The 44965-nt window shown below is 45.3% G+C and carries 55 protein-coding genes and 2 tRNA genes; 11 read left to right on the top strand and 46 right to left on the bottom strand.

The features are described 5' to 3' along the window. Both QXL29_07700 and QXL29_07695 read right to left on the bottom strand, forming a co-directional pair. A partial coding sequence (locus QXL29_07700; protein ID MEM2284476.1) for a hypothetical protein occupies positions 1-422 on the bottom strand: 422 nt, incomplete at its 3' end. A gap of 182 nt (positions 423-604) precedes the next feature. Continuing rightward, the gene (locus QXL29_07695) at positions 605-3553 is read right to left on the bottom strand and encodes an ABC transporter substrate-binding protein (GenBank protein ID MEM2284475.1); all 2949 of its coding nucleotides are present in this window, start codon (positions 3551-3553) and stop codon (positions 605-607) included. 79 nt (positions 3554-3632) lie between these two features. Between QXL29_07695 and QXL29_07690 the strand changes: the two genes are divergently transcribed. After that, positions 3633-4151, top strand: coding sequence for a hypothetical protein (locus QXL29_07690; protein MEM2284474.1), 519 nt, complete (start codon positions 3633-3635; stop codon positions 4149-4151). A 6-nt stretch (positions 4152-4157) separates the two neighbouring features. On the opposite strand, the gene QXL29_07685 is transcribed toward QXL29_07690, so the two are convergent. The 17 genes from QXL29_07685 to QXL29_07605 all read right to left on the bottom strand — a co-directional run bounded on the left by QXL29_07685 (position 4158) and on the right by QXL29_07605 (position 17244). Next, positions 4158-5126 (bottom strand): ABC transporter ATP-binding protein, encoded by a 969-nt coding sequence (locus tag QXL29_07685; protein MEM2284473.1) that lies wholly within the window; start codon positions 5124-5126, stop codon positions 4158-4160. A 295-nt stretch (positions 5127-5421) separates the two neighbouring features. Next, positions 5422-5991 carry a TATA-box-binding protein gene (locus tag QXL29_07680; protein MEM2284472.1) on the bottom strand — a complete coding sequence of 190 codons (570 nt, stop codon included), beginning with the start codon at positions 5989-5991 and terminating at the stop codon, positions 5422-5424. A gap of 82 nt (positions 5992-6073) precedes the next feature. Further along, positions 6074-6835, bottom strand: a complete 762-nt coding sequence (locus tag QXL29_07675) for a metallophosphoesterase (GenBank protein ID MEM2284471.1) — start codon at positions 6833-6835, stop codon at positions 6074-6076. Positions 6836-7015: 180 nt separating this feature from the next. Beyond that, complete coding sequence (locus tag QXL29_07670) at positions 7016-7732, bottom strand: hypothetical protein (GenBank protein ID MEM2284470.1); 717 nt, start codon at positions 7730-7732, stop codon at positions 7016-7018. A gap of 10 nt (positions 7733-7742) precedes the next feature. Further along, positions 7743-8642: a hypothetical protein gene (locus QXL29_07665; protein ID MEM2284469.1), complete on the bottom strand. Its 900-nt coding sequence runs from the start codon at positions 8640-8642 to the stop codon at positions 7743-7745. Beyond that, the gene (locus QXL29_07660; protein MEM2284468.1) at positions 8609-9424 is read right to left on the bottom strand and encodes an S-methyl-5'-thioadenosine phosphorylase; all 816 of its coding nucleotides are present in this window, start codon (positions 9422-9424) and stop codon (positions 8609-8611) included. Before QXL29_07660 ends, QXL29_07665 begins: the two co-directional genes overlap by 34 nt. A gap of 85 nt (positions 9425-9509) precedes the next feature. Further along, positions 9510-10064, bottom strand: a complete 555-nt coding sequence (locus tag QXL29_07655) for a hypothetical protein (protein MEM2284467.1) — start codon at positions 10062-10064, stop codon at positions 9510-9512. Between the two features lie 30 nt (positions 10065-10094). Further along, positions 10095-10182 (bottom strand) — tRNA-Leu (locus tag QXL29_07650). Between the two features lie 270 nt (positions 10183-10452). Next, positions 10453-11337 (bottom strand): transporter, encoded by an 885-nt coding sequence (locus tag QXL29_07645; GenBank protein ID MEM2284466.1) that lies wholly within the window; start codon positions 11335-11337, stop codon positions 10453-10455. 17 nt (positions 11338-11354) lie between these two features. Further along, complete coding sequence (locus tag QXL29_07640) at positions 11355-12125, bottom strand: sulfite exporter TauE/SafE family protein (GenBank protein ID MEM2284465.1); 771 nt, start codon at positions 12123-12125, stop codon at positions 11355-11357. Positions 12126-12138: 13 nt separating this feature from the next. After that, entirely contained in the window at positions 12139-13347 is a 1209-nt protein-coding gene (locus QXL29_07635; protein MEM2284464.1) for an aminotransferase class I/II-fold pyridoxal phosphate-dependent enzyme, read from the bottom strand. Positions 13348-13398: 51 nt separating this feature from the next. Then, on the bottom strand, positions 13399-13995 hold the full coding sequence (locus tag QXL29_07630) for a DUF99 family protein (protein MEM2284463.1): 597 nt from the start codon (positions 13993-13995) through the stop codon (positions 13399-13401). Positions 13996-14020: 25 nt separating this feature from the next. Further along, positions 14021-15154 (bottom strand): orc1/cdc6 family replication initiation protein, encoded by a 1134-nt coding sequence (locus QXL29_07625; GenBank protein ID MEM2284462.1) that lies wholly within the window; start codon positions 15152-15154, stop codon positions 14021-14023. Positions 15155-15282: 128 nt separating this feature from the next. Further along, a complete protein-coding gene (locus tag QXL29_07620) occupies positions 15283-16425 on the bottom strand; it encodes a cation:proton antiporter (protein ID MEM2284461.1) in 1143 nt (380 codons plus the stop codon). Positions 16426-16457: 32 nt separating this feature from the next. Next, positions 16458-16748 (bottom strand): DUF211 domain-containing protein, encoded by a 291-nt coding sequence (locus tag QXL29_07615; GenBank protein MEM2284460.1) that lies wholly within the window; start codon positions 16746-16748, stop codon positions 16458-16460. 76 nt (positions 16749-16824) lie between these two features. Further along, on the bottom strand, positions 16825-17013 hold the full coding sequence (locus tag QXL29_07610) for a 50S ribosomal protein L37e (GenBank protein ID MEM2284459.1): 189 nt from the start codon (positions 17011-17013) through the stop codon (positions 16825-16827). A gap of 12 nt (positions 17014-17025) precedes the next feature. Then, entirely contained in the window at positions 17026-17244 is a 219-nt protein-coding gene (locus QXL29_07605; GenBank protein MEM2284458.1) for an LSm family protein, read from the bottom strand. 87 nt (positions 17245-17331) lie between these two features. On the opposite strand from QXL29_07605, the gene QXL29_07600 reads away from it, so the two are divergent. The 3 genes from QXL29_07600 (at position 17332) to QXL29_07590 (ending at position 19694) form a co-directional block, all read left to right on the top strand. Then, positions 17332-17850, top strand: a complete 519-nt coding sequence (locus QXL29_07600) for a PUA domain-containing protein (GenBank protein ID MEM2284457.1) — start codon at positions 17332-17334, stop codon at positions 17848-17850. Positions 17851-17976: 126 nt separating this feature from the next. After that, positions 17977-19539, top strand: a complete 1563-nt coding sequence (locus QXL29_07595) for a radical SAM protein (GenBank protein MEM2284456.1) — start codon at positions 17977-17979, stop codon at positions 19537-19539. 78 nt (positions 19540-19617) lie between these two features. Beyond that, a tRNA-Ala gene (locus QXL29_07590) sits at positions 19618-19694 on the top strand. A 197-nt stretch (positions 19695-19891) separates the two neighbouring features. Here the strand turns inward: QXL29_07590 and QXL29_07585 are convergent. The 3 genes from QXL29_07585 to QXL29_07575 all read right to left on the bottom strand — a co-directional run bounded on the left by QXL29_07585 (position 19892) and on the right by QXL29_07575 (position 23046). After that, positions 19892-20392 (bottom strand): flavin reductase family protein, encoded by a 501-nt coding sequence (locus tag QXL29_07585; GenBank protein ID MEM2284455.1) that lies wholly within the window; start codon positions 20390-20392, stop codon positions 19892-19894. 105 nt (positions 20393-20497) lie between these two features. Beyond that, on the bottom strand, positions 20498-22441 hold the full coding sequence (locus QXL29_07580; GenBank protein ID MEM2284454.1) for a beta-CASP ribonuclease aCPSF1: 1944 nt from the start codon (positions 22439-22441) through the stop codon (positions 20498-20500). Positions 22442-22452: 11 nt separating this feature from the next. Next, the gene (locus QXL29_07575; protein ID MEM2284453.1) at positions 22453-23046 is read right to left on the bottom strand and encodes a proteasome subunit beta; all 594 of its coding nucleotides are present in this window, start codon (positions 23044-23046) and stop codon (positions 22453-22455) included. A gap of 109 nt (positions 23047-23155) precedes the next feature. On the opposite strand from QXL29_07575, the gene QXL29_07570 reads away from it, so the two are divergent. After that, the gene (locus tag QXL29_07570) at positions 23156-24214 is read left to right on the top strand and encodes an NAD(P)-dependent glycerol-1-phosphate dehydrogenase (protein MEM2284452.1); all 1059 of its coding nucleotides are present in this window, start codon (positions 23156-23158) and stop codon (positions 24212-24214) included. Between the two features lie 73 nt (positions 24215-24287). Here the strand turns inward: QXL29_07570 and QXL29_07565 are convergent, their stop codons facing one another. Together QXL29_07565 and QXL29_07560 are read right to left on the bottom strand one after the other, a co-directional pair. Beyond that, entirely contained in the window at positions 24288-24677 is a 390-nt protein-coding gene (locus QXL29_07565; GenBank protein ID MEM2284451.1) for a hypothetical protein, read from the bottom strand. 85 nt (positions 24678-24762) lie between these two features. Then, complete coding sequence (locus QXL29_07560) at positions 24763-25149, bottom strand: hypothetical protein (GenBank protein ID MEM2284450.1); 387 nt, start codon at positions 25147-25149, stop codon at positions 24763-24765. A gap of 153 nt (positions 25150-25302) precedes the next feature. On the opposite strand from QXL29_07560, the gene QXL29_07555 reads away from it, so the two are divergent. Together QXL29_07555 and QXL29_07550 are read left to right on the top strand one after the other, a co-directional pair. Further along, complete coding sequence (locus QXL29_07555; protein MEM2284449.1) at positions 25303-25998, top strand: protein-L-isoaspartate O-methyltransferase; 696 nt, start codon at positions 25303-25305, stop codon at positions 25996-25998. Continuing rightward, positions 25988-26518 (top strand): UPF0179 family protein, encoded by a 531-nt coding sequence (locus QXL29_07550; protein ID MEM2284448.1) that lies wholly within the window; start codon positions 25988-25990, stop codon positions 26516-26518. The genes QXL29_07555 and QXL29_07550 overlap by 11 nt, the downstream gene beginning before the upstream one ends. Here the strand turns inward: QXL29_07550 and QXL29_07545 are convergent. The 7 genes from QXL29_07545 to QXL29_07515 all read right to left on the bottom strand — a co-directional run bounded on the left by QXL29_07545 (position 26507) and on the right by QXL29_07515 (position 31354). Next, positions 26507-27157, bottom strand: a complete 651-nt coding sequence (locus tag QXL29_07545) for a 30S ribosomal protein S6e (protein MEM2284447.1) — start codon at positions 27155-27157, stop codon at positions 26507-26509. The genes QXL29_07550 and QXL29_07545 overlap by 12 nt on opposite strands. Before the next feature lie 94 nt (positions 27158-27251). Beyond that, complete coding sequence (locus tag QXL29_07540; protein ID MEM2284446.1) at positions 27252-27773, bottom strand: DUF371 domain-containing protein; 522 nt, start codon at positions 27771-27773, stop codon at positions 27252-27254. Further along, positions 27749-29428 (bottom strand): methylmalonyl-CoA mutase family protein, encoded by a 1680-nt coding sequence (locus QXL29_07535; GenBank protein ID MEM2284445.1) that lies wholly within the window; start codon positions 29426-29428, stop codon positions 27749-27751. The genes QXL29_07540 and QXL29_07535 overlap by 25 nt, the downstream gene beginning before the upstream one ends. Next, positions 29421-29831: a methylmalonyl-CoA epimerase gene (mce, locus tag QXL29_07530; protein ID MEM2284444.1), complete on the bottom strand. Its 411-nt coding sequence runs from the start codon at positions 29829-29831 to the stop codon at positions 29421-29423. The genes QXL29_07535 and mce overlap by 8 nt, the downstream gene beginning before the upstream one ends. Continuing rightward, the gene (locus tag QXL29_07525) at positions 29828-30265 is read right to left on the bottom strand and encodes a cobalamin B12-binding domain-containing protein (GenBank protein ID MEM2284443.1); all 438 of its coding nucleotides are present in this window, start codon (positions 30263-30265) and stop codon (positions 29828-29830) included. Before QXL29_07525 ends, mce begins: the two co-directional genes overlap by 4 nt. A 42-nt stretch (positions 30266-30307) precedes the next feature. Beyond that, on the bottom strand, positions 30308-30784 hold the full coding sequence (locus QXL29_07520; protein MEM2284442.1) for a hypothetical protein: 477 nt from the start codon (positions 30782-30784) through the stop codon (positions 30308-30310). An 18-nt stretch (positions 30785-30802) separates the two neighbouring features. Continuing rightward, entirely contained in the window at positions 30803-31354 is a 552-nt protein-coding gene (locus QXL29_07515) for a zinc ribbon domain-containing protein (GenBank protein ID MEM2284441.1), read from the bottom strand. A gap of 47 nt (positions 31355-31401) precedes the next feature. Between QXL29_07515 and QXL29_07510 the strand changes: the two genes are divergently transcribed. Next, positions 31402-31761 carry a transposase gene (locus QXL29_07510; GenBank protein MEM2284440.1) on the top strand — a complete coding sequence of 120 codons (360 nt, stop codon included), beginning with the start codon at positions 31402-31404 and terminating at the stop codon, positions 31759-31761. 274 nt (positions 31762-32035) lie between these two features. Here QXL29_07510 and QXL29_07505 read toward each other — a convergent pair whose 3' ends face one another. Genes QXL29_07505 through QXL29_07490 form a run of 4 tightly spaced genes read right to left on the bottom strand, consistent with a single transcriptional unit; the run spans position 32036 to position 34246 of the window. After that, the gene (locus QXL29_07505; GenBank protein ID MEM2284439.1) at positions 32036-32515 is read right to left on the bottom strand and encodes an Rpp14/Pop5 family protein; all 480 of its coding nucleotides are present in this window, start codon (positions 32513-32515) and stop codon (positions 32036-32038) included. Continuing rightward, on the bottom strand, positions 32515-33120 hold the full coding sequence (locus QXL29_07500; GenBank protein ID MEM2284438.1) for a hypothetical protein: 606 nt from the start codon (positions 33118-33120) through the stop codon (positions 32515-32517). The genes QXL29_07505 and QXL29_07500 overlap by 1 nt, the downstream gene beginning before the upstream one ends. Next, complete coding sequence (locus QXL29_07495; GenBank protein MEM2284437.1) at positions 33102-33572, bottom strand: RNA-binding domain-containing protein; 471 nt, start codon at positions 33570-33572, stop codon at positions 33102-33104. Before QXL29_07495 ends, QXL29_07500 begins: the two co-directional genes overlap by 19 nt. Positions 33573-33574: 2 nt before the next feature. Continuing rightward, positions 33575-34246 (bottom strand): 50S ribosomal protein L15e, encoded by a 672-nt coding sequence (locus tag QXL29_07490; GenBank protein MEM2284436.1) that lies wholly within the window; start codon positions 34244-34246, stop codon positions 33575-33577. Between the two features lie 158 nt (positions 34247-34404). Between QXL29_07490 and QXL29_07485 the strand changes: the two genes are divergently transcribed. After that, positions 34405-35457 (top strand): DUF4559 domain-containing protein, encoded by a 1053-nt coding sequence (locus QXL29_07485; GenBank protein ID MEM2284435.1) that lies wholly within the window; start codon positions 34405-34407, stop codon positions 35455-35457. A 473-nt stretch (positions 35458-35930) separates the two neighbouring features. On the opposite strand, the gene QXL29_07480 is transcribed toward QXL29_07485, so the two are convergent. From QXL29_07480 to QXL29_07430, 11 genes are all read right to left on the bottom strand, one after another. Beyond that, entirely contained in the window at positions 35931-37121 is a 1191-nt protein-coding gene (locus QXL29_07480; protein ID MEM2284434.1) for a redox-regulated ATPase YchF, read from the bottom strand. Positions 37122-37201: 80 nt separating this feature from the next. Next, positions 37202-38503 (bottom strand): sugar phosphate nucleotidyltransferase, encoded by a 1302-nt coding sequence (locus QXL29_07475; protein MEM2284433.1) that lies wholly within the window; start codon positions 38501-38503, stop codon positions 37202-37204. 110 nt (positions 38504-38613) lie between these two features. Next, positions 38614-39240: a 30S ribosomal protein S3ae gene (locus QXL29_07470; protein ID MEM2284432.1), complete on the bottom strand. Its 627-nt coding sequence runs from the start codon at positions 39238-39240 to the stop codon at positions 38614-38616. 86 nt (positions 39241-39326) lie between these two features. Continuing rightward, positions 39327-39587, bottom strand: a complete 261-nt coding sequence (locus tag QXL29_07465; GenBank protein ID MEM2284431.1) for a hypothetical protein — start codon at positions 39585-39587, stop codon at positions 39327-39329. A gap of 4 nt (positions 39588-39591) precedes the next feature. Next, positions 39592-40707, bottom strand: coding sequence for a hypothetical protein (locus QXL29_07460; protein ID MEM2284430.1), 1116 nt, complete (start codon positions 40705-40707; stop codon positions 39592-39594). Between the two features lie 64 nt (positions 40708-40771). Continuing rightward, positions 40772-41251, bottom strand: coding sequence for a 30S ribosomal protein S15 (locus QXL29_07455; GenBank protein ID MEM2284429.1), 480 nt, complete (start codon positions 41249-41251; stop codon positions 40772-40774). 20 nt (positions 41252-41271) lie between these two features. Further along, the gene (locus tag QXL29_07450; GenBank protein MEM2284428.1) at positions 41272-41868 is read right to left on the bottom strand and encodes an XTP/dITP diphosphatase; all 597 of its coding nucleotides are present in this window, start codon (positions 41866-41868) and stop codon (positions 41272-41274) included. After that, positions 41837-42511 (bottom strand): Kae1-associated kinase Bud32, encoded by a 675-nt coding sequence (locus tag QXL29_07445; GenBank protein ID MEM2284427.1) that lies wholly within the window; start codon positions 42509-42511, stop codon positions 41837-41839. Before QXL29_07445 ends, QXL29_07450 begins: the two co-directional genes overlap by 32 nt. Beyond that, a complete protein-coding gene (gene kae1 / locus QXL29_07440; GenBank protein ID MEM2284426.1) occupies positions 42459-43439 on the bottom strand; it encodes a KEOPS complex N(6)-L-threonylcarbamoyladenine synthase Kae1 in 981 nt (326 codons plus the stop codon). The genes QXL29_07445 and kae1 overlap by 53 nt, the downstream gene beginning before the upstream one ends. 60 nt (positions 43440-43499) lie before the next feature. Next, positions 43500-43664: a 30S ribosomal protein S27ae gene (locus QXL29_07435; GenBank protein ID MEM2284425.1), complete on the bottom strand. Its 165-nt coding sequence runs from the start codon at positions 43662-43664 to the stop codon at positions 43500-43502. A gap of 2 nt (positions 43665-43666) precedes the next feature. Then, positions 43667-43981 (bottom strand): 30S ribosomal protein S24e, encoded by a 315-nt coding sequence (locus QXL29_07430; protein ID MEM2284424.1) that lies wholly within the window; start codon positions 43979-43981, stop codon positions 43667-43669. Positions 43982-44121: 140 nt separating this feature from the next. Between QXL29_07430 and QXL29_07425 the strand changes: the two genes are divergently transcribed. Together QXL29_07425 and QXL29_07420 are read left to right on the top strand one after the other, a co-directional pair. Continuing rightward, complete coding sequence (locus QXL29_07425; GenBank protein ID MEM2284423.1) at positions 44122-44538, top strand: hypothetical protein; 417 nt, start codon at positions 44122-44124, stop codon at positions 44536-44538. Positions 44539-44580: 42 nt separating this feature from the next. After that, a partial coding sequence (locus tag QXL29_07420; protein MEM2284422.1) for a glycosyltransferase occupies positions 44581-44965 on the top strand: 385 nt, incomplete at its 3' end.

The following is a 44965-nucleotide window of genomic DNA, read 5'->3' as shown; positions in this document are numbered from 1 at the left end:
GCAAAAGTTATCATGAATATGGTTCTAGGAAGGCATGATAGTATCACACTATTAACTGGCGAGTTAGGCGCTAATCCAGCAACGTTCGCTACTTCAGGACTTTGAGTCTTCCCTAAGTTAAGGGTTAAGGTATTAAAGACCATCGGAATTATCCTGACATACCAAGGCTTATCCATACCCCAATACTCTATTAATTCCTGCCTATATTGGCTAACTAACCTCTCTAACTCTTCAGGCGGAGGTTTCTGCGGTAATGAAATCAGCATCTGTCTATACGCTCGAACCTCATCATTTATTATAGCATTTATTATAGCATCTATATAACCAGTAATTCCAAGTATGAATCCAGTCAGTAATACTGCAAGAAATAGAGCTAACACCAGGAATATCGCTCTCCGCGCTAATACCGTAGCAACGCCCAATACACACACCCTCACAAGACTATCTACCAGGATTTAAAAATTTTTAAGAGCCTTATCAGCCCCTCAGAACAGAGCTAACTCTGTTAAGAGTAGCTTCCCCTGAGCCGGGAGTAACAAGCGATAGAACAAGGTAACTTGATATTATTTTTAAAATAAAAACATGATCTAAAAAGGAGTTCTTACTACTTCTTTCTCATGAAAGGTAGTACGACACTCACTATCAAGTTAATTATCGATATGACTAGAACGATAGTCACGTAAGTTGTTAGTGAACTTACCGCACCACCAATATCCTCTACACTCTTGCTCAAGTCACTCACCTCGCTTTCAACCGTAGAGATCCTGCCTGAAACATCATCTATCTTAGAAGACAGCGTGTTGTATTGAGTGTTCATGTTTGTGATTATCGTAGAGGTAGTCATGTTAAGTAGGTATGTAATACTGTTGCTCATGTTAGTTAGTGTTGAGATGAGTGTCTCACCTATAGCTCCTAGAGCTAGCGAGAACGTTTCTCTCAAGGCTTCTAGCTGTGCTTGAGTCTGCTGAGCTACTCCAGATATAGCTTCTCTCAAGCTCTTCTCCAACTCTGCTAGAGAAGGCACAGACTCGAAAGTCACTGTAGTAGTGTCTATTACTGCTACCGCCTCACTGGTTGCTATTAGTAGTAGCTCATAGTAGTAGTATGGTCTGAATTCAGAAGTCACATCACTACCTATGAATATCTCGAAAACACCTGGCTCCACCTCGGTAGCAGTACCCACAGCCATTATCTTGTTGGTGCCTTTCTCTCTCAATATGTATTTAACACTGAAAGGCCCTACACCAAGCACTGTGAGCGAGACTGTCTGGTTACTGCCTATCTCTATCGATGCTGGAGCTATCACATCACCTATCTTCGGAGATATTATGCCGCCTAAGTTCCAGAAGTCTGGCGTGAGCGGGTATGTTGGGTCTCTGAAAGCTCTGATTGTAGCTTGTTGCGCAAGTCTATCAAAGGTGTCTAGGTAGTATGGTCCTTGCGAAATCCACGCGTGGTTGTGTTGTGCTATCCAAGCTGATAGAGCGTCTAACCTGCCACTCCATTCGTTTTCGGACATAAGGTTAGTTCCGTCAGGTAGCGTGAAGTATTTGCTCGGCAAGTATGCGGCTCCTCTCCACGCATCAGCTACGCTCTTTATTGATGCCGCGTGATCGGGGAACGGAACTGGGTTCAACACAGGCAGTCCTGTTCGAGTGCTCAATGTAGTTGAGAACGTGTAGTTCTTAGAGTCAAATACTAGATAATTCTCAACCATTAGTAACTCGACAGGGTTTACGGGAGTTAATGTGGCGTAGCTCGCTATGTAGGCTGGTTCGAAGTGCCAGTAATCTACGTATACCTCTAAAGTATCGCCTACTATCCTCAACGCCTTGAAGGTGTCGAAGAGCGGCTTGTTAGGACCTGATATCGGGGTCTCGTAGTTTGCTTTAGTCTCGTTGTAGCATATGTCTAGCCATAAAGCCCAGCTACCTAGTATGTCAGCCCAAGTTATTGTCTGTCCGTGGTGCCATTTAGCACCTAAGTATTTAGACATGTCAAACTTGACGACGCTGGTCGCATTAACTCTCCCTAACGTGTTAGCATAGACCCACATGCCTTGCGAGGCGTCCCACCAGATAGCGTCTGAAGGTATCGGTAGCTTCCCATCAGGACCTGCAGTAACGACCTCGTAGCTCGACCTAATAGGTATTGGGAGACCGTTGTGTGGGTGAGACCACATCATTGGGTCGTAAGTAGCTCTCTCTATATCAACGCTGTAAACGTCCGTAAAGCCGCCGTATATGTTCCAAATAGTTCGGGCAGTGTAGACCCATAGATGACCGAAGGTTAGGTCAGGCTTGCCCGGAACATATACTCCCTTAGTATTGAACGGTGACCTCATTCCGGCACCTAAGTCTGTAGTTATGCCTTTCATAGTCTTTACTACTACATGTATGTCCATTCTAGTAGCCAACCATATCCTTATTGAGTCTTCTATACATGTCTTAGTCACGTCCCTATACCATGTGTCTCTTTCTTCCCTGCTAGTGAATAAACCTAAGTATATCTTCTGCCCATACTCGTCTATGAAGTCGTTCCTGTACCACCACCAACCTTCTGTCTGCCATCCAGGCATGTAGCCAACCCACGGCGCACACATTTGATTGATAGTTCCAGAGTCATACTTGTCTGGTGCTGACTTACCCCAGCCCTCAGTGTAGAGGTGCCATTCAAAATCAGCAGGGTCTGTGTCATACACCTTAGCTAGAGCTACGTCAAACGTCGTTATGAGTTTATCGATCGTAAAGCCTAAGAATTCCAGGTCTTTAGAGAATTCCTCACCTATATCAAGCCTCTCATCTTCTTGTCTTATAATAAACTTCAAAACCACCGGACTACCAGCATAGTACCACTTACCACCAACTAAGTAAGCCCCTGCTTTAGTCATTTCCTCACTCACTACCTTCCTAGCATAGTAGGGGTCGTACTTGAAGTTGTAAGCAAGTATTATGTCAGCGACTAACGCGTAGTCTGGGTCGTAAGCAGATAAGAAAGTATACATGGGTGAGGCATAGCCTCTGTAGAGCGTGTTCACTATGTAGTCTCTGTTAGCTACGAAGTTTAGTGCAAACCTGAGTCTCTTAATCCCGAGAGGATTTATCCTCTCCCCGTCAGCAGCTAAATCCACGAAGGTCACGCCCTTTTCTGAGTCGTAGTAGTACTGAACTATTATGTTGTCAGGAACTCCGAGCATATTAGCTATCTCCGTAACAGTTTTGCCGGTATGGTCTCCCGTTAAATTGACTGTCTTAACTGGTGCTGGGTTGAGTATTATGTCTACTAAGCCTCCTGGCGCGGCAACATACGTGATGTTAGCTTCTATGGTTTTGAATGCATCTAACTGAGTTGGTCTGATACCAAATATGTAAGCCTGTATCTCGCCTGACTGGAACGCGGCAGCTATAGTGTCGGGAACTAGTGGGTACCTCTTAAAGGTTATAGACTCTGATGCGGGACCTACTTGTTGTTGCGCGCCCACTACAGCCGAGAATACTACCACCGTAGCTATTAAGATGAGTGAGAGTATAGTTAAGGATGCGTACTTTTTCATATAGTCACCTCACTATAAATCTACTGATGAACCTTTATAAACTTTTACGTTCATGACTATCTATGATGGTAGCCTCAAGATGAGGGTGAGGACGAGGACGTTAGTTCTAGTTGGTGTGTTACTTCTAGTGATTTCGTTAGTCTTAAGCATTGCGTCAGCAATACCTGAAGTAATAGGCTTTGAGGAGTGTCGTGAGTATTCACTGAAGGCTTTCGAGGGCTTACTCATATATTGGGGTAATTACACGCTCCCAGCAAGTTTAAGTAACGTGTCTCTAAGTATAGTGAGTGACAGAGAAACAATACTTAACGTGACTTACGGCGTCAGCGACGCGGAACCTAAGTCTGTTGTAGTCGTGTCTAAGTTCACGTACTTCATAGATGACGTCACGTATTTCTACGCTTACGTAATTCCCTACGAAGACACTAACTTAGTAGTCTGCCTGAATGCGTTATTGATTCAGCAGAAGTCTTACTTACTACTACCTATTCTGGCTTCATGGGTTTGCGGAATCGTTATAGTAGCATACGCAGCACTTACCCACATTGAGAGAGTCTTTAAAAAGAGTCTTAAAACAGAAAGTAAGCGAGCTAAGTAGAGAGTATTAACCTCTAGCGTGTAGCCAGCAAGACACGTAGTGGTTCTCGCCTAACCGTATCATCGGCGGTTCTTCACGCCTACACACTTCCATCACGTAAGGACATCTAGGGTTAAACCTGCACCCTGTTGGGGGTCTCCTGAGGTCTGGAGGAACACCCGGTATCCACGTTATTTTCTCCTTTGATCTTAAACGAGGTATGCTCTTAAGCAACCCCTGCGTGTAGGGGTGTTTAGGATCGTTAAATATCTCTTCTGAAGGCCCTATCTCAGCTATTTTACCTGCGTACATGATAGCTATCCTATCAGAAATCTCAGCTATTAAGCTCAGGTCGTGAGTTATGAAGATCATCGAAGTCTTCTCTTCCGACTTAATCTTCTTCAGTAAGTTCATGATCTGCGCTTGAATAACTACGTCTAAAGCCGTGGTTGGTTCGTCAGCAATAACTAGCTTAGGCTTGAGTAGCAGAGCCATCGCTATCACTACTCTCTGCTTCATCCCGCCACTCAACTCATGCGGGTATCTCTTCATTAACTCAGGGTTCAGACCTACCTGCTTAAGCGCGCCAATAACTACCTTGATAGCCTCTCCCTGTGTTAACCCCTTATGTACTGCGAGCACCTCAGTTAATTGCTTCTCAATAGTGTAGACTGGGTTAAGAACGTTCATAGCTCCCTGAAATATCATACTAACTTTATTCCACCTAACTTTCCTTAAATCACCCTCACTGAGCTTAGTAATCTCTATGCCGTCAATGACTATCCTACCACCCTCAATCCTGCCTGGCGGAGGAACTAGACCGAGTAGAGCATAACCTAGAGTAGACTTACCACACCCGGACTCGCCAGCCAGGCCGAGAACCTCGCCCTCACCAACACTTAACGAGACGTCATCAACAGCTCTCACAAGCCCTGCTAGAGTACGGTAATAAACCTTCAGATTATTGACCTCCAACACAGCTCTCGAGGAACTCACCCTAGCACACCTAGAAAAACTTATAGAAACCAATTTAAATATTTTTGAATTCGCTACTAGAAGACTCCGCAAGAAAACAGCGCAGCACACGTCAGGAGAAGCTTAAATTAATCTAAACACTAATTCTTTCGATGATGAGGTGGGCAGCCTAAGACTCGTGAGGGGATGAAGACCGCAGTTCACTCTGACTACATACTTACAACCGGAAACCAGCTCTTTAGGGCGGGGAAGGAATCAAACCTATTAACGTAATTAATCTGCGTAGTAAAAACTTTAGAGCGGGATTGAGTTTCTGTCAGAGGGTAGAGGGAATTTCCCTAACACACTTAAGTTCTTTAAGTTTCTCAAATATCTTGTTTACCGCATTACTGACTTCTTCCTCATCTTTAGCTCCAGTTATGACCATCTTACCACTACTGAATATTAAGAGGACTACTTTCGGGTCATCCATCCTGTGAATCAGGCCGGGGAATTGTTCCGGCTCATACATGACGTTAGGGAGTATTATAGCTGCCTTCTCTAGATCTACCTCAACGCCTAAACTAGCTGAAGCAACTATATTCTGTATCTGTATTCTGGGCTTTCCAACTATTATTATGCCGTGCCTGACGAAAGCCCTGATTATCTTCTTAAACCCGTCAATCAGTTGATTCTTGCTCTTAGCTCCAGTAATAACCATCTTACCTGAGTTGAATATCAATGCAGTTAGTCTAGGCTTGCTAAGCCTGTAAATAAGGCCGGGAAACTCCTCAGGGTCGTACTCAACGTTCGAAACAGTCCTAGCCACAGCACCTAAATCAAGAGTCTGGTCAAGTGTTGCAGTAGCTACGATATTCTCAATCCTAATAATAGGCCTGATCTCCACTTTTAAGCACCCAATAATTTAATAACGTATTTAAGCCTTTATAAATCAGGATATTACGCAACGACTCCTCAAGCACCGCAACTTACTTGGTGTAGAGGTATTCAGCAATGTCTTTTAGTTGCGGCAACTCAAAAACTCCTATCTCCTCATCAACTATGACTGGCTTTATGTTCGGTATTGAGGCGTTCTCTCTCAGTATCGGCGATATGTAGGTTTCTTTATCTAGTGTTATTCTAGATCCTGTTTGGTAAGCTCCTGTAGCCGGCAACGTGACGAAAACCTTGTTCAAGTTACTTATCTCCCCCACTAAAAAGCAAGAAAACTTGCCTAACCTCCCCACACTATCTCTCAGTGTTATGCTTGGGTGTTCATGACCTAAGATGAGGTATTCCCACGAACTGCCGACGTCTTCAGGGATGGGTCTATGGCCGTGAATCACTAGGTATTCTCCTAAAACAACGTAATCCTCAAACATGAAATCAAACTTCTTCTTTAGTAGGGGCAAGTAATTGTCGTGATTCCCCCTAACAACAATTACTTCCTCTACCTTAGGCGCTACATACGTGAAAAACTTCATCAATTCTCTCTTCTCGGCAACGCCTATCCCGCTAAAGCTGTGTTTAAGGTCTCCAGCTATCACTAACTTACTCACGAGGAAGCTACTAAAGAGTCTCTCAAGCAACTCAATAACTCTCTTCAACTGAAAACGAGGTATGAAAACACCTCTTGAAGCAAGCTCGTCCTCGTAACCAATGTGAGTGTCAGCCACAATTAAGGTCTTGTACTTCCGCAAGTAGAGTGCTGGCGACACGCCAGCTACCTCAGCTCCCGGCACTAACTCCATCTTCACAAACACCTAACTAAACACTACTGCTTACTTCCCCCACTATCGCGGGGCCGCGCGACCAGGCGTCAGGTCTCCCACACTAATAGGGACTTCAAGAAATTTAAGCTAGAAGAGTAATATTATGTTGATGATGAAGCTTACAAGGGTTGAGCAGTGATGTGAGAACCCGCGTCTGAACTAAGTAGTTCCTCCCCGACGACTCAACCTAATTAAAGCCCCAGAAGAGATTTTAGAGGGTTCCTCTAGCAACCCCTTAACAAACCTCACAACATCTTCTACACTCATAGCTACTGAAGCAACGTTTGACGGCAACTTCTTAGAAGGGACTCTGACCCAGTCGAGAGCAACACCAAACACCTTAATATTACTGGGTAAGTAATGCAGGGATTCCTTAACTACCGCGTAGAGAGCGGCTGACGAAGCAACCGTAGGTAATGAGGGGTTAAGTCCTGCGTAAACTCTAGAACCCTCGAAAGGTGTTAGGTCTACCAAAACAATAATTACTGACTCTCTACTAGACATGAAGGGAGTCAGAATCCTAATCAAGGATACCGGCACTACCAAATCTAAGTAAATTATTTTCTTGATGAGGTCCTCACGTAAGTCTTGAAAAGGGGTTTGATCGAACACGGGCTCAATAAGTATAGAAGCGTCTAGACTACTCGTTAATTCTCTCAACTTCTTAGATAAGCTCTCAACACCTTCTTCTAGGAAATCATGTCTTATCAAGTGAGTACTTGAATTACTTAATCCGCCGCCAGCACTAACCAAAAACTCTCTCAGCTCTTCACACTTCCTACTACACTGCAGGAAGAGCTCGTAGTCTTTAGTCAGCGACGACACTATATGCCTGACTAGCTTGCCTGAAGCCCCCATAACAAACAATTTCTTCAACTCGAATACCTCACAAGAACTTTATTAGTAGTAAGCCGTAGATAGGTGATGTTAGGGGGTCTGTCCTGAGATTTAGAGGGAATACCTCAATACCTTGAGTGATTGACAAGCCTTTCACGAACTTCAGAGAATACTCCTCAACATCTGTAGACACTACCAGAACTTTCTTTATCTTAAGAACGTGTTTAGAGACTGCCTCAGGCCTGACTAAGTACGTGTTAAGCAGGCGCTCGTAAGCTAGCCCCTCAGCAACCCCCCACATCGACGGGCTAGCAGTAGTTATGAAAGGCTCTGTAATAAACCTCCTCAACTCCTTCAATACTTTATCGTACGTTCGAAGCAGGTCTTCCAGTACTTCAGCGTTTAAGGAAGTTAATTCTTCAGTGATTCTGACTCCACGTAATGACTTACTAGGAGCTAACTCTCCAGCAGTTAGTGAGGTGATTATGTGTGAGTGCAGCAACCACTCATCCGTGTTTAAGTCAACCACGACACTACTACTCAGTCTATACTCGAGGTCTTCCCCTAGCTTGCTTTGAGTAACTACCAAGACTCTGTGGTTAGTCCATATCAGCTGGTCAGTAAGTAGTCTGAGATTATGTAGTCCCTCACTAGATGAGTAAATGATGATACTGGGTTCTCTCCCCTCATCGTAGGGGGCTATATAATACATCAAGTCTTCAGGGTCTACGTACCTCACGTCTTTATCAGTTATTGAAGAAAAAATTATTGAGGCATACCTAGCCGGAGACTCGTAAAAGTCTGAAGTAGTAGTTATTACTTTGCTAGAGTTCCTGATGAAATCCATTATCGAGAGAGACTTACTCCTCAATTCTTGAATCTTATCCCTACTCAGTTTTCGTGTTAGAGTTTCTATCAGATTAGAGCGTCTCTCAAGCTCTTCTCGCACCAGCACTCCACCGCTTCCTCAGGCTTAGGTATCTTAGGTATGAGGTTTGCGAGAATTTTCTTAGCTTTCTCGACATTCTCAGACATTACCTTAGCTACCTCCTCAGCAGTCACGGGTTTCTCAGCCCAGACGTCGTAGTCTGTGACTAAAGCTATGGTAGCGTAATGTATTTCAGCTTCTCTAGCTAAGTTTACTTCAGGCACTAAAGTCATGCCAACTACGTCAGCTTTAAACACCTCCTTCCACACTCTAGACTCAGCCCTAGTAGAGAATCTAGGACCCTCGATACACACGTAAGTACCTCTAGGATGTATCCTAAAGTTTAGCGAGCCACCTACGTCTAAGATCAGCTTCCTCAGAGTAGGGCAGAAAGGGTCAGCCATACTGACATGCCCTACTAGAGAGCCGTCGAAGAAGCTGTAGACCCTCTTCTTAGTCATGTCTATGAATTGATCGGGTATTACGAGGTCTCCCGGCATGTAGTCTTCTCTTAAAGACCCTACAGCAGAGACAGCAACAACCCACTTAACACCTAAAGACTTGAGAGCCCAAATATTGGCTCGGTAATTAATCTTGTGTGGAGGTATCTTATGACCCCTACCATGTCTAGGAATGAAAGCAACTAACCTACCACCATATGAACCGACTAAGACGTTATCTGATGGAGGACCGTACGGAGTGTAAACCTTGAACTCTCTAGTCTCCTTAAACATTCCCGGATCATACAAGCCACTCCCACCAATAATACCTACATCAACCGTGACAGGAGGCTTAACAAGCACTTAACCCACCAACAAATATTACTAAGCTAAGCTTAAAACTATAGCTTAATCCCTCACAGACTGAGTCAAGAATACTAGGCCGAACTCATAAAGCTGACTCAATAGTGCTAGGTGTTATGCCTACGTACTTCATAACCGCTTCAGGAAACTCTATTAAGTCCCCCGAGTACAGCGCGAACACTGTCGTACCCTTCTCATGAACTATTATCGCTTTAGACCTACCTTGCCTAAACCACATCCCTAAAGGATTCGGAGTCTGAACATAAACGTGCAGTATCTCGTTTCTGGGTATGTAGGTCTTCCTGCGTAGAAAGAAGTTTTTAACGACTAGAATCCCGTCTTGATTTACTTCAACGTATAGTGTACTAATCCATAAGTAAACAGTGATTAAGGCAGTCGCGACGCCTACAACGACGACTATTGGCACGTAGGTAGCATTAATGCTTATCCCCTCGAGCTCAAACCTGCAGCCTAGCCAGCTATTATATTTACACCCTATCGAATACACTTCACAAAGACTTCTGCAAAACGCTATGTCAGGACCGATGTGAGTTAACATAATTGTTAATATCGCCAACGTAGGAAACGCTACTATAGCAATAAATAACAGGTGGATAGGCATATAACTTCTTGACCACATTCGGACTTGATCACCTCTTACCTCCGGCGTTGGTGCGGGGGGTGGGATTTGAACCCACGCAGGCCTACGCCATCAGGGCCTAAGCCTGACCCCTTTGACCTGGCTCGGGCACCCCCGCCAATAATTATATGTTAGTTGGTTGTTAATAAGAATTTAAGGGTTGAGAACCTAGTTCTGTTTCCTGCCTAGATTTTTGGTAGGGTGGGTTGTGCTTCTGCTTCATGGCTCGCTGTGGCTACCAGCCGCTCTATGCGAGATCATGGGCACTCTTTAAGCTCAGCAGCACGGAACTCATATCTAGCTCTAGAGGAATCCTGCAGAGACTTACTTTTTGAAACAGCTACGGAGCCCTAAGACTAGAGTATGAGGTGATTCTTGTTGCGAGAATTCACAAGCTAATTGATGCGCTGAGAATTATCAAGCATATTAAGTTGAAGAGCGTCAGTACTGCCGTAACTGCCGAGACTAGCTCGGGTTTCCAACCATGTTTTTGAGACATTATGATGTTTATTAGTGCTGGAGGCATCGAGCTCACCAGGATTAGCTGAAGTCCTCTAAACCACGAGACCCCGAAAACCAAGATAAATAATAGACTTACTAGCGGGCTTAACACGAATCTAAACAACCCAACTACCAGCGCTTCTCTCAAGTACTTCTTGAAGACGTGAAGTCTTACAGGGAGTCTCAAACCAAGTATTAATGCAGACAAGTAACTCATGAGTGAGCTTACCCAGAAGAGAGTGTTAGAAACTAAAGCAACGTACTCTGTAAACACGTAGTGTAGAGCAAGACCTGATAAGAAACCTATAGTCGCGGGGTGCTTAATAAGCTTACTTAAAGCAGGTCTTTCAGAACTCATAAAGTCCGGAATAACAACATTCAGCGTGACTGTAAAGAACCCGAAAATAGAAGCTATTTCTAAAGTACCGAAGAAAGCCATACTCACGGGAAACCCTAAAAAGACAGAATTCGGAAACACGGAAGTTAAGAATATCGCTTCTCTAACACCGTACTCGCTGTAATCTCGCAACTTATACACAAAAACAAACACTAAACAAGTGAAAAACAAGAAAGACGCTAAGACCCACAAATCAGAGATATTCAGTCCTCTCTCGCCGAAAGTCTTGAAGAACGTTAAAGGTATTAAAAACCAGTAAACTAAGTTAGTCAAAAAACTAACTAACGGCTCGTAAAACTCCATCTCATTAAGGAAGTAGTTAACTAGCAACGCGAGAATTATCAACCCAGACATCACAGCTATCTCAGTAACCATTCACTGAAGACCTCGAGCTAAGGTATGTTGAAGCCCAAACCTTTAAGCACCATCCTCGCGGCAATAACCCACAAAACCACGACAAAGCCTCTCTTCAGAGTCACTGACTTAGTCTTCTTAGCTATTAAAGCACCTACTTGCGCGCCAATAACGAGCGGCGGTGTTAGAGAAGCCAGCAAAACCAGGTCTACGTTACCTAGGGTATGGTGCGTCAACGCTGAAGTAACTGAAGTTATAGTAATAGCCATAGCAGAAGTCGCTACAGCATAGTGCATCAAGAAACCCAGAGATGTTAAGAGAGGCACATTCACTACACCACCGCCCACGCCGAGAAGCCCTGCTATAAAGCCTGCTAAGCAACCCCCCAACAACAACACGACGTAATTCCTCAAACCCCACCTGACCGCAGTCTTTTCAGAGACTTTATCACTGCTAGCAGAGATCATCATCCTCAAACCTACTAAGACTAAGACAACCCCAAAAACTACTCTGAGCAGGTCTGGATTCAACACTTTAGTTAGTTGAGCACCGAAATATGCTGTCACTACAGCAGTCGCTGAAAGCAGGGCGCCAGCCTTATACACTACGTACTTGTATCTAGAGTACGCTATCGTTGAAGAGAGCATGTTAAAGAATATAGCACTTGCAGAAGTCCCTACAGCCACCCTAATATCAACCCCTGCAATATTTAGTAAGGGCACTATCAGGAAACCCCCTCCAAGACCAAACATAGAACCCAGTACCCCCGCACCTAAACCTATCAAAGAAGCTACGAAGTATATCCACAATCTAATTACCTCTCTAGCTGGTGTGGAGAGCCTCACGCACTCTAGTCAAACTATCAATCAAGTACTGCAGACCATCTCTAAATTCTTGAGGTCGCTGTCCTAAACCCACCCTCAGATACCCAGGTATCTCAAAACACTCGCCAGGATTCACCAAAACACCGTATTCTCTAAAGAGCCTGTAAGCAATCATTAGAGTATCGCTACTCCAGGGAGTCCTAGCCAGGAAGTAGGCCCCCGCTCTAGGCCAGACTACCTCAAAAAGGTCACTAGCTCTAGCGTAGGCCTCCCTGAGAATCTCTAGATTTCTCTTAACAATACCTCTGGCTCTCTCCCTAAGTCTCTCAACGTTCTCGCGCTCAAGCACTACCGAGGCTATGTAGTCACTCAAGATAGAGGGAGCTATAGTAGTGTAGTCTTTTAAGCTCCATAACCTATCAGCCAATTTCTTAGAACCCGCTACCCACCCTACCCGCAGGCCCGGCAACCCATAAACTTTAGAAAGCCCGGATACCGACGTCGCTAACTCGGGCGCGGCAACTTCAAGAATGCTTGGCCTAGACTCATACAGTTCGGAACCCCAGTAAACCTCATCAAAAACGAGTAGCGTGTTTGTTTTTTCCGCCTCGTGCGAAAGCTCTTCTAACTCTCTCCTCGTCATGTAAGTGCCTGTAGGGTTGTTAGGGTCGTTCACAAATAGAGCTTTAGGTTTATGTCGCTTCATCAAAGCAACTGCTTCATCGAGAGGGAAGCTCCAGTCTGGCGGACCCCTCCTCAAGAATATAGTGCGGGCCCCCAACCACTTAAGCAGTCCGGGCACCTGCATGTAGTTAGGAGTATCAACTAACACTAAATCACCTGCCTTCACAGTAGCAACTACAGTCACTAAGTTAGCCTCGGCAGAGCCGTTAGTCACGACGATATTGTTAGGTCCTACAACCCCGCCGTAAATCTCGGAAATCTTTTCCCTAAGCTTCGGAGAGCCTTTAGTCCACCCATACCCCAACTCAGCACTAGATAACCGGTCTAAACTCAGCCCGTAATCTAGCAACTCAAATAGAGTTAGTGGGTGAACACCGCTATCACTGAGCAACACCTTAGCACTAGTTTCATGTAGGCTCTGCCACCTCTCAAGACAAAACGTAGGGAGTCTCTCTAAGACTTCCCCAAACAAAACCTGACGTAACTCTTCTAGAGGCTGAGTATCCAATACCTCACACACCATACCAAAAACAGTTAAGGGAATATAAGGTTTGTTCGAGAACCGAGAAAACAACTACCTCAAAATATTTAGGAGGCACGTGTTCTTAGTCAATCCCGAAGCTATCATGTCTGCTAACCTCAGAGGTTCCGGCACCGCGGAAACGTGTTGAAGAAGCGACACTAGCTTAGAGACCTCGCTTAAGTCGAGCCCGTACGAAGAAACCCTTAAGTTCTTCCTGCGCGTCACTACCTCCTGCGCCCTCCCGTAATTGCGTTCTATTACTTCATACCTATCTCTCCAATCACTGAAGTGCTTAACTAGTGCAGTCTTCACCTTCTCTAGCTTCAGCTTAGTCTTAAACAACACTACGACAGGTATTCCCGTCTTAGCGTTGATTTCTTCCGGGTCTATGAAGTTGAAGCCGGCTACAGTGACCCCGTCTAAGAAAACAGCGTTGATGCTCGTGGTGAAGTCTCTCATAAACTCCTCAATAATTTCAAGAGCTCTGGAAGTGCCGTCTGAGCCGTCTACGACTACCGTAGTCATCTTAACACTCTTGGGCTTCTTACCCGCGCATAAAACACCTACTAAGAGAGTCTTGAGTCTCAACTCCTTAAATTCTTGAGTGAAGTAACCGTCGTCTATTCCTATAGTTAGTGTGTTAGTCATTGCTTAATCAACTAGCGACGAGAACTTACTTACTCAGTAGTTTTACGTCGTCTTTAAGTGTCTTGAGTATTATGTTGCGGTCTACGGCTAGCTCTATCTCTTTAGTCTTCCCGTACCTCCCTCTGTTAACTACCTTAGCTATGAATAGGCCGGCCATCTCTAACTCACTAATTATGTCTGAGACTCTACGCTGAGTTACTGGCTCAAGCCCTAGCGACTTAGCTATTTCTCGGTACTTCATGTAGAGGTCTCCAGTACTGTTGAGTTTTCCTCCAGCTAAGGCGGTAGCTAGTAAGACTAGCTTACTGTGTTGCGGCAGTGTCTGAACTACTGCCGAGACCATGTCGTTTTCTAGTTCTTCTCTAGCCATCTTCACGTGCTCTATCTTGACGTGATCATCACCTAACCTATCCGCAACCTCACCAGCTATCCTGAGTAAGTCGAGAGCTCTCCTAGCGTCTCCATGTTCTTTAGCTGCTATAGAAGCACAGTACTCTATCACTCCCTCACTAATGACTCCCTGCCTAAACGCTTTCGAAGCTCTATCTCTCAGTATGTCTGATAACTGTATTGCGTCGTAGGGAGGGAACAGTATCTCCTCCTCACTCAAGCTAGACCTTACTCTAGGGTCTAGGCTGTCTCTGAAGCGGACGTCGTTAGTTATCCCGATAACCGAGACTTTCCCCTTCTCAAGCTCCTCGTTAATCCTAGTCAGCCTGTAGAGAATCTCATCACCAGCTCTCTTTACTAGAGCGTCGACCTCGTCGAGAACGATAACTACTATCTTGCCGGCCGAACCTATCCTTGTCTTCAGCCTACGGAAGACCTCCGCCGTAGAAAGCCCCGTGAAAGGAACTTTACCACCTAAAGACTCAACCAGTGTTGACAAGACTCTGTAGGTAGTGTTTTCGTGTCTGCAGTTTATGTAGACTGGCACGAACCTGTCATTACCTACTTTCTTAGCGTAATCACTGATCTTCTTCAAGATATACTTGACTACTGCTGTCTTGCCAGTCCCTGTTAAGCCGTAAATAAACACGTTACTAGGTCTCTCACCCCTCAGCAGAGGCGAGAGTACTTCAGTCAGCTTCCTAATCTGCTCCTCCCTATGTGGCAAGTACTCCGGCACGTAATCAGACCTAAGGACTTCTCTATTCATGAAAACAGTCTTCTCAGACTTGACTAGCGTCTCAGCCACTATATCTCTCGTATTGCTACTCAACTCTACTCACTCCATAGGAAGCAGTGGTCCCTCAAATAGAGACCAATACGAGTTAATAAGCACTACTAATAAATAAACTTCTTAATAATTATCATCCTAATTATGAAAGGCACTAATATAGAAGATAATACCACGACAGCTAGAGCGCCTTGAAAAAGACTCAAGTCTATTAACCCGTTAAGATATGCGGTCAGAGTAAGTGCTGACTCTATAGACCCCCTAGAATTCATTATTAGTCCCCCCAAGAAAGACTCACTAAGACTAAGCTCACTAAACACTAGACTATATATTATGAAGCCGAGAAGCTTGCCCAAGAAAGCAGCGAGCAACAGTAATAACGTAGTGAAGTTAAAGAATGAAGTAATACTTAATAGAGTACCTAAAACAACGAAGAAGAGAGGATACACGAAAAACTTCATGTAAGTAGTTAAGTGTTCTAGCAAGCTAGAAAGTTTTGTTGAGTAGGTTAGTGTCGGGTCTCTCTTTAGCTTAAAAACACTCAGAGTTAATCCAGCTACGTAAACACCCATATACTCGGAAATACCTAGCCAGCGAGTCAAGAAACTTAAAGTAAACACTAAAGCTGAAGCGAAGACGACGAACTCACTCCAAGACATCCTGCTCACAGACTTGAAAGAAGCGTATGATATTATGAAAGGAACTCCTAAGAGAACCATATTAAGCAACACGACATTAACACTTGCGGTCGCCGGAGCCATAAAAACAGCACTCTGAACTAACGCGACCAGAAACACTAGCAGTAAGTCGTCAACGAAGGAAGCCGCTATAATCAAGTTCCGCACAGCAAGCAAATCAACTCTAGACTCTTGAAGCACTACCACAACAATCTCAGTCGCGGTGTTAGCTAGTGCTACCCCAACCACTAGAGAAGCGAGCAAACCAACATTTAAACCTACGAGAAGTAGAGACACTAACGTGACAGTCAACGATACGTTAAGAAGTGTCAAGACTAGCGCGTCTCTCAGCCTCCTCCTAACAGAATCTAAGTCGACGTTCATTCCTGCATAGAAAAACAGGAAGAGTAGAGCCATACTCAGTAAGGGAGTGCTTGCTTGACTCGCGCTCGAGAAGCTAGCGTAGAGAGCCCCCAACACCACGTAGACTGGAATACTCGGGATGCCGTATCTAGTCAAGAATAGCGTAATCCACTGACTAGCAGCGATTAAGAAGATGAGTGAAGCATCCACGCCCAAGCATCACCTAAAATCGCTGAGGCTTCTTAACCTTCCTCTACTTCCTCAGTCCCTCCAGCAACTTCAGACTCGAATACTACCTCATCTACGCTGTGGAGAGCGACACCCAACTCTCTCAGAGTGTTTTCTACCTCGTCATAGTCTATGTTGTTGCCGTTGATAGTGATTACTAAAGTTACTGTCTCCACGTCCATCTCACTAACTACTATAGAGACTTCCTTAACACCGCTAACTCTCGAGAGGTTTTTAGCTAGTGTGACTAGCGTCGGCTCTCTTATAGGTTTAAGCACGTCTAAGACTATTTTCTTGAGACCCATTTCTCTTACACACACCTCTCTAAACCAGAGTCTAAAATAATTACTACGTTAGTGATATTAAGTACTCTACTTACGTCTACTTAATCCTCACTCTATTGACTTTCTTGCTCGCCCAAGAATACCTCCTAATACGTTTAGTAGCGCCGAAACCGCACGCGGCGCAGTACCCCTTAGCTACGTTGTAGGAGTGCCTCCCGCACCTCCTACACCTAATGTGTGTCTTGCCCTTACTCCGTTTACCCATGGAGGGAGTTCCTTTCATTATCTAATCACCTGCTTACACGGGCGACATGAATATTATGTTCTCTCCTCTAATCACTACTACCCCTAACTTCCTCGAGTTATTCTCGAGAATTTCTTCAGCGTCTTCAAGAACTATGTTTAGGTGCTGGTCAAAGCTTCTTAAGACTCCCCTAAGTAACTTGTTGCCGCGTAGCTTGACTAGTATTAGCTTACCGAGGTTTTCACTCAGCAATCGTTGAGCCGCGTCACTCATCTCAAACACCCGTAGTCTTAACTACTAAAACTATATAGTGTTGGCTTTAAATATTTCTAAGCGCCTTAATTTAGGTCGGGCTGGGAAATGAGTAGTTATCCTCTGAGGAAGAAAGAACTTAAGAAGATTGAGGAGTACGTGACCTCACAATTCCCTAAGCTTGTGGCGGTGTTAGGTGAGCTGGAGTCAGGCTTCATAACAGAGTTAGAGAGTGTTGGTAAGCAGGAAGTCAGTCTAGTAATCCTCAACGGGTTGCCGGCCTTCATACAGGTAGGTGAGGACATTAAGACACCAACACTAGTCTTGGTGAAGATGGCGGGGATCGAGAGCACCCAATACGCGGTAGTTGATGAGGGTGCAGTCAAGCACTTACTAAACGGCGCTGACGTCATGTCACCAGGAATAACAGAGTGTTCAGGTTTTCAGAAAGAAGCTCTAGTAACTGTCTGGAACCCCAAGAAAGAAACACCACTCTGTATAGGTAAAGCTCTGATGAGTTGCGATGAGATAATGAGTATACGTAAAGGAAAAGCAATAAAAAACATCCACTACGCTGGCGACAAGATATGGAAGAAATGCTTAGAAATACTAGCAAAGAAAAGCTAGTTATTCTTTGATGTTCTCTCCTAGCCTCCGACACTACCCCACGCCCCTTAAGAGGGTGGGTCGATTAAGTAGCGTGGATGAGTTAGTAGCTTAAAATTGTTGGTTTCTATTATAGTGCGGTTTAGGATGTTACCGCTAGTAGGGTTTGTTTGTAAGCCTAGGAAAGAATTAGGGAGAGTGTTGAAGAAGGGCCGTCCTTCAGACATGAGAGTAGGTATTCTAGTTCCCATGCCTTACACGGCTGCTGTAAGTTCTTTATTCATGCAGTTAGCTTACTACTACCTTAATAGTCTTGAGGGAGTCTTGGCGTTCAGGTACGTGTACGACTATAAAGAAGACGTCGTTGAAGCACTTGACGCTTGTTTAAGTCTTAATAATCTTGATGTTTTACTCGTATCAGCGTCTTTCGAGCTTGACTACCCCTACTTAGCTAGGGTCTTGGCCGGGTTAGGAATGCTCCCGAGAAGAGCAGGAACTAAGCCCCTGATCATCGTCGGGGGCTTATCACCTACTTCAAACCCGCTCCCACTATCTAAGATAGCTGATGCTGTCGTCATAGGTGAGGCAGAACCCCTGCTAGACAAGCTGATTGACTTGCTCGGGTATTCAGACTCGTTAAGTAAGTTGAGAGAAGAAGAAAACATAGTGACTTTCCCTCCTGAGGGCGTCAAGAAGAAGGCAGTAGCTGAAGACCTAGACAGTGTTTTCTTCCCTACTACACAGCACCACCCACTAGATGAGGAGCCCGTGTACGGTCAGGGACTTAGGATAGAGGTTTCTAGGGGTTGCAGGAGATTCTGTGCTTTTTGTTTAGAAGGTCACGTGTCAGCTCCTTTCAGGTACAGGTCTTTAAGAAGAATAGAAGACATCGTGTCAGAAGGTCTTGAGACTTCCCCGGCAAAGAGAGTAATTTTCTACTCACTATCGTTTTTTGACGTGCCGTACGCTGAAGAACTGCTTGAGAAGCTAGTGTCTGAGGGTGTAGAGTTTAGCGTGCCTTCTTTAAGACCTGACTACTTAACTACTAAGCGTGTAGAGTTGATTGCTCGCGGGGGTCAGAAAACCCTGACTATAGCTCCTGAAATCCTAGTCCCTGAAATCTCGTGTCCTCTAGGCAAGTGTTTTGATGTAGAGGCTCTTAAAGAATTACTAATCTACTCAGTTCGAGCAGGCTTCAGGCACGTTAAGCTATACCTCATGACTGGCTTCCCTAAAGAAGATGTGGGGGTCAGCGTAAGTGCTGTCAAGAAGCTGATTCAAGAAGTTCTTAGAGCTGGGGTTAAGATACCGCCTAAATTCTTCAGGTTAAGCATTAACTTATTAGTCCCGAAACCGTGGACTCCCTTCCAGTACCTCCCCCCACAACACATCAAACAAAAAGAAAACAACCTCACATTATTCCAGAAAAACCTGAGTAGCAAGTACGTGGAAGTCGAGACCTACAGTACTGACTGGCTATTCACTCAAGCAGTAATAGGACTTGGAGACGCAAGAACCTCAGACTTAATAATAGAATTAGGAGTCAAGGGAGTAACTCTAGGCAACCTAAAGAAATTAATTAGAGAACTAAGAACAGACGAACTACGATATATCAAGGAAGGGTGGAAAGACCCACCTTGGATGAAGCACCTAGACCTAGGCATCAACACAAAATATCTAGAAACCAGACACAAAATACTCACTACATAAACCAAACACACAAGAAAACACCCTAACACAACCCGCATAAGATAAAGATTTAAAAGGATTAAATAATTCTAGATTAATGGGCCGGTAGCTCAGCCTGGAAGAGCGCTCGGTTGGCATCCGAGAGGCCCCGGGTTCAAATCCCGGCCGGTCCACCACATTATCCAAACCTTCACATAAGTTACTCACGACTAAAGCACCTAGCCATAAAAGCGTTAACTTGGATCGTTATTGACTTGATGAGATCTCTTGACTCTTCTCCAATCATTAAGACTTGTGGTGTCAGCCTCCCCTCTTTACTTACTTTTCATGCTGAAGTAGTAGGCTAGGTGTGAGGTTCTAGCAGAGGTTTGTTTTAGGGTTTCTTTGCGAAGATTTTGGTGGGCGTGACTTTATGGAAGACTCTGCCAGCTCCGTGTAGTAGCACGTTGGTTTTGTTGAAGTCTATGCTCCATTCATCAGCTAAGCCTTCTAAGACTTTAACTAAGAGTATTTCGAATATGTAGAAGTTTACCTCGCCTACGGGGACTTTCTCGTGAACTCTACTCTCTAGTATCGCTATAGAGCCCTTGAGTCCTGGCGGCCTAATCCGCGTGCTCGGCACTAGTTCTAGAGAGAATTTGGTGACTTTATCTACGTTCCTGCCTGATACTGAGCCTATGTTGTAGACTAGCTGTAGTTGCGTGTCGCTAGGTACGTTGATAGTCGCTTCACCTAAGCTTTCTAAGCATTCGTTAGTGAACGTTTCTCTATCTACCACAACACCTACTGTAGGTGGTTCCTCACTGATTGGCGTGTTCCAGCTTGCAGGCATGAAGTTGACTCTGTTATCCCTGCAGAGAGTACCTAATACTATCGTGAATCTCGGGTGGAGTACGCGGTAATACTTCCCTCTATATTCTGTGTACGTCTTAAATCACCTTGTTATAATAGAATTCAAAAATATTAAATACTGAGTCACTCAAACAACTAGCGCTAGCGAGTCGAGTACTCTAGGCTTATAAACTTCCGTAGTTGCCGGGATGAGAGACCTGTTCTTCTTCTTGCGTTCTTCTATGAGGCTGTAGAGCTTGTTAGTAGCTTCAGGCTCGCCGTGATTCAGTATTATCTTCTTCGGCTTAGGAGTTAAGCTCTCTAGATAAGCGAGTAGCTGATTCTGGTCTGAATGCCCGGAAAATCCTTCTATAGCTTCTACCTCCATGTTTATAGTTATAGTCTCTAGCTTGTCTTCTACTACTAGATTCACGTTCTTAACACCGTCTTTAACTTTACGCCCTAGAGTACCCTCAACCTGGTAATTAACGAATAGTATAGTGTTCTTAGGGTCTGAAGCCATGATCTTGAAGTACTCTACTGCAGGACCGCCTGTGAGCATGCCTGACGTAGCTAGTATTACGGCTGGCTCGTCAGAATCTACTATCTCTACTCTAGCCTTCCCAGGCTCAACAACCTTGAATGCTTTATGGAGGAAGGGATTCCTACCCTCATTTATCAGGTTGCGTATCTCGCTTGATAGCAAGTCTGGGTAGGCCGTGTGTATAGCTGTCACCTCATTTATCATGCCCTCCACATACACTGGTGTCTCAGGTATCTTACCCTCGTCCATAGCTGTCGCCAGGATAGCCAGCACTTCCTGAGCTCTACCAACCGCGAGAGTAGGTATGAGTACCTTACCCTTCCTCTGGAGAGTCCTGTTAATCACGTCCACGAACTTAGCCTCCGCCTCATCTCTAGGCAACTGCGTGGCGTTCCCGTAAGTAGACTCCATCAAGAGAGTATCGACTCTCGGGAACTCTGTGTGTGCTTCATCAAGTAGTCTAGTCTTCCCGTACTTGAAATCACTAGTGTAGACTATGTTGTGCAGACCCACACCTATGTGTAGGTGCGCAATAGCTGAACCGAGTATGTGCCCAGCCCTATAAAAAGTGAGTCTCACGTCAGGAGCTATGTCAGTGACTTCACCGTACTTCAGAGTCACTGTATGCAGTAGCGCCTTATGAACGTCTTGCAAGTCGAAGGGTAGTGGCTTGCCCTCACGCTTAGATATGTCGAGCAAGTCTAGCTGAAGCAAGATCATCAAGTCTCTAGTAGCTTCAGTAGCGTACACAGGCCCCTCATAACCAAACTTAAAGAGTAGCGGTACTAAACCGCAGTGATCTAAGTGCGCGTGAGTAACTACTACAGCGTCAATATCTTCTACAGGTATGTTAGCTACGTCTAGCCTAGGCATAGACTGCTTAAGTGTTGGTGCGGAGGGATTATACCCGAAGTCTAGTAATATCTTAGACTCCTGTGTCTCGAGAAGTATCGATGAACGCCCTACCTCCTGAAAACCTCCTAAAGCAGTTATCCTCACGTACGGGTCTTTAAATAAAGTGTCTCTATGTATCCTATCACCAACACTCCTGAGTATCTTCCTCCTAGCTTCTGACTGCGATATTAAGTACTTCACCGTCGACTCCAGAATCGAAGACCTTAGCGGCGGCTTCCTGAGTATGCGGGGCCTCCACCCAGTCTCCATGAATATCTTGTTATATAGCTGGCGCTTATCTTTGAAGAAAGCTGTTGGGTTAGTAGTCTTGATTATGACTTCCCCCAAGACCTCGTCGAAAGTCACGTCTTCCTTGGTTAAGCCTAGGTCGGGCGGCACTTCATTAAGTATTATTTCCAGAGCATCACTAAAGTCTTTACGTGAAGACTCATCAACCCTGACTACTACCCTCTTCTTTATGATTTTCGCTATAGACTTAATCAGTTCTTCTTTCTCTAAAACACTCTTCACGTCTCTCAAGTATATAGCTATCTCAGGACCTTCAAACTCTATCTTAGTTAGTCCTGCCTCGGGAGGTATATTCTTGTATATCTCTTCTAAAATCTTCAGTCTAACCTTATCTATTAAAGCCACTAAATAACCCCCTACCACAAGCTGTAAGTACTTATCTCGACAGAACCTTTCCTCACTACAGCCACGTCTACGCCCTCACCACTAAACACGTCTCTCCTAGTTGATGCTCTGATAGCTTCTAACGCTAGCTTAATAGCTTCATCAACACTGAGGTCTGCCGAGTACCTACTCTCTATCAAGCCTATAGCTACGGGGCTTCCAGACCCTGTCACAGCATAGTTTTCCTCAGTGTAGTCGCCGAACCACTGCACAGCGTATAGTCTCGGCTCAGTGTCGTACCCACCTATAATTAACTGAACCTCAAACGGGAAGTACTTGTAAGTATTTAGTAAGAGACCTAAGTAAGAGACTAGAGTTCTGACAGGTACTTGAACCCCCTCCTCATACTTGTATTTCCTTGCTAGATACTGGAGTTGTGAAGCAAGTATCTGCGCGTCCGCTACTAACCCAGCTATAGACATTACTACGTGGTCATCAATCTTAATAATCTTCCTAACCCTCTTGTGAGCTATGAAGTACCCCTGACTAGCTCTCTTGTCTGCAGCCACCACCACGGAATCTCTCAACTTCAAGCCGACTGTAGTTGTCCCGTGTAAAACACTCACATGCCATCACCTAAACTTCTTAAGTTACAAGGTCTTTTAAGTAGATCACGACCCCCTACTACATGGAAATATATTTTCAGCAGTAATAAGTTTAATCTTAGGTGATGGTTTGAGGAGAGAACCTCATGTGATTGACTTACCTAAGAAAATAGTTGTCGGAGAGAACGTAGTGTGGCAAATCCCTAAAGTTATTCAGGAACTCAGACTAGGTAAGAAAGTCCTCATAATAACAGGACCTAACGTCTGGGGGTTGATAGGAGGCACAGTAGAAGAGATGATGTCCTCAAGTAACGTAAGCTATGAAGTAAGTAAAGTCTATAAACCTACCCTAAGCGAGGCAGAAAGCCTCCACGAAACACTAAACAGCTTCTCACCAGACTTAATAATAGGGTTGGGCGGCGGCAAAACAATAGACATAGCTAAGTACCTCTCAGCATCTTCAGGAATCCCATTCATGAGCGTCCCTACAACGTCTTCTCATGACGGGATAGCCTCACCCTTCGCCTCACTCAGGGGAGGCGGCAAAATCACCTCAGTACTGGCTAAGCCACCCGTAGCAGTCATAGCAGACTTAAACATAATAACTTCAGCACCCAGCAGAGTAATTAAGGCCGGCGCCGGAGACTTAATAGCTAAATTCACTGCAGTCTTAGACTGGAGGCTTGCTCACAGACTTAAAGGCGAGTACTACGGGGACTACTCAGCACAGCTAGCACTACTCTCAGCAAAACACGTAGTGAACTACTCTGACCTCATATCTAAGCTCTCTATAGAAGGCGTGCGAGTCATAGTAGAAGGACTCATAAGCTCCTCAGTAGCTATGTGTATCGCTGGGAGTTCTAGACCAGCAAGCGGCTCTGAACACTTATTTAGTCACGCGCTAGACTACATAGCCAACTACCCAGCACTACACGGGGAGCAAGTAGGGGTTGGAGCGATAATGATGTCATACCTCCACGGGATAGAATGGCGAAAAATAAAGAAAGTCTTGAAGAAAGTAGGACTACCTACAACAGCTAAAGAACTGGGAGTCAGAGACGTTGACATTATAAACGCTCTAACAATAGCTCACAAAATAAGAACAGAGAGATACACGATCCTCGGTGAGAGCGGCCTGACTTACGAAGCAGCAGAAAAACTAGCTAAAGAAACTGAAGTTATTGACTAGCCACACTCGAGAAGACTGCCCGCTCTTCACACCCTAAAAACTCGATACTGCACTTCCAGCGTGTTATGACTTATTAAAGCTGTTTCTGAACCCTACGCGGCTCAGTTGGGAGATACTCTACAGCAGGCCTCCTCATAGCTTCTTGCGGGTACAGCGACATCAAACTATATATTGCTGGAGGTATCTCTGTCTTTACGTTAAGTCCTAGCTCTTTAAGTTCTTCAGCAGTTATTGGCCAGTCGTGCGTGTGCCTCCCCATCACGAGTTTGTCTATGACTAACTCGATCTTGTCCTCAGGAAGCTTGTTCTCGAGTAACTTCCTCACTAGGTCTTTAGTCTGGTTTAGAGCTTTCTCAGCTATGTCAGCAAGAACTAAAGTCTCGTCACTGACTTTCTCAACACCTTTCTCCTTAACTACCTTAATTATTGAGGGGGCTGGTAAAGAACCTGTCTGAGTACTTATTTGCGGGTCTACAGGACCTAAAACCGTTCTGGGTCTATCCAGAACTCGTCAGTAACTAAAGCTATGAGAGTCCTCCAATCATAGTTTAGTGTGGTACGACCACGATCTTCTTACTCGCGTGCCTCTTAAGAGCCAGCGCTATCTGAGAAGCAGCCAGCATTAAGCCGCCTGGAGTATGGATTATCAGCATTATGCTCCTGTCAGGCGGGGTACTTCTTATAGCGCGCAAAATCTCTTCATAGTCTTCAATATTTATGAATTTATAGAGCAGTATGCCGAAAAGAGTTATTCTTTCGTGTCTGTGAATCAAAGTTATGACTTTAGTGTTGTAGTAGCTCTCAAGACTTCTTATTATCGATACACGGGCATTCCTGAGTGAAGAGTATCTTAGCTGAGGATACATGAAGCTAACGAATATCCAGATAATAAAGAAAAACCAGAGCAAATCACTAAAACTCGGCAAACCATCCAACTCAACTACCTCAAGTAGTGTTGAGTCGCGGAACTATTAAGTCTTCAACTCGCGTTATCAAAGATTAAGCCAGCTTAAGAAGACTTACCTGCGTTATTCCCGTTCTCTCGCCCTACCTCAGTATTTAAGTTGTTTAAAGGATAATTCATTATGATGGTTGAGTCCGCAAGTGTTGATGAGGTGTTTAGAGCGAAGAGAGAAAAGCTTGTTAAGTCGTTGATAGAAGAGGGTATACTTAAGAGTGAAGAAGTTATTAGAGCTATGCTTTCTGTCCCTAGAGAAGAGTTTGTTCCGTTAAGGTATAGGGAGCTAGCATACTTAGACACCCCGCTCTCAATAGGTTACGGGCAAACCATCAGCGCCCCCCACATGGTCGCTATAATGACTGAAGCTCTCAAGCCTTCTCGAGGCAATAAAGTCCTGGAAATCGGGGCTGGGAGTGGCTACCAAGCAGCAATCATAGCTGAGATAGTCAAGCCTGAAGGGCATGTATGGACTATAGAGATAGTGCCGGAACTAGCTAAGTTCGCGGAAGAGAACCTGAGGAGGACGAGCTACTCACACTACGTGACAGTAGTAGTAGGTGACGGGAGTAGAGGGTATGAAGAAGCAGCACCTTACGACAGAATAATAGTTACTGCAGCAGCTCCTAAAGTGCCTGAACCCCTCATATCTCAACTCAAGGAAGGGGGGCGGATAGTAATACCTGTCGGCGACATGTACGTGCAGACTCTCAAAATAATCGAGAAGAGGGGAGGCTCCCTACACGTAGAAGACTCAGTACCTTGTGTTTTCGTCCCGCTCTTAGGCGAGTACGGGTTCAAGAAAGATTTCTGGCTTGATAAGTGAGTTAAGATACTCACGCTACTTAACCTCCAAAAACCTAATTAAGGTGCTTACTCAAGATACTTTATTAGGGTGCTATGAGGAGATGCCTATAATAACGTTGCTTAATCACTTGGTAGCTAGAGAGGGGTTTAGGTTCATTCACGGGCAACCGTCTGAAGAGTGCTTGAAGTGTAGGTTGAAGCCTGTCTGCCTAGACAAGCTAAAGCCTAACCACCTCTACGAAGTAACTAGAGTTACTAATATTAAGAATCCTTGCAAGCTCTACGGGCACGTAACTACAGTAGAAGTTGAGGAAAGACCTATACTACTAGTAATACCTAAGAGGCTAGCTTTAGAAGGACTTAAATTCACTCACAAAATGATTGAATGCAACGAAATTAAGTGCCCCTACCGCACTTTCTGCAGTGCCGAATACCTGAAGAATAACGCGTCAGTCAAGGTCGTTAGAGTTAAAGAGAGAGTTGACTGCAGGACCTCTAAAGAGTCTATGGTCTTAGTTGAGGCTATCTTAGCGGACTAACTTAGTGTTTATCTGCACTATCTCTTCAGTTATCGTGTTACCTCTAACGAATTTCCTCCTCCTCTCCCCCTCGTTCTTCGGGTGGAAGCCTGGCGGCTCAGAAAGCAGTAAGGCTTTCTTAACACCCCCCTGCAGTGAGGGAATCATTGGGAAGCCGGAGCTGTCTGAACCCCCAGTTATTAGTAATTTCCACTCAGCCGACAACCCCACAACTGATGCAGGGACTGTATCACCTATCTTCTTGCCGATGAACGCGTTAGCTTTATCTCCAGTCACTGCTATCTGGAATGAGGGGGCTCTGAAAACCTCGCCTAAGACTTCCTCAGAACCTACCTTCTCTGAAAGAAACGCTGAGGGAACAACTACCGTGTCGGGAGGAACAGAAGGATCATCAACTAACCTAACTATCAGGTTGACTTTCTCTCTATTAGCTTTGTTTTTCCATATCCTGAGCGTAGCTATGCCTAGAGGCGAGTTAATCGCTTTCTTAGTTTCTGGGTTAACCCTACACACCACCAGAACTCTGTTTTCTTTATGTTCATCACCATAACTCAAGTCACTAGAGCCTATCACCTTAACTAATAAAGGCTTGGGATTAACGACCTCAGGGTCCGAGACCACCACCTTAAACTCAGGCATTACTTTACTCACCTACTCGCTGATAATTTCTTAAAAAGCTAGTAAATAAGCTTTCACAACCTAAACTCAACAAAGGATTTCAAGCGAGTTAAACTCACGAGTCTTTAGAGACTGCGAAACCTATTATGTAGGCTCTCGCACTAACACCTCTCCTCAAGTTCTCAACTAAACTTCTCTTCAGGTCTGCAGCCGACTTACTCGAAGATATAGCTAGCGTGTTTTGACTAACGTACGTGGATTTCCTAACAATAATTCTCTTCTCATCACTCAACTCGAGACGTGGGTCCCCCCTACCTAAAACTAAGTCGTACTCGCCTAACTCATCAACTAGCAACACTAGAACTACGGAATTCTCGCTCCTTATAATCTGTTTTAGTTCTTGGCTTAAGTCTGCTAACCCCTTATCAGCACCAACCCCTATTATGCAGTTCCCTCTAAGAGTTAAGTGAGTCTCTTTAGTTATCTCGAAAGTAGTTTTGTGGGTTGCTCTTACGTTTGAGTGACCCCTAAAACTCACTACATCTATTCCCGCAAAACACTTGAGGCTTCTTGAAGAGTTGCTTGACGTGTTCTCGAGTTTGGTGGCTCCCTTCAGTATACTTCCGGAGCTCTCCACTCTCCCCACACTTCTCTCAGAGTCTTAGAGATCTCGCCTAAAGTCGCTTTGTGTCTTACTGCCTCGTATATGTAGGGGAATATGTTCACGTCTTCTCTCTCAGCAGCTTTCCTGAGTTCGTTTAGAGAGTCTCTGACCTTCATAGGGTCTCTCTCTTTTCTTAACTGTTCTAGCCTAAGTACGACTCTCTCCCTAACTTTAGGGTCAACCTTAAGGACTTTAATATTGAGAGTCTCTTCCTCAACTAGAGTGTTAACACCTATTATAGGGACCTCACCTCTCTCAACCTTCAGTTGCCACTCGTACGCGGCTCTCGCAATCTCTCTCTGCGGGTAGCCGAGCTCAATAGCTTTAATCATTCCTCCCAGTCTGTCGATCTCGTCTATCATCTTCCACGCTTTCTCTTCTATCTGGTCGGTAAGCCACTCTATATAGTAAGAACCGCCTAGAGGGTCTACAGTATCAATAACTCCAGACTCGTAGAGCAGTACTTGCTGCACCCTAACAGAAAGCTTGACAGACTCTTCAGTAGGTAGTGAGAGAGCCTCATCATATGAGTTTACGTGTAGTGACTGCGTGCCTCCCAAGACCGCGGCCAGAGCCTGTAGTGTGGTTCTAATCAGGTTGACTAGCGGTTGCTGGGCAGTAAGCAACACGCCGGCTGTCTGCGTGTGGAACCTGAGCATCATCGACCTAGGGTCTTTAGCGTTGAACCTGTCTCTCATTATCTTAGCCCACATCCTCCTAGCAGCTCTGAACTTAGCTACTTGCTCGAATATGTTTGTGCGGGCTGCAAAGAAGAAAGACAGCTGACCAGCAAACTCATCTACGTTCATCCCCCTCTCAAGAACCCACTTAACGTACTCTATAGCATCAGCCAGAGTGAAAGCCACCTCCATAGCGGGAGTAGCGCCGGCTTCCTCGAAGTGATATCCTGAAATACTGATCGAGTTCCACTTAGGTATGTTCTTGGCCGCGTAGATTATGAGGTCTGTCGCGTACCTCATAGAAGGCCTCGGCGGATATATGTAGTTGTTTCTAGCTATGTATTCTTTCAGTATGTCGTTCTGGACAGTCCCTCTAAGCAGAGACTTGCTAATCCCTCTAGACTCCGCCACAGCGACATACATAGACAGTATCTCTATAGCCGTAGCGTTTATAGTCATGGAGGTAGAGATCTTATCCATAGGGATGTCCTGAAAAACTAAGTCCATCTCATTAACTGAAGGCATAGAAACACCTACCTTACCGACTTCATACCATGCTAGCTTGTTATCAGGGTCTAAACCCAGCTGTGTAGGCAAGTCGAAAGCCATGCTAAGTCCTGTCTGTCCAATACTTAAGAGGTACTTGTAGCGAGCGTTCGTGTCTTCAGCTGACCCGAACCCAGCATACTGTCTTATAGTCCATGGACGGCCCCTATACATGGTTGGGTAAACTCCCCTAGTAAAGGGGTAAGCCCCGGGAAAACCTAGCTTGTCTAAGTAGCCCCACCCAACACCCTCAGTATCTAGCGGGGTGTAGAGGCCCTTAATCTCCAGCCCTTCCTCCGAGAAGAAGCGAGGCTTCATCTCAGGAGCTTTCTTGATAGTAGGTTGGAGAACCTCATTAACCCACTCATTAAACCTCTCTCTAAGCTTCTCTAAATCACTCACCAGGCTTCACCCTCTCAACTAACTCGAGCAAGACCCCTCCAGTCGACTTAGGGTGAACGAAGTTTATTTTTCTAGAACCCTTCGAGACCAGCTTTGATTTGTCGTAAACTAAGACAGCACCCCTACTCTTGAGAACCTCGACAGACTTGTCTACGTCCTCAACTCTTACCGCTATGTGGTGTATCCCCTCACCCCTCTTCTCAATAAACTTGCTTATCGCTGACTCTGGGGTAGTTCCTTGAAGCAACTCTATGTGTGTGTCACCAACTCTAAACATAGCTACCTTAACACTCTCTTCAGGAACTTCCTCAACACCCTCGAGCTCAAGCCCTAGCACGTCTCTATAAAACCTCACAGCCTCATCCAAGTTCTTTACCGCAATACCTATGTGGTCTAGCTTCACGAACTCCCCACCTCACACGCCCTCTCAAAAACTTCAGTCACTTTCTTGAGCGGTGTCCCAGGAGTGAAAACCTCGAAGACGCCGAGCTTCTTAAGTTCTTCAACGTCTTCAGGAGGTATTATCCCGCCAACTATTACCGGCACGCTAACACCGCGCTCCCTCAGCAACTTAATCAAGTCTTTAACAAGCTCTAAGTGCGAGCCGGAGAGTATGGAGACCCCTATCGCCGCAACATCTTCCTCGACCGCTGCCTCAGCAACGTCTTCAGGCGTTTTATGAACACCTAAATAAACTACCTCAAACCCGGCGTCTCTCAAGGCTCTAGCTATGACTTTAGCACCCCTATCGTGCCCGTCTAAACCAAGCTTAGAAACGAGGACTTTCCTCCTAATACTCCTAGCTTGAGTCACGACTTCAGCCGTAGACAAAGACACGTGAATCCCCAAGTATTAAATAAACACATCCTTAAAAATAGGTTAGAGGTCTTTACTAACCATACAACATATGAAGAAGCCCTCAGTGAGGTGCTTGTGCGGGTATAAGCGCATGAAGTCTCGGTAGTTGTCGTAAGACTTATAGCCTTCTGCCGCCCACTCAACAGGCCTGCAGAACTTTACTCTCTCAGAAACCGTGTTAGCTACTTCCTCACCTTCTTCAGGCATTAAAGAACATGTCGAGTAGACTACATTCTTCCCGAGTTCTGTAGACTTAATAATCAGTTCTTTCTGGAGAGCAGAGTAGTACACCACCTTAGACTCAGTCAAGGTTATCCTGAGGCCCGGGTCCTTAGACATAGCCCCGCTATTACTACACGGCGCGTCTAAGAGAACCTCATCAAAAACTCTCCTTAACTGAATATCTCTTGAGTCACTAACGACTACGTGAACTCTACTTAAATCAACTCCTAACTTCTCTAGTAGTTGACGCCCCAGCAAAGACCTCTTATAGCTGATATCTACGGGGTTTGGGTTTCATGTTGGTTGATGTTGCTTGATATCGACCCTTGGCTTCATTGACCTCAGGCTTCCTTTCATTGGAAGCCTTATCATTGGTCTCCACCCGTTCAGGGTAACCCCTACCCACAGCTCACCCTCATTGGGCTCATAGCTGTGGGGAAACCCCCACATACTGGTGTGCTTGAGGTAGATGTTTATGGATGCGAGCTTCTGCCTACCCATTTCGAGACCGCATCTCGGGCACTTGAATACCCTGCCCACTCGGGTCTTTACCACGCACCCGCATCGTGGGCAGGTGCGGGAAGTGTTACGTGGAGAGACCTTGACGACTAGTGCTTTCTCTGAGAGCTTACCGTGTATTGTTTCCCAAGGTGTTCTAGCGTTTCTCTTCCTCCTCTCTTTATTAGTTCTCCCCCTGGCAACCATGTCTCCCTTCTCGAGGTCTTCGACGACGTGAACAGTGTTGGGGAGTAAGGCGGTTATCTGCTTAACGAGCTTGTTTATAAAGTCTTTCTCCCTGTTTCTTTCTCGCTTAGCATACTTCTCGAACAGCTCCCTCTTACCCAAAACATATAGCTCAAAACAGCGATAAAGGCTCTAAAATCAATTTCGAAGTGGTTCATATATGGACGTATGGGTATCTGCTGATGAGGATTGCCGAAGTTGGAGAAGAGTACGGCATCAAGGTAGAGCTTGTCAGCGAAGAAAATACATCCACTACCTGCCCACTATGCAAAGCGAAGAACCAAGACCACAGAAGAGTGTACAGAGGATTATTCAAGTGCTACAAACACAACACAGTATTCAACGCAGACATGGTCGGAGCATATAACATACTACTCAGGATAGGAACCATATTCCCGAGCCCCGCTCTACACGGGGTAGGGGTAACGCGCCTGAGACCGGGCGCAGAGCTGAACCCAGCACACGCTGGGAATGTAGCTCTAAACCTCCCCGGAACCCTCGTCCTTTAGGGCGGGGAGGAGGTCAGAGAGTTCTGGATAGAACCTTAATCACTAAGCGCTTGCTAAGTCCCGGCAAACCACTACATTCAGACACTGGATCTCTTAACCCCCCACACCACGAAACTAGTAAGAAACTAATTATAGGTCTGAAACTATATTCAGTTCGTCGCGAGGTCCTCATCTCTCAGTCTGGAGCGGCTACATCATCAATTAATATAATGTTACGACCTTATTAACTTAAGACTCTTCAAGCAAGAGGTGCGGTCTCGCCATCGAGTCTTAGTCAAGTCGTCTCGGCATACTTCTTTGCTTTCTTGTAGGTCCCGGTAATTCTTTCTGGACATACGTAGCTGAGTAAGTCTCTTCTTTCTAGGTATGCTAGAACTAGAAACACACTCCACTTGCGGTGACTCCTGACTCTAATTATTGCTTTCGAGGTTTTCTCGCTATAGTATAGTACTTTCGGGGAAGCTTCTGAGTAGTTTTTCTTGCCGTAAAGTTCTATGAATGCTTCATCAAGACTTTTCTGAAGCTCGTTAAGACTGACGTTCTTCGAGGTAGCTAGCCTCACTACTAAGTACCTATTCTTGCGTTTCCTGCGTTTCTCAAGACTCTTAACAACATGCTTTAACACTTTAGAGTTTAGACCTGCTAACACTTGCTCGATTCTACGCTTGAGAATCACTAGCTGGAGTATAGCTACTAGAGCGAGAGCCAGAGCTGTTGAAGCTACTAAGACAAGAATGACTTCAGGTAAATCCATCAAAAACCAGCACCTCTAAGTATTGATGCAGGGTTTGCGGCAAGAGCTGACAACGCCTTAACCTCGGAAAGCCCTAACTCTAGCAAGAGTGCGTAGTAGGTTGTCGGGTGATGAACCTCACTTAAGCTACGCGCTCCACTACCTAAGGCTATAGTGATTTGACTCTTCTCGTATAAGCTTAAAAGTGTTTGAAGTCCTGATAAGTCCCTCCCTGAAAGCATTAAGTCTATAATCTCTGAAGCGTTGAGTATCACAGGCTTCCCCACATTAACTAACTTCACGTAACTCTTCCTAGACCTACTATCACTCAGTAACTTACCCCCCACCTCCACAGCGTTCAAGACACTCAAAACCTGATTACTCAGCTTCAATTCTTCAGGAGTCTTAGCTGAAAACACTTTAAGAGACTTACTCTTCACTGCTTGGATGTTGCTTTTGTAGTCTATAGTAGTGCGTGGAACCAGCCTAACATCACCGAGTGTCTCAACAGTCGTCAAGCCATGCAGAACTATAGTTGAGTAGTCGTAAGCACGAGCTTTCTCAACTAACTGATTAAGCGCCGAGAGAGGAGTTTTGTTGCTAATATCTACGTACTTGATCCGCACTCTCTAAACACCCCCGTCACGTAGTCGTGCAAGTCTTTCAGACTCCTCACTCCCACGACAGTAGCTGAGACTCTAATCACGTCATCACCGTCCATCAACATGATATTCCCTGAGAACGCGTCTTGCTTACTGAGTCTCAAGTAGATTATAGAGTTTTTTGAGCCGACACGCCTGTGTAGCGTGGCTACGAAGAGAGACCTGTCAGTATGGCTTAGCGAACACAAGATGTGCTTGAAAGCGTGAACGTCGTCTTCCCGACTCCTCGTCTTGACAGTGATGAGGGTTATGGAATTCCCGTAATGCCCCTGAACCACCTGCTCTTCTATCAAGACCTTCTCTCTAAGTTGTGGGGGTAGAACGTTCAGTACTGCCTGCCTAACCCTACTTAAGTCTTCAGTACTGTGCGCGAAAACAGTTAAGACTAGATTGCTTACTACGTAACGTTTACTCATGATTACTTCTCAAGACCTAATTCTTTAGCCTTGTCTTGAGGTAGTATTAGTCTAGCACCTCTTGAGGCTTCATGCCTCTTCCTCAGCTCCCTCTCCTTAGCTTTCTTCTTCCACTTCCAGTGGTGAGTTCCTCTAACACCTCTGTTCCCTAAAAGACCCCTCATTCTCCTCCCAGCCATAGTCTTCCCTCTAAACACTCTACCTCTCTGAGAAGGCGCTGTAATCCAGTTTATGTCAGGGTCTGAAGCTATTGATGGGTGGTTAGGGTCTACGAGCACGACCTCAAAATACTCGTAAATCCCGTCATCACCGACCCAGTAAGAACCGAGGACTTCCAGGTTGCGGAACTTCCTAGCTGCTTTCTCTTCAGCTATTAGCTGTTGAGGCTTCTCAGGAGCGTAGCCGTAGACACCCATCCTCTTAGGTCTGCGCCCAGAGTTAGGTCTAGGCTTGCTCAAACCACCCTTCTTAACCCTAACTCTAGCCACGACAAAACCCTGCTTAGCTTCATAACCTATAGCTCTAGCTCTGTCAAGTCTCGTAGGCTTCTCAACCCTGACTACCGTAGGAGCTCTCCTCCACTCTATATAGCGCTCTCTCATCAACTCTCTCATATCACTAGAGTCTAGGTCTTTCCACGCCCCAGCTATGTAGCTGTATACCGACTTCACCATCCTACTCCACTTCCTCCAAATAGATGTTACAAGGGTTTAAAAGACCTTAGCTAGTCTTCCTTAATATCTCTCACTAAACAGCCTTCATCACCACACCTCAACCAACGACCTAAACTTATATTCTAAAATACTGACACTTTGATAGGAGATATAAGGAAATGACGGGGTACGGCGAGAGTCTTAGTAAAGAAGAGAAACTCAAGATAATTAAAGCTCTCGAGGAAGACTTAGAGTTCAGGTACGCCGTTGCCGGAGCAATAGGTCTCTTAGAACTTCTGAAGAAGCTAGACTCTATAGAGAAAAATACTGAAAGAATAATTAGTACTGTTGAAGAACATAGTAGGACACTAAGGGAACATAGTAAGAGACTCGAAGAACTTACTAGTACCGTTCAAGAACACGGCAAAAGACTAGAAGAACTTACTGGGGTCATTCAGGAGCATAGTAAGAGGCTAGAAGAACTCACAAAGACTATTCAAGAACACAGCAAGAGACTAGAAGAACTTACTAGAATTGTTGAGGACCATAATAAAAGGCTTGAAGAACTTACTAGGGTCGTACAAGAACATAGTAGAATACTGGAGGAGCATAGTAAGAGACTTGAAGAACTCACAAAGACTATTCAAGAGCATAGCAGGAGACTAGAAGAACATAGTAAGAGGCTAGAAGAACTCACGAAGACTATTCAAGAACACAGCAAGAGATTGGAAGAGCATAGTAAGAGGTTAGAAGAACTCACGAGAACTATTCAAGAACATAATAAGAGACTAGAGGAACATAGTAAGAGGCTAGAAGAGCATAGTAAGAGACTCGAAGAACTTACTAGTGTTGTTACTGGGTTAGTCGAGAGAGTTTCTGCTCTAGAGCAGATTGCTGGTGCTCTGACCGAGGCTTCAGTCGCTAGGTACGTGTATGAGGACGTAGCTCAAGAGATTTCTCTTAGGGGTGAGCGAGTACTGAGGAAGGTTAGAAACGCTAGGTTTGATGGACTCGACATAGACTTACTAGTTGAGAGTGATAAGAGTGTTTATGTTGTGGAAGTCAAGATTAAGCCCAAACACGTAGACGTGAGCAACCTCTTGAGTAAACTTAACGTAGTGAAGAAACACTACCCAGAGAAGGAAGTCATTGGAGTTCTTGCGGGAGTGTGGGTTGGCAGAGAAATAGAATCTTACGCGAAAGAAAAAGGAATCACAACATATACGTATTAGACCTCAATATGTCGGGGTTTGGGTTTCATGTTGGTTGATATCGACCCTTGGCTTCATAGACCTCGGGGCGCCTTTCATCAGTGCCCGCGTCATAGGTCTCCATTCCCTTCAGGGTAGCTCCGACCCATAGCTCCCCCTTATATAGTTCGGGTTCAAGGCTACGGGAAACCCCACATCCTGGCTTTGAACGCCCTACCCACTCGAGTCTTCACTACACACCCACATCGTGAGCGAGCTCAACCCACAATAAAATAACTTACATCAACCCCTTACAAACCTTTATAAAACCCAAAACAGTTGCACTAGGCTCAAAGCAAACCCAGAACTTCAGGGCAAGGAAAGAGACTAGCCATCCTCATAGTGAATTAATCTTTCCTTAAGAGCTAGTAAGCACCCTGTCTCTTATTGAGCAGGCTCACTAATTGAGAGAATTCCGGAGAGTAAGATTCTTGGAGTTCTGTGAGTGCTGCTCACTACCTGGCTGAAACAACCTTAATCACGTCGTTGTTTTGTAGCTCGTACGTGCTACCGACTCTCTTGTTTTCCTTAGCTAGTATGGCGTAGAGGAATCCCTTACCTAAGTCTGTGTGAACTAAGTATGCGAGTTCTTGCGCCGTAGTCCCTTTCCTCACTAAGTAAGCGTCGGGGAGGACATTACCGCTACTGTCAGTGAACTTGTGTGGGTCCTCGACTGGGTAGACGACGATGTAGTTTAAGACGTTGAAGATTGCCGTGTTTAGTGCTTGCTGGACGCCTGTTCCTCCAAACTTCCTCATAAACTCTCTTATCTTGTCTAGAACTGCTTTCTGTTTTGGGTTGAGCTTACTCTCGTCAAGTATTGTGAAGTCTTGATCTCCTGGTAGATACTTGATTAACCCTGCTTTAGATGCTTTCCTCAGAGCTAACTCATATACTGAACTAGCAGGTATGAAGACTCTGTTCTCCAGCGTCTTGATTACGTGGTTGATGTTGTCTAGAGCTTCAGGTAAGTCAGCCTTATTACCTACTATGACTGTCGGCTTCGCGACCTCACGCAACCTAACTACGAAACTCCTTAATTCTTCTTCTCGCCAGGAACTAGGCTTACTCAACTCGAGACCGCTTAGTTTCAGAGCCATCAACACGTGTTCCCGCCTTATCGAAAGACCTGAAACTCTCTTAGTCAGCGCGTCTACTACTTGATCCCACGGCATGTTGTCAAGACCTCTAGCAAACCTAGCCCAATCTCTACTTATTATCCCGTAAAACCACTCGTTAATCTCACTCTCTATACTCAGTACTTCCTCTACCGGGTCGTAAGTGCCTGGAGGGACAGGTCTCCCCTCCTCGTCTGTAGATCCGGAAACGTCTATCACGTGAATCAGTACGTCAGCTTGTCTTAAGTCATCCATAAACTTGTTTCCGAGGCCTCTACCCTTGTGTGAGTCTTTTATTAAGCCGGCAACATCCATTAGCTTCACAGGTATCATCCTCACACCCTCCAAGCAAACTGAGTTCTTAGCGTTGCATCCTCGCAACCCCAACTCCGTGTGGACGCATTTAGTCCTCACGTAAGCTATCCCTACGTTAGGCTCTATAGTCACGAAAGGCCTATTCTCTATCTTGACGTCTATCAAAGTAGCTGCTGAGAAGAAAGTCGACTTACCGACGTTAGTCTTACCCACAACACCTACGAGAGGCGGGGCAGGAGGCAGTTAAAACACCTCACTATGACTAAGTACTCACGACACTTAATATGTGGATCTCACTCGTTAAGCCACAAGCTCTTATCTACTCTACACTCGTTCTTCAACTCTCTAATGTCTTCCTCATCCACGTATATGCTGCAGGGCGGCACGTCTCGAGTTACTACTGCTCCAGGGTAGATCCAGGAGTAAGCACCTACCTTCACTCCAGGCATCGTAGAGACGTCTACGCCTGTCTTGACGTGGTCTCCGAAGACTGCCCCGAACTTAACCCTGTTAGTAGTCTCCCTAACTTTCTTGACTACATAACTTACTGGCTTCTCATCAAATCTTAAGTTAGCAGTTATTGTTCCAGCACCTAAGTTGCAGTCCTCACCCAGTATTGAGTCGCCCACGTACGCGTGGTGCGACACGTGAGTACCGCTCATGACTATGCTTTCTTTCACCTCAACATTAAACCCTATCTTAGCTCGGTCTAGAACCACCGTGTAGGGCCTGACGTAAGAGTTCGGGCCGACTACGGCGTCACGCCCGACGTACGCGGGGCCTACTATGTATGTCCCGGAAAGAATCTCAGCACCCTCATCTACGTAGACAGCGTTCTTGACCACAGCGCCTGACTCAACCCTACCCTTAATTACTGAGTCTCTCCACGAAGACATTAAGTCTTTATTCAGCTCGAGTAAGTTCCAGGGCCTCCCCAAGTCTCTCCAGTAACTCAGCTTAACTACACGCACGTTTTCTTCCTTACTAAGCTTCACGACAGCGTCTGTTAACTCGTACTCACCTCTAGGACTCGGCTCTAGTTCGTCGAGATACTTCCTTATCTTACTACTCAGCACGTAAATGCCTGCGTTAACTAAGTTAGAGGGAGCTTCACTAGGCTTCTCGATAATGTCTCTCAAAATAAAGTCTTCATTAACTATCAAGACCCCGTACTTCCTAGGGTCACTTACCTCGTAAGCTCCTACGAGGTTCTCACCCACATTAACGAATTCCCTCACATCATCATACTCCACGTAAACATCCCCGTAAACAACCACGAAATACTCAGAACTAATCTCTTCAAGACCTTTCCTAACAGCGTCTCCAGTACCTAGAGGCCTGCCCTGATCAACTACCCTCACATCACAAGAAAACTTATCTGCAAGTAGTCTAGCTCTCTCCACCACCTGGTCTCTCAAGTAACTAACTACAACAACTATCCTGTCAACACCGGCCTTAACTAAATTCTCTACGTGATGGTCTAGCAGAAACTTATTAATCACTGGAATCATGACTTTACTCCTAGTGTGTGTAAGAGGCTCTAAACCCTTCCCGTAACCAGCAGCTAGAATTAACGCCTCCATAACTAGACCCATCACACAAGAATATTAAGAAGTAATTTAAAGCTTTCACAAACAAGACTTCAATGAAAGTCTAGGAAACTCTAATAAGTGTTGGTTGCGGTTCTTGGGTCGCGCGTGAGCAGCTACGTGAGTGCTTGCGGGAGGACAACAGCTTTCTTCACGCCTTCAGGTGTTGTGATGTAGAGTAGTTTTGACTTGTATATCTCGACTTTCCTGAGAGGATATATCTTCTTGCAAGACTCGAAAATCTCTGCTGCTAGAGTCCCGAAAACCATGCTCTTCACAAATTCTGCGAGACTCATTTGCGAGGCTTTCTCACTTAATATCCTCATCATTTCTTTCCTTATCGCGTGTCTCTGGCTAGTTTTGCATCTGTACGTAGTTAAGGAGACTGCAGTAACTCTGAGAACGTAGCCGTCGCTCGTAGTCACGTTAGGTATCGCTACTACCTTACTAGACTTTCTCCTTATTAGAGACCTCATGTAGTCTCTAGCTAGTTCGTGCCCCTTAAACCAAGTACGCGCCACGTCCTCCTCAACACTAACTACCTGAAACTTAAGCATTATGTGGTGCTTACTGAAATCTCCTGTGAGGTCGAAGAGAGAGACTTCAAACGCTCTCCCCAAGACTTTAGAAGGGTCGTCTGCGGGAGTCGTGGCTATCTCAACACTACCGAAAAACTCTGGCGCCAGGACCTTATACCACTTCTTCAACTTCCACTTATCTTTTACTGGAGGAGCTCTTGACATCTTCACGACCTATACCTATCTAACGTTAAGGCTTATAAAACTTTCACTAAGTACTGCAGGAATCTACTCAGTGCTGTAGGGGGTCATCAACTAATAGCTTCTAAAAGCATCTTATAGAGTCTTAGTATTTCCTCAGATGTTGAGGCGGCTGTCCTGACAGCCTCAGGTGATGTAGGCCCGCTATAAGCTATAGTGAAGACTGCCTCATTACCTCGTATTTCGTGAGTTATTGTGAAGTTTGCTGGCGGGTTAGTGTCGTCAGGGAGTGTAGCTTTATGGAAAGCTTCAAGAAGTCTTAAGTCGTCACTCCTTAAGCGTATCTTAATCTCTATTTTCAGGCTAGACACACCCCTACGCAGGAGCCTCACTCAACACTATATAGCCTCCTTGAGTAGGGTGTTTAGAGACGAGAGTCTTCCTATCTTTCTGTGTGAGGGAAGCCATACTCACGTAGTACTTCCCGCCATACTCGAGAACAACTTGAGTTTTAGAAGGTTCTAAGAGGTTGAGACCCCATAAAACCTTACTTATGAGTGTTGCGGACAAGTTGCTTGGGTTGCCTCTAACGATTAAGTTCTTAGTCTTCGCAGTATTTGGTTTCTCACTGATTAGAGTGTCTATACGCTCCTTCATTTCTTTAATACTTCTTATGTAGTGTAGGTAGTAATTCCTCATATAGTTTGAGTTTATCGTGGAAGAAACGTACCCCTCAAACCCCTTGACATCAAGCAACCACGTGATGAAGTATGCTAGAGTAGTTAAGTCTCTCACGAACCACCCGTGTTTGATCATGTAAGTCTTCAACCTCATCTTATCTTGAGGTACTTTATAGAATTCAGACAAGAGTTTCAGTGTCTCGCTCACGCTCTCTCTAACCATGTTTGAGGGTACGTAAGGGTCTACCCCCATAGCTAGCGTGTGTGTAGGTGAGGTGAAGTAGGGTGTTATAGGTGCTTCAGCAACTTCTAAGAGCCCCTCACTAGCTAGTGAGTTCAGGAACCCCTTATCTTCCTCACTCATCTTCAGCTCCTTAATCCTCGGTATGTACTTGACGTAAGTAGCTGAAGCAACCAAATACCTCAACTCTCTACTAATCGGCATAAACTCTCTCAGCAAGTTAATCAGTCCTGAGAGTAGTGAAGTATACCTGACTAAAGTCTTGTGCTTCACACGCGATACTTGAGCCTCACTCGAAGACTGAAAAATTACGCACTCATCACACTCAGTATGAGGTATGTTAATACCTAAAACCTTAACACCTAACTCAGTAGTTGGGGGAGTGTAGTCAGGCAGTATCTCAACACTCAACTCCATAGACTTAAGAACCTTGAATAGTAAGCCGCCCGCAGTAAGAGACTCTACATCAAAACACGAAACTATCCTGACTAACTTCATACTCTTCTTAACATCATCTAAGAACTCGTGGAAGACGTCAACGTCTGACACTCCCTTACTCTCTTGACCCAAAAACACACCCAACTAATCTTCCGATAAGTAAGATTAAATAGCTGGGGCTTGAAAACCTTAAAAACTACTTGCTCTCAGTATACGGTATGAGTGGTCTCTGAGTGAGTATCTTAGCTTCTTCAGGGTCGTACTTCCAGTCAGGCGGTAGCTTACCGACTTTCTTGTAGTACTTGATCAGCCTATATATCTTAGACTCAACACTTATTAAGCCTCTCAGAGAGTGCTTGTCTTTAGGGTGCTCGCTCAAGTGCCTGCGCAGATTCACTGCTTTCTTCATTAAGTTATATAAGTCTTCAGGTATTACGGGAGCTAACTTATACCTCTCAAGAACTTCAGTAATCTTAGCGTTTAAGACAGCTCTAGTTAGCGGGACTCCATACTGGTCTCTCAGTATCACCCCAATCATTGAGGGCGGGTACCCCTTCTTAGCCAACTCAATAATTATCGACTCTACCTCTTCAGGAGTATACTGTAGCCACTTAGGAGGGACTAGCGTCGGAGGCCTTGTCGAGTGCGACTTACCCTTCTCTTTCTTCTTCCTCATCCCAGCACCTACTAAATTTCCTATAGTTGGGATTTATAAGCAGTTCTCAACCAGCTAACCATGGCTCTAAACGCTCTACCCCTGTGAGATAAGGAGTTCTTAGTCTCGAGGTCTAACTCAGCGAAAGTCTTGTGATGGCCTTCAGGAACGAAGATGGGGTCGAAGCCGAACCCTCCCGAACCCCTAGCCTCGAGAGATATCGAGCCGTAGACAACCCCCTCAAAAACTTTAAAGCCTTGCTGAGGGTAGTAAAGCACTATAACTGACTTGAAGAAAGCTGTCCTGTCACTAACACTCGACATGAGCTTCAAGACACCCTCAACACCTATAGTCTTGTATACGTAGCTACTGAAAGGTCCTGGAAACCCCTTCAGAGACTTTATGTAGAGTCCAGCGTCTTCAACGAAGAAAGGCTCTCTAAGGTAGAGTGACGCCTGGACAGCACTATAGAGAGCTATCGAGGTTAAGTCGTCAGACTGTATCTCTACCTTATCTAGACTGAGAGGAACTACATCAACACACTCTCTAAGACCTAAATCTCTGAATTCCCTGATCTTGCCTTCATTCCTGGAAACAAGAAATAACTTAAGTACCTCTCCGCACTCTCCTCTCCTCAACATACCTACCCCGCAACCTTATCTCCCTCACCTTAAATAGTAGAGACTCAGTAAATTCTCTCCCCCTAACCCTAGAATAGCCCCTCACGAAATACTTCAGTAGAGATTCTTTAAGAGAGTAGTGAGTACTCTCAACAGACCTTATGAATAAGTGGAGGTCTGTAGCTAAGTCTTCTAACCTCCTAGAATACCTTGCTAAACCAAAATCTATCAGGTAGACTTCCTCCCCCCTCACTATGACGTTAGAAGTAGTTATGTCTCCGTGGACTACGCCCGCCTCATGTATCCTAGCTACTAACTCACCCAAACTCTCAAGATACTTGAGAGACTTCTCAGGGTCTCTACGTATTAAGTCTCTTAGTAGGGGGCCCTCAACAAACTCCATGATTATCAACCCCCTACTCACGTCTACGTAGTAGAGTGCGGGCACGTTAAGACCTCTAAGCCTGAGCTCAGCCAAGATCTTAGCTTCAGTCTCGCTACGCCCCCTAATAAGTAGAGAGTCTAGGAGAGAGTCTCTGTAAGGCTTCTTAACCCTGACTTTATAGATTGAGGGCATCCCCTCATAGCAAGCCTTAATTAAGGCTGCTTCAGCTCCCAAAGCTATCAGTTCTGGCGAGCCAGGGCACGTCAACCTGGTCAAGCTTCCACCTCTGCCTCACGTAAGCTTCTTCAGGCCTGACACTCACTCCATGCTTGAGTAGTAGTAGTCCTGTCCACGCGATCATCACCCCATTATCTACCGCGTATTGCGGGGGAACAACACCTAGCTCAACCCCCCTCATCCTACTCATAACCTCAAACTTGCTCCTCAAGACAGGGCTTGAAGCAACTCCCCCAACAACTAACAACTCTTTATTCCCTGTGTGTGCTAGGGCTCTCTCACTAACTTCAATGATTGCTGAGTAAGCGATTTCTCGCGCGCTATAGCATATGTCGCTCAAGCTAGTTCTAGAATCTCTGAATATTTTTAGGGCTGCAGTCAAGAGTCCCGAGAAAGACACGTCTTGACCCTTAACTACGTAAGGCAATTCAATGAAGTTCTTCCCTTCCTGCGCGCACTTGTCTACCTGATGCAGTCCTGAGACTACGTAGGGCGGCGCTATACCTAGCTCACGCGCTAGAGTGTCTAGGAAGTTGCCTAGAGAGATGTCTAGTGTCTCCCCGAATATCCTGTACCTGCCTTCAGAAGAAGAAGCTATGAGGGTGTTGCCGCCAGACAAGTAGACTATGAGGGGGTTCTTAAAAGAGAAGAGCATCTTACCTATCTCTACGTGCGCGAGAGCGTGATTCACTGGTATTAAGGGCTTGCCGTAGTATGAGGCTATAGCTCTAGCTAGTGTAGCCCCGACCCTCAAGCAGGGGCCCATCCCAGGACCTAGAGCGACAGCAACCCCGTCTAAATCACTTACTCTCAACCCAGACTCACTCAACGCTTTCTTTATTGCTTCAGGCGCGTTACTTATGAAGTATTGTGAGGCTTCTTTAGGGTGTATCCCGCCAGTCTTCGGCTTATAAACGAACCTGACGTCAGCTAGTATGTGTGGGGGCTCGTCCTTAACTACCCCCACACCGAGAGTGTGTGCTGATGATTCAATACCTAAAACAATCATGTTCTCGTTTTCCCGTCGCTACTGCTTCACGTACTCTACGTGGTGGCAGTATCCGCAGTACCATCTGGGGTTCGGGCTTGAGTAGTACCCCATTACCCTACCACACTTAGGGCATACTCTGTTCTTGAGTCTTATTTTGCCAGCTTTCAAGTCTATCTCGTAGAGTTTATGTCTCTCAGCCATCGTCAACCCCTCTTAATCAAGTGTTCGGGCTCGAAGAACTTCAGTCTCTGAAGGTCTTCATATATGTTTGCTCTAAAAACAGACCTGTGTGAACCGTACTCACTCTTAATATACCTAACAACAACTAATTCCGGGTTCTTGCCGTAGAGTCTAGCAAGCACGTTCTTCAAAGAACTCCTGCCTGGAGTTGCTTTACCTAAGTGAATAACCTCACCAAACAACTCAACCCTACCAACAACTCTATTATGCTTCTCACTAAGCACGTTAACCACAACACCCTCCTCAACACTCACAGTTCTCAGAGGCGCTTGACTCACGGCTCACACCACTAAATAAAGCCCGCGAAAAACATTTTTAAGTTTAATACTACTCAACAACACATCAAGAACGAGCCCTCAAAAACCAGCTAAGACTTTTAAACCGAAGGCCCAAAAATATTATACTTGGTAGTTGAAGCATGATACTCACTACCTACCCGCCGGCGAAGACACCCCTTCAAGACACCTCACACACGATCAAGCAACTCATACTAAGAGAACTACCGCCGGCGGGCTTCACAAGCGACGTAATCGAGAAAATGTTTAAGAAAGCCGTCAGACTCAAGATATGGAAAAACCTCAAGCCAGAAGCGAGAGCACTAATCCTAGCACTAAGAAAGTGGAAAAACAAAATAAGTTCACCAACCCTCAAAACAATCCTCGAAGAAATATACGTCGAGATAGAACTCAACACACTGAAAGGCAAAGCACTCTTATATGGAGTCACGATAGCTTTGAGAGACGGCTTACTTGAAGTAATTCAGTCAGTGAAGTCCCTGCTGTGCCTCGGCATATCTTACCTAAGTAACCCACCACTCTTCAGATTCTTAGGCTAAGTTCAGAAAACCTGCAAGAACGTAAGCAACAGGAAGCAAGTAGTGCTGGAGACCTTAGCTATAATACTAGCAGCAACACACTTCATGATCCCCCTAACATACTACCTACACGCCAAGACAAGATGGCTACCTAAGCCCTGGGACCTTAAAGTAGACGAGAACTACAAGCCCAAGGTAACAGTCATCATACCAACCTACAACGAGTCTAAGCTCATAAAAGAGAAGCTAAACAACATCTACGAACAGGACTACCCGAAGGAACTAATAGAGATAGTAGTGGTAGACTCAGCCAGCACGGACGGAACCCCGAAGCTAGTCGAGGAGTGGGCCTCTAGACACAAAGACGTCGAGCTTAAGCTAGTTGTCGAAAACGAGAGGAGAGGTAAGGCATTCGCGTTAAACAACGCCCTGAGATACGCAAGCGGTG

Origin of the sequence: Zestosphaera sp. (assembly GCA_038843015.1) — an archaeon.
GTDB lineage: Archaea > Thermoproteota > Thermoprotei_A > Sulfolobales > NBVN01 > Zestomicrobium.
This window is presented reverse-complemented; position numbering and strand designations above follow the sequence as displayed.

What these genes read in the sequence shown, in the direction of transcription:
- QXL29_07695 (MEM2284475.1), bottom strand. Translation starts at nt 3,553, where the DNA reads ATGAAAAAGTACGCATCCTTAACTATACTCTCACTCATCTTAATAGCT.
- QXL29_07690 (MEM2284474.1), top strand. Translation starts at nt 3,633, where the DNA reads ATGAGGGTGAGGACGAGGACGTTAGTTCTAGTTGGTGTGTTACTTCTA.
- QXL29_07675 (MEM2284471.1), bottom strand. Translation starts at nt 6,835, where the DNA reads ATGGAGTTAGTGCCGGGAGCTGAGGTAGCTGGCGTGTCGCCAGCACTC.
- QXL29_07655 (MEM2284467.1), bottom strand. Translation starts at nt 10,064, where the DNA reads ATGTGGTCAAGAAGTTATATGCCTATCCACCTGTTATTTATTGCTATA.
- QXL29_07645 (MEM2284466.1), bottom strand. Translation starts at nt 11,337, where the DNA reads ATGGTTACTGAGATAGCTGTGATGTCTGGGTTGATAATTCTCGCGTTG.
- QXL29_07635 (MEM2284464.1), bottom strand. Translation starts at nt 13,347, where the DNA reads ATGGTGTGTGAGGTATTGGATACTCAGCCTCTAGAAGAGTTACGTCAG.
- QXL29_07630 (MEM2284463.1), bottom strand. Translation starts at nt 13,995, where the DNA reads ATGACTAACACACTAACTATAGGAATAGACGACGGTTACTTCACTCAA.
- QXL29_07625 (MEM2284462.1), bottom strand. Translation starts at nt 15,154, where the DNA reads ATGAATAGAGAAGTCCTTAGGTCTGATTACGTGCCGGAGTACTTGCCA.
- QXL29_07615 (MEM2284460.1), bottom strand. Translation starts at nt 16,748, where the DNA reads ATGGGTCTCAAGAAAATAGTCTTAGACGTGCTTAAACCTATAAGAGAG.
- QXL29_07605 (MEM2284458.1), bottom strand. Translation starts at nt 17,244, where the DNA reads ATGAGTGACGCGGCTCAACGATTGCTGAGTGAAAACCTCGGTAAGCTA.
- QXL29_07600 (MEM2284457.1), top strand. Translation starts at nt 17,332, where the DNA reads ATGAGTAGTTATCCTCTGAGGAAGAAAGAACTTAAGAAGATTGAGGAG.
- QXL29_07595 (MEM2284456.1), top strand. Translation starts at nt 17,977, where the DNA reads ATGTTACCGCTAGTAGGGTTTGTTTGTAAGCCTAGGAAAGAATTAGGG.
- QXL29_07555 (MEM2284449.1), top strand. Translation starts at nt 25,303, where the DNA reads ATGGTTGAGTCCGCAAGTGTTGATGAGGTGTTTAGAGCGAAGAGAGAA.
- QXL29_07545 (MEM2284447.1), bottom strand. Translation starts at nt 27,157, where the DNA reads ATGCCTGAGTTTAAGGTGGTGGTCTCGGACCCTGAGGTCGTTAATCCC.
- QXL29_07505 (MEM2284439.1), bottom strand. Translation starts at nt 32,515, where the DNA reads ATGGATTTACCTGAAGTCATTCTTGTCTTAGTAGCTTCAACAGCTCTG.
- QXL29_07495 (MEM2284437.1), bottom strand. Translation starts at nt 33,572, where the DNA reads ATGAGTAAACGTTACGTAGTAAGCAATCTAGTCTTAACTGTTTTCGCG.
- QXL29_07490 (MEM2284436.1), bottom strand. Translation starts at nt 34,246, where the DNA reads ATGGTGAAGTCGGTATACAGCTACATAGCTGGGGCGTGGAAAGACCTA.
- QXL29_07485 (MEM2284435.1), top strand. Translation starts at nt 34,405, where the DNA reads ATGACGGGGTACGGCGAGAGTCTTAGTAAAGAAGAGAAACTCAAGATA.
- QXL29_07475 (MEM2284433.1), bottom strand. Translation starts at nt 38,503, where the DNA reads ATGGGTCTAGTTATGGAGGCGTTAATTCTAGCTGCTGGTTACGGGAAG.
- QXL29_07470 (MEM2284432.1), bottom strand. Translation starts at nt 39,240, where the DNA reads ATGTCAAGAGCTCCTCCAGTAAAAGATAAGTGGAAGTTGAAGAAGTGG.
- QXL29_07455 (MEM2284429.1), bottom strand. Translation starts at nt 41,251, where the DNA reads ATGAGGAAGAAGAAAGAGAAGGGTAAGTCGCACTCGACAAGGCCTCCG.
- QXL29_07435 (MEM2284425.1), bottom strand. Translation starts at nt 43,664, where the DNA reads ATGGCTGAGAGACATAAACTCTACGAGATAGACTTGAAAGCTGGCAAA.
- QXL29_07425 (MEM2284423.1), top strand. Translation starts at nt 44,122, where the DNA reads ATGATACTCACTACCTACCCGCCGGCGAAGACACCCCTTCAAGACACC.